General features: G+C 47.4%; 18 protein-coding genes (2 of these 18 only partly in view). All 18 read right to left on the reverse strand.

Annotated features, from left to right (window positions below; translation table 11 throughout):
* Tightly spaced (at most 48 nt apart), the 18 genes in view from ICL07_RS02670 to ICL07_RS02755 form a layout consistent with a single transcriptional unit that may run on beyond the window.
* Positions 1–5,572, reverse strand: the 5' portion of a protein-coding gene (locus ICL07_RS02670; RefSeq protein ID WP_188086398.1) for a condensation domain-containing protein. Its footprint begins 1,559 nt before the window's first position; 5,572 of the gene's 7,131 nt are visible here — the first part of the coding sequence; the start codon lies at positions 5,570–5,572; its stop codon lies beyond the left edge, outside the window.
* Between the two features lie 28 nt (positions 5,573–5,600).
* Complete coding sequence (locus tag ICL07_RS02675; RefSeq protein ID WP_188086399.1) at positions 5,601–6,305, reverse strand: thioesterase II family protein; 705 nt, start codon at positions 6,303–6,305, stop codon at positions 5,601–5,603.
* A 9-nt stretch (positions 6,306–6,314) separates the two neighbouring features.
* Positions 6,315–7,982, reverse strand: coding sequence for a cyclic peptide export ABC transporter (locus ICL07_RS02680; RefSeq protein WP_188086400.1), 1,668 nt, complete (start codon positions 7,980–7,982; stop codon positions 6,315–6,317).
* A gap of 4 nt (positions 7,983–7,986) precedes the next feature.
* Positions 7,987–9,507 (reverse strand): amino acid adenylation domain-containing protein, encoded by a 1,521-nt coding sequence (locus tag ICL07_RS02685; protein ID WP_188086401.1) that lies wholly within the window; start codon positions 9,505–9,507, stop codon positions 7,987–7,989.
* The gene (locus ICL07_RS02690) at positions 9,500–10,663 is read right to left on the reverse strand and encodes an acyl-CoA dehydrogenase family protein (protein ID WP_188086402.1); all 1,164 of its coding nucleotides are present in this window, start codon (positions 10,661–10,663) and stop codon (positions 9,500–9,502) included. The genes ICL07_RS02685 and ICL07_RS02690 overlap by 8 nt, the downstream gene beginning before the upstream one ends.
* Before the next feature lie 12 nt (positions 10,664–10,675).
* Positions 10,676–10,945 carry an acyl carrier protein gene (locus ICL07_RS02695; protein WP_188086403.1) on the reverse strand — a complete coding sequence of 90 codons (270 nt, stop codon included), beginning with the start codon at positions 10,943–10,945 and terminating at the stop codon, positions 10,676–10,678.
* 40 nt (positions 10,946–10,985) lie between these two features.
* On the reverse strand, positions 10,986–11,843 hold the full coding sequence (locus tag ICL07_RS02700; protein WP_188086404.1) for a 3-hydroxyacyl-CoA dehydrogenase family protein: 858 nt from the start codon (positions 11,841–11,843) through the stop codon (positions 10,986–10,988).
* Positions 11,844–11,871: 28 nt separating this feature from the next.
* The gene (locus ICL07_RS02705) at positions 11,872–12,849 is read right to left on the reverse strand and encodes a radical SAM protein (RefSeq protein ID WP_188086405.1); all 978 of its coding nucleotides are present in this window, start codon (positions 12,847–12,849) and stop codon (positions 11,872–11,874) included.
* Between the two features lie 11 nt (positions 12,850–12,860).
* Positions 12,861–14,117: an ACP S-malonyltransferase gene (locus tag ICL07_RS02710; RefSeq protein WP_188086406.1), complete on the reverse strand. Its 1,257-nt coding sequence runs from the start codon at positions 14,115–14,117 to the stop codon at positions 12,861–12,863.
* An 8-nt stretch (positions 14,118–14,125) separates the two neighbouring features.
* Positions 14,126–15,322: a glycosyltransferase family 9 protein gene (locus ICL07_RS02715; RefSeq protein WP_188086407.1), complete on the reverse strand. Its 1,197-nt coding sequence runs from the start codon at positions 15,320–15,322 to the stop codon at positions 14,126–14,128.
* An 11-nt stretch (positions 15,323–15,333) separates the two neighbouring features.
* Entirely contained in the window at positions 15,334–21,105 is a 5,772-nt protein-coding gene (locus ICL07_RS02720) for a non-ribosomal peptide synthetase (RefSeq protein WP_188086408.1), read from the reverse strand.
* A 40-nt stretch (positions 21,106–21,145) separates the two neighbouring features.
* Complete coding sequence (locus ICL07_RS02725) at positions 21,146–24,976, reverse strand: condensation domain-containing protein (protein WP_188086409.1); 3,831 nt, start codon at positions 24,974–24,976, stop codon at positions 21,146–21,148.
* 24 nt (positions 24,977–25,000) lie between these two features.
* Positions 25,001–29,848 (reverse strand): non-ribosomal peptide synthetase, encoded by a 4,848-nt coding sequence (locus ICL07_RS02730; RefSeq protein ID WP_188086410.1) that lies wholly within the window; start codon positions 29,846–29,848, stop codon positions 25,001–25,003.
* 11 nt (positions 29,849–29,859) lie between these two features.
* The gene (locus ICL07_RS02735; protein WP_188086411.1) at positions 29,860–40,794 is read right to left on the reverse strand and encodes a non-ribosomal peptide synthetase; all 10,935 of its coding nucleotides are present in this window, start codon (positions 40,792–40,794) and stop codon (positions 29,860–29,862) included.
* A gap of 48 nt (positions 40,795–40,842) precedes the next feature.
* Positions 40,843–47,652 (reverse strand): non-ribosomal peptide synthetase, encoded by a 6,810-nt coding sequence (locus ICL07_RS02740; protein WP_188086412.1) that lies wholly within the window; start codon positions 47,650–47,652, stop codon positions 40,843–40,845.
* Positions 47,649–49,559: a condensation domain-containing protein gene (locus ICL07_RS02745; RefSeq protein ID WP_188086413.1), complete on the reverse strand. Its 1,911-nt coding sequence runs from the start codon at positions 49,557–49,559 to the stop codon at positions 47,649–47,651. Before ICL07_RS02745 ends, ICL07_RS02740 begins: the two co-directional genes overlap by 4 nt.
* A gap of 32 nt (positions 49,560–49,591) precedes the next feature.
* Positions 49,592–54,085: a non-ribosomal peptide synthetase gene (locus ICL07_RS02750; protein ID WP_188086414.1), complete on the reverse strand. Its 4,494-nt coding sequence runs from the start codon at positions 54,083–54,085 to the stop codon at positions 49,592–49,594.
* An 18-nt stretch (positions 54,086–54,103) separates the two neighbouring features.
* On the reverse strand, positions 54,104–57,671 hold the 3' end of the coding sequence (locus tag ICL07_RS02755; protein WP_188086415.1) for a non-ribosomal peptide synthetase. The gene runs 16,472 nt beyond the window's last position; only the last 3,568 of its 20,040 coding nucleotides appear in the window; its start codon lies off the right edge, out of view; its stop codon occupies positions 54,104–54,106.

Here is a 57,671-nt window from a genome sequence, read left to right on the forward strand (position 1 = left end):
TCACCGGTATACTACCGGTAGAAAGCGTACTGTTAATTTCCCCGTCGGGAAGTACATGCCGGCGTACCACAGGTTGAGACAAGGGTAGCAATTGGCTGACAGCTATGTCAGTGTACCGGGGTATGGCCGCTGCCAACTCAGTAAAAAAAGCTGCCCAATATTCAATAGTTGTATTGGTGAATAGCCTGGTGGCATAGTGAATGCTCACGTGATAAGCGTTGCCATCGTCCACTACCTCCAGGGAAAGATCAAATTTTACCGTCTTTTTTTCATACCCGCCGATATTAATTTCTATATCCCGATCTTTCAGCATCTGCGTTTCATCACCCATGCTCCTGATATAGTTCTGGAAAAGGAACATCACATCAAAAACCGGGTTACGGCCAAGATCTCTTTTTCCTGCTACTTTCTCTACCAGCATTTCAAACGGATAATCCTGGTTATCAAAAGCATCCAGTGTAATGCGTTTCACCCTTTTTATCACCTCCGCCGGTGTTTCATTGGCATTGATCTGCATCCTCAAAGGCAGGGTATTAATAAACATACCCACAATCTCCTCCAGATCAGCATTGCTTCTGCCTGCAACTGGCGTACCTACGACAAGATCCTGTTGCCCGGATAATTTAGCCAGCCAGATGTAACAGACTGCGAGTAAAACCATGTTGGAAGTGGCTTCCTCCCGGGCGGCCAGTGCCCGTATATTTTCGGCTGTTTCGCCATCCAATATAAACCGGCAGGTGCTGCCTTCAAATGTCTGATGCAGTGGCCGGGCAAAATCTGTGGGTAAGTCGAGCAGCGGCAATGGCTCCCGGAACTGTTGCAGCCAGTATCTCTCCTGTGCAGCCAGCATTTGCCTTACTTCTGGCAACTGTTGCCAGAGCGCAAAGTCCTTATACTGCAGATACGGTTGCTCCAGCTCATCTCCTGCGTATAACCGCACCAGTTCTTTTATAATAATCTGGGAACTAATACCATCAGTGATGAGATGATGAAAATCAATCATCAGGAGTTTGTTTCCGGCACTGGTATTAGCCAGCGCCACCCGCATCAGCGGCGCCTGTGTTATATCGAATGGCCTGATAAATTGTAAGGCTGGGTTATCATCATTCAGGCAGTCAAAATGGTGTATCTGAAAGTCCACCTCATCGTGTACTACCAGTACGGGATCATCTCCTGGCATATGAAAGGAAGTACGCAGGCTATCGTGGCGCTGTATCAGCTTATGGAATGCCTCATTCAGCATTGCCTCATTCACATCCCCGCCCAGTTGGTAGAGCGAACACTCATTATATCCTGTACTGTCTGGTTCTATTTGTTGCAGGATAAACAGTCGGCGTTGTGCTGCTGTAACGGGATAATAGTATTGATCTTCAGCAGGCACCACGGCCAGGTAGTCTTTTCGTTCTGCATCCGTTATCAAGTGCGCCAGCTGGCGTATGGTCGGAATACGGAAGAAAGTAGCAACGGGTATCTGTACTTTTAGTCTTTTGTGTATGTTGGCCGCCACCATGATCACTTTCAGTGAATCTCCACCCAGTTCAAAGAAATTATCATCCACTCCTATTTGTTCGTAACCGAGTATCCGGCTCCAAACAGCAGCTACCTCTTTTTCGGCAGGCGTTACCGGCGCTGCATAGGTAGTATGTATAGCCGGCCGCGTTATCACAGATGACGGTGAGTGGACATCGGGACCTGGTTCATCTGTTTCCAGGGTTACCCATTTCTTTATTCTTTCCTGTAATGGAGTGGTACTGATAACCACCTGTTGCAATAGACAATTATCCAGTATGCTGCAAAAACTTTGCAGCCCTTCTTTGGGGGTCATAAAAAGGCGGGTGCGTTCATCATGCTGAAAGTCGGGACCGGCTTCAAAAAGCCACTCAGCGGTATTGACAGACAACCAGCGGGTTTCAGGCATTTTCATGTTTGCATAGTGCACAAAGGCATCCATGAAGCTGTTGGCCGCCACATAAGAAGAGAACCCGAGGCCCCCCAGAACAGAGGAGAGCGAAGACGTTAGCACTACAAATCCGGGAGAATATTCCTGTAACGCTTTAAAGAGCGCTGTAACGCCAAATACTTTTGGCAGGAACTGGGGATATATGCTTTCCGGTGTGAGGGTTTGCAGTTGTTGTTGGAGAATATCATTTCGTGTTTCGCCTGCCATATGGAAAACACCGCGGAGTGGCCCTGCAGCTTTGAGTATATTTTTCCACTGAGCAACATCATCCATCTCCAGTGAATAGTACATCACTTCGCTGCCTTTTTCCCGAAGGCGTTTTACCATGGCCACTTTCCGGCCGACACTACTTTCCGGGCTGAGGTTGTGCCAGGTATCAGGATCTCCGAGGAACTCCCTGCCAACAAGTATGAGCCGTGCCCGTAAATTAGTAGCGAGGTAATCGGCTACCAGGTAGCCGATCTTTCCCAAGCCACCGATGAGCAGGTAAGTTCCGTGCTGTAACATTGCCGGCAATTGTTCTCCGGAAGATAGTGACAAAGGCCGGTAGTTGGCTTCCCAACGCAGTCCTCTCCGATATGCCACCTGTTTATCTTTTCCGGTGTGCAGCAGTTCATTGTTCAAGGCTTCATTTTCCCTGACCTGGTTACCGGGTATTTTCTCCAGGTCGATGTGTATACAGTCCAGCGATGGAATTTCCTGTCTTGCTACCAACAAAATACCGGCGGCGAAACCGCCAGTTGGCTGAAGACTTTCTGCACCGGTAATCTGATACAGCCCCTGTGTAAGTACCTTTAGCTGGGGGCGATACGGTAATGTGCGGGCAGCTAATGACTGGCATAAATAAATGAGGCTGAAAAAGCCCTGCGGCAGCATATCCTTTACTGCTGTAAGTTCAGGTACTGTTTTTACCAGGTTCCAGGCATGCACTATCAGTTGAGGGGAGTGGCCTTCAACTGCCAGGTCATTCAATAGCATGTCATAATGTGGCCGTTGGGCAGGATCGAGGTAATAAAGATCACTGGATGCACGGCTATACGTTTTTGCGGGACATACGCCGATTACCTTTTCCGGTGCAGCTGCAACAAAAGCACGGAACCATGCTGAATTGATCAGCCCCGGAAGTAAAAATACAACTACTGTTCCGGCTATACTCTTTGCCTGGGGATGTATGAAGCTCCTTTCCCAGCCGGGAAAGTAAAACCATTTGTCTATTGTTTCCTTTACTCCTTTTGTTTCAGCGGAAACGATATATTCTTTAGGCTGTTGCATCCAGAAACTATGCTGATCAAACACATATCCCGGAAGAGAAACAAGTCTGCGGCCGGCGGATTTATACAAGACCTCCCAGTTGATATGACACCCTTGTTGCCAGAGCCGGGAGAGTACCTCCAGCACATCATATGCAGCCGGATAGGTCAGCATATCATGTGCGTCTTTTGCCTGCACGCGGATGCTCTTCCTATCATGCCCTCCTAAAAACAGCACCGTCGCATTTTCTGCAGCCGGCTGCCAGAACTTGTGACTGGAAGGGGTCATAGCTGTTTGCCAGAATGTTTCCTGCATAAAATCTTCCCTCTGAAGGGGTATCGGCTGGAAATTGCACAGGACGGACACCCGTACAGGATCTATCTCACATCTTTCCAATACCTTTCCTACCGGTTTTTTATGCAGGAAAGAAGGCATTTCTGCGAGAAATAATGTTATCCAAATACCCAATGCTGTCCGGATATCGATCGACGCCGACAATACAGGTGCGAGCAACGCGGTTCTCCCTTCTGTGATTACGGTAAGCGGCACTGCCAGCAGCGTCATCATAAACCGGGTTTCTGCATAAGTCAGCAAAATACCGGATAGCCCCTGCCAGATCATTTCCCGCTCACGATTTTGCAGGAAGGGATATTCTGTAGCCATCACCGTTGAAAAAATACCGGCCAGGTCTTCCGTCATTTCTTTGAACAACGGCTGCGAAAGATACCAGGGATGGTTAGACCAGCTGCTTTGGGCTGACTCAGACAAACGAAGTGTAAGTTCCGGATTTGCGCCGGCTGTCACCAAATGCTGTTCTCCTTCCAGCTGTTTAAGGCATCCGATGATCCCCTCTGCCATAAATGCCAAACGGTATGCCTGGCTCCTGCGGCCTATTTGAAGGGTGTAAGCCACATCCATGGGGTCAGCCTCCGGATGATCTCTGAGCCATGAACGGAACTGATGCAGGTACCTTTCCAGGGCTGTTTTAGTGGCTGCCGAAAACACAAAAAGCTGTGGGGCAGCTGCCTGGGGCAAAGCGAGCGGCAATGCCGGTGCTTCACCTATGATAACATGCGCATTTGTTCCGCCGATACCGAATGAACTAACACCTGCGTACATGGGTAGGTCATCATGAACATCCGTAGGCCTTGTCACAACATAAAAAGGACTATTCACCCAGTCTACCTGCAGATTAGGCACTTCAAAAGAAAGATTCGGCGGGATAAGCCGATGCTTCACTGCCATTACAGCCTTGATGAAGCCTGCAATACCGGCAGCCACATCAGCATGCCCTACATTCGACTTCACGGCGCCTATCCCGCAATAGGCTTTCCGCTCTGTTTCGAAAGCCTGTGTAAGTGCTTCCATTTCTATAAGATCCCCCAGCGGCGTTGCAGAACCATGGGTTTCCACAAATATCATTTCCTCCGCTGTAATACCTGCAGCCTGTTGGGCTGCCTTAATAACGGCAGCCTGCCCTTTTACACCCGGCGCCGAAAATCCGGCTTTCTGCCGGCCGTCATTATTCATCGCCGATCCTTTGATAACGGCATATATATTATTGCCATCCCTGACAGCATCTTCCAGCCGCTTCAGAACGACCACGCCAACGCCTTCTCCTGCCACGATACCATCTGCATACTGATCGAAAGCTTTGGGTATACCGGTAACAGAACCGATACTACCCGCCTGAGGCAAATATCCTCCAATAGTATTATAACTCATAGATACTCCGCCGCCCAGCGCCACTTCACACTCATTGTTCAACAAGGCCTGACAGGCAAGATGGACAGCAACCAGCGAAGTAGAACAGGCGGTATTCACTGTTACCGCAGGTCCTCTCAAATCAAGCTGGAAAGCAGTTTTTACGGCCAGGAGGTCTTTATTGGCCAACAACTGGGACTGGAACAGCCCCATATCAGCAACTTTGCCGGAGAACAATGCCATCGCCTGCCATACAAAAGAGTTGGAGGCGCCGGCGTAGATACCCGTAACAGGCTGCGCCGTCGCGTTATTGAATGGATAGCCGGCATCTTCAAGGGCATGCCATGCTTCCTGTAAAAACACCCGCACCTGTGGATCCGTCATATAAGCCTCATTGGGCGAGTGACCAAAAAAGTAATGGTCATATTTATCTTTATCTTCCAGTATTCCGCCAATAGAGCGAATATAATCAGGATGGTCCAGCAGCTCCCTGCTTATCCCTGCCGCTTCCAGTTCCTCCCGGGAAAACCAGGTAAAGGTATTCTTCCCCGATACAAGATTCCTCCAGAATTCGTCCACGCTGGCAGCACCGGGAAACCTGCAGCTCATTCCAACTACTGCAATAGCAGTGGTATCTATTTTTTTGGTATTGTTCATAGTAAAAAAGCAAGGATAAAATAACTACTTACCGAAGGGGTCGGGCAAGGTACCCCAGCTTCTCTGATACCAGTGTCGCCACCTGTTTTGGATGATCAAACAGGAAAAAGTGATTGCCCGGAAAGGTAATCAGGTCAATAGGAAAATTAGTTTCACGTTGCCAGCATCCGGCGCCGTCAGGGCTTACGTCCTCCTCATCTCCTAAAAGCACTGTTACGGGTACATCCAGCGGCGGAACGGGTGTATGGCAATAGGTATCAATTGCCTGAAGATCCGCCCTTAATACCGGTTCAAAAAAATCAAACAGCTCCATATTGCCGAGCAGCTCCTGCGGTAGCCCGCCAAGGTTTATCAATTCCCTGATAAAGTCCTCCTTTTCCAACTTATGGTGCAGCGCTGACTCTTCCCGGAACGAAGGGCCAGCTGTGCCTGAAACAAACAGGTGCACCGGCAGCGGATAACCGTCCTTTCTTGCTTTCAGCGCCAGCAGATATGCAACGATACCTCCCATGCTATGGCCATAAATGGTATAGTCTTTTTCCATGCTTTGCTGCATGCGGGAATACATATCATCTGCTATCTCCTGAAGATTGTATAGCAGTGGTTCGCTAATCCTGGCGCCACGCCCTGGTGGCTCCAGCACGGTTATCTTCATGTCTGTCGGAAAATGAGGCTCCAGCGCTTTGAAGCTATACCTGTTTCCACCCGCAAAAGGAACAAAAAACAAATCCATATTAAAACCCTATTTGATATCAATGTGTACTGCCTGGATACCAGGTTGTAAATAATGATCTTTTACGATTACTCCTTCCTCAAAATGAATGACACGGTCGGCACATGTATAATATGATTCGTCGTGTGTTACAGCAACCACCGTCTTTCCACGCTTTTTCAGCAGTGGTAGTATATATTTATAAAACCTGGCCCTGAAATACGGATCCTGCTCTGCTGCCCATTCGTCCAATAATATCACGTCTTTTTCCTCCAGCAGTGCGTAGATCATCGCCAGGCGTTTCTGCTGCCCTTTTGAATAACGCGTACCGATATCTTTATAAATAGTATCCAGTTTAATCACATCCTTGAGCTCCATTAATGCGATCAGATCCATAAACAGCTCGTTGGAAGTGGTAAGATCCCACTGGTTATAATTTTCATTGAACAAATAATTCCCTGTAAAAATGGCGCTTAGCTGGTCACTGTAGTAAGGATAATTATGTATCCCGATTTCCTTACCATTCAGTTTTATGTTACCGGAAGCAGGGAGGTATAAACCGGCCAGCATATTCATAAATGTACTTTTGCCGCTGCCGTTCGAACCGGTGATGAATACTACTTCTCCCTTACGTAACTCCAGGTTCAATGGCCCGATGCCAAACGGTTGTTTGCCATTGCGACTTTCATAAAAAAAAGAGACGTCCTCGAACCGGACATTGAGGAATTCCTGTATTTCCGCCAGGTCGTTATATTGCTGCTTAACAGTGATGTTAGCCCTGATACTGTGTTCCAGCTCTTCTATCCGCTCTACCGCAATTTTAGTTCTGGTGATAAATGGGATAAAGGTTATCAGTGTAGAAACCGGCCCCATCATATATAGGGTTACTACCACAAAGGTATTCATCTCTGCTACACCCAGGTGATTGAGTGCCGGAAAAACAAAAAGGATCAATCCCAGCAACAGGTACCAGCTGAGACTTCCGGCCAGTTCATTATTTAGATACCTGATATTCGTTTTTACAGAAAGCTCGCGTCCCTGATCCCTGTTTCTCTGTAAAAAATCATGATACAGATTTTCATTTCTTTCGATGCTCATTTTAACTTCCCGGAAACCAAAGAGTAGATCGCGGAGATATTTATAGTATTGATTCTGGAGGTCTCTCACCTTATTCAGTTCTACTTCTATTTTCTTATTTCTCAATAAGTAGAGCAATAGCAAGAATATCATCAATACCAGCAGGGCAGCTCCGCCAAGTGGTTTTATCCAGAACATATAAGCGAGCCCGCAAACCACCATGATAGCGGCATTAAAAAGACCCAGTATTACTTCGGGCGTCTGCGCCAACATTTTGGCGTCGCTGATGGCAGTATACACTTTTTCTTCGCCCAGGCCTTCAAAGTCCTGGAACAACGCAGCTCTTATCTTTTGTAATAAGGATACCTCTACTGTATAGAGCGCATTCTGCGATAGTTTGATCATATAGGCATGAAAAACTCTGCCTACCAACAGAATACCCACCAACAGCAGTATATATGCCAGCCACTCATATCCGGGGAATGGCAGTGCTTTGCCCGACATCCGGTTATTAATAAGTATCAGCATTCCGCTGGACATCGCACTGTTCAGTAATCCTAATACAACGATGATAACCATTGTTTTTGCCGGCGGTCCGGGAAACAGTCTGAATAGCTTCATAAAATCATTTTAGTGCCTGATTAAAAAAAACATACTGCAACAGTGCGGCGCGGTCCGCCTTTCCATTGCTGGTAAGTGGAAAAAAAGGAAGGAAAAAATATTGACGGGGAACCATATATTCCGGTAACGATAACGCAAGGAATTGTCGCAACCCGGCGGCTTCCAGGGAGCCGGTGGTCTGGCAGAAGGCCGACAGGACTTCTACATTTTCAGCTACCCGTTTTACCAACACTATACAGTCCTTTACTAAGGGATGTCGATTAACAGCCGCTTCTATTTCGCCTAATTCAATTCGGATACCATGGATTTTTACCTGAAAGTCGATCCGCCCGTTATATTCCAGCTGGCCATCTTTTCTTAAACGTCCGTTATCTCCGGTCCGATAAGCCCGCTGTCCACCGGTTGCGGGGCACTGGAAAAATTTTTCGGCGGTAAGTTCCACCCTATTCAGATATCCCCGGGCGAGGCCGTGACCGGTTATCATTATCTCCCCTGTATCTTCCATTACGGCTACACCATCTTTGACTACCCATACCGATACACCGGTAATAGCCTGTCCAATAGGAATCTGATGCTCCGACTGTGCCGGAACATCATAAAAGGTAACGTCTATCGCTGCTTCCGTAGGACCATAGAGATTTACCAGCAAAGGGCCCTCCGGAAACACCCTGTAAAAGTCCGTTACATGCTGTGATTTCAATGCTTCTCCGCTGGAAAACACTTTCTTCAGCGTAGCAGGAAGTGGTGGCCGGGCTTCCTCCAGATAGTACAGGAAATTACCCAGCATGGATGGCACAAAGTGTATAACGGTTACTTTACAACGAATTATTTCCGAGGAAATTGCCAGCGGAAATTTCTCCATACCCGGCGCCAGGAAACAGATAGTAGCCCCTGTAAATGACCACCATAACAACTCCCATACTGATACGTCGAAAGTATAGGGCGTTTTTTGCAATACCACATCGTATTCGCCTATGGCATAGCTTTCCTGCATCCACATCAGCCTGTTCATCAATGCATACCGTTCTATCATCACCCCTTTAGGCATACCTGTTGAGCCCGACGTGTAGATCACATAAGCCAGGTCTTCCGGTCTGGCGCCGGGTTCGGGCTGAATAACGCCGGCAGGTATTGCCATTGAATCGAGCAGTATATGTTCAACAGGTAACTGGTATTTTTCTGCATACCGGGTGGTGGTTAGTATCAGCGTAGTAGCGCTGTCTTCCAACAGGTGGTTCAGCCGCTGCTGCGGATCGGTGACTGAAAAAGGTAAAAATGCGCCACCGGCTTTCAGCACTGCCAGGATAGCGATCATCATTTCCGGGGAGCGGTCCAGTAGTAGTCCGACTATTTTATCCGGTCCTATCCCTTTGTTCTGCAGGATTACAGCCAACGCGCCGGACATGTCGCTCAGGGCCTTCCATGTCAGCACCTGGTCCCCACAGATCAGCGCAGTATAATGCGGCTTTTTTTGCGCCATTGCTTCGAAGGCTACCGCAATATCCGGATAAACAGGTTTATTCATATACAGGTTGTTTAGGCGACAGGTTTTTAAGAACAGTATCAGCAACTATATTTTCACAAACCTGTGTTGTGCCTTCTATGATTTCCATAATTTTAGCATCCCGGTAGCAGCGGGATACCGGCGAGTCTTCATGACAACCGGCCGCACCGTGGATCAGCACTGCCTGGGAGGCTGCCCATACTGCATCTACAGACGCTGTTAGTTTTGCCATCAGGGTGGTATGAATAGCATCCGGGTGTTGCATATCTTCCAGGCTGCAAGCATGCCAACACATTAACTGCACGGCCTCAAGGCGAGTCGCCATCCTGGCGATCTGTGAACGGATTTCGCCGATATTGGCAACAGGGCTACCTTTAGCCATTCTGCGCCGCGAAAACTGAACACTTTCTTCCAGACAGCTGCGGAACAATCCCGCAGCAGAACAGGCGGTGCTGATCCGTCCATAGTGCAGTCCCTGATTGGCTACACAGGAAATACCAAATCCGGGTTTTGCTACCATGTTCTCCAAAGGCACAAAACAATTATCAAAGGTTATCTCCGACAAATGAGAAGCCCGAAAGCCCATCATACCCGTCACCGGAATGATTGTCAATCCGGGTGTATCTTTTTCCACCAAACAAGCTATTGGCTGTTCCCCCTGAAGTTGTCCGAACACCAGCAACACATCAGCATATCCGGAAAAAGTGATCCATTTCTTTTTTCCATTCAGCAAAAAGCCACCGTTAAACGGAGTAAAGCTCGTGTTGAGGAACCGTATGTTGCTCCCTCCTTCCGGTTCTGTGAGCGCAAAAGAGGCGATCGCTTCTCCAGCCGAAATTGCAGGCAGCCATTTGTGACATTGCGCAGCGGTGCCCCATTTCAACAAACTCATGGCTACCATTGACTGAACAGTAAAAAAACCAGTAAGCGAAGCACTGGCACTACCAAACGCTTCGTTGAGCAAACCGAAAGTAACGGTATCCCAATCGCCACCGCCATACCCGGATGGTAGCAGCCCTCCGATAAAGCCCCGCTCCCCGCAGACACGCAGGATCTCCCTGGGCATACATTGTGATGCCTCCCATGCCGCGGTATCAGGACAAACCATTTCCCTGACAAAGTCTTTAAACTCATCATATTTCGATTGTTGCGCAGCGGTAAGACGATTTATCATCATAAGTTCTCCTGTTTATTTTCCAGCTATGACAGCCACTTCTTTCTTCGTGTCAACAAACGTTGCAATATTATTGATGGAAGCAAAATTGTCCATACTCAGATCCTCCATGGTGATCTTTATTTGAAAGGTTCTTTCCAGGTAGGTCATCAGCTGGATAATAAAAAGAGAATTTACAATACCTGCTTCAAAAATATTCAGGTCGTCGGCAAAATCCGATACTCCTGTGGAGGTAGCAATCCACTCCCTGACCGTTTTTGCATAGGACGTTGTCTGCTCGTTCATGTTATATATTTTAATGGTGAATGGTGAATAAATAGGCTAGTCAGTAGTTATAATTATAGAAGCCGGCACCTGTTTTCCTTCCCAGTTTTCCCTCCGCCACCATTTTCACCAGCAGCGGACAGCAGCGGAATTTAGGGTCCTGATAGCTTTCATAGAGCACGTTGAGTGACTTCATCACGGTATCGATTCCAATGAGATCGGCAGTTTCCAGCGGGCCCATTTTATGGAAGAAACATTTTTTGAAGATATTATCTATCTCTTCAGCAGAAGCAACATTATCCTGGAAAACATAGGCAGCTTCATTCATGAAGAGGTGCGAAATCCTGTTGGAAACAAATCCGGGGTGATCGTTGACAATAATGGCTTCCTTCTTCATATCTTTCATAAGCTGATTTATTTCCTTCAACGTTTCTGCTGAAGTATAGCGACTCTTCATGACCTCCACAGTTGGCATCATGTATACCGGGTTCATAAAATGCAGGCCCACAACTTTGTCCTTTCTGTCGGTAATTTCCGCAACTCGTGCAATAGAGATACAGGAAGTATTTACGCCAAAGCATACATCTTTGGGACAGACATGACTCAATTCCCTATATACCTTTTCTTTGATGTTCCACTCTTCCGGTGTATTTTCAATGATAAAACCGGCATTGGTAAGATCAGCCATATCCGTGGTCAACAACAGCCGCTCTCTGTAATGGCCGGTATCAGTCTGCGCTGGTTGTATCTTCTGTACCATCACCGCCAACCTGATTTCCTGTTCAATTTTGTGAATCGCTTTATTGAGTATATCTGTGGAAATATCCAGCAGGGTAACCCTGAATCCTTTCAGCAGTAAGTCAATTGTTACACTAACTCCAATATTACCGGCGCCAACAACGCCTATGTGTTTATTCATAAATGATGATAGTTTTAAGGGGGGATAGTTATCGCTGCAGGAGAATGCGGGTCTGTATAGCCTGAGCAACGGTACAGCCTTTGCAGCCGTGCGGGATGTTACCATCCAGCAGCTCTGCTTGTATATGGTAGCGTTCTGTCAGTACATCTGCTATGGTAGCGGGTGTTACTTTACCAAGTCCGTCGGTTTGTACATCTTTCATATAACAGCAGCCACTGGCTTCTCCATTTCTGTTAACATACAATCCATGTGTCAACCACGGGCACCCCTCAGAGGGTTTAGACATGAGCCCAGAATAGAAATTAGGATTACCTGGTTGTGGCGCCAACAGCGCTGTTACTTCGGGATCAGCGCCCACTACTTCTTCCATCCACTCCAGGTCCAGATCGTTCAATACCTGCGCTTTCATATCATCGTTATAGAAAGCGGTATAGATATCCATGTTCTGAAGAAACTGGCAGGTCATGCCGCCATCGAGACCAAGTTCGTGATATAACGCAATGATCCCTTTGTAGTCCGACATTGTTTTTTTCATAACAGTTACCGCAAAGCCTATTAATGGTTCCCGGAGCCTCATTTCATTGCGCAGTTCCAGTAGCGCTCCGATACCTCTGATCACTTTCTCCAGTTTTCCTCCCCTGATCTCCCTGAATTTATCCATATCCGGAGATTCAATAGAAACCATGATGCGATAAATTCCCAATGACAGCAGTCTTTTGATGTTCTCCGAAGAAAACAGGCTTCCGTTGGAGATAAAAGAAATACGGGCATCCGGGTGCAGCTGTCTGACCAAAGCTATCATATCAAAAAAATGGGGGTTCAGCAGTGGTTCCCCTTCTCCCTGGATAGAAATATGTTCCAGGTTCGTAACAGCGGATACCACCTCGCGAAAAGTTTCCAGTGTCATATGCTGCTGGGTCATGTGTCGTCCGACGCAGAAACCACAGGTAAAGTTACAATGTGTGGTAGGTTCCACCTGGAGATAGGGCAAGTCCGTTTGATACATAATAAAATAGTTTAGCCGGTGATCATTTTATATTCACTACCATGTTGTATAAGGTGTTTTTTCCCTAGCATATGCGAAATATATTCCTCTCTTTTGTGTTTTTCGATTTCTTTGGCCTCCAGTGCATCCCGGACCATCCTGACAGCGTCTATCACTTCCCCTGAGTTGATTTTCCGGTTATCGGCCGTTGCCTGCACATAGGTTGCTTTCAACGCCTGAAAAGGTTTCACCACCCTCTGTTTATACTCCTGCTGATTGGTGCTGTGGTTGGGCGTACCTACAATGATGCCGAGTCCTCTTCCGATAATAGTGTGGTACTCGGATTCTTCTATAAGAAAATGTTGTCTTACAGTTTCCAGGTGTTTATCTTCCGAAACGGAGAATGCGGTGATCTGTTCCGTGTTCCGCATCAGGAGAAATTTCAGCAGCTCTTTAGGTCCTAATTCAATGGCTACGTCCACGCCCTCTTTCTCCAATCGTTGTATCTGCCCGCTCCACAGGACCGGCGAGATAAGCTGGGCCGATAAATTGGCAGCCACCGATCCGGGGCCATCGTATAACAGCATGTTGCAATTGGCCAGTACTTTACTGGTACCTATGGCATACTGGTATTTGTCCAGCTCCCGTTTCATAGCTACTGCGGCGTCCAGCATAAGCGGACAATGGAATGGTCCATTCATGTTGAGCGGATAAACGATGCCGCCGGCTTTCTCCAGGCGTTTACCAAGTGCGTATACTGCACTTACATCTCCGGAAATAGAAACCTGATCGGGGCCATCATATGCCGATATATATACCCGGTGACCTTCTTCAAAGATTTCATTACAGCATTCATATACCTTTTCGGAATGCAGGTTAATACCCCACGCCATAGTACCGTTAATCTCCCGGAGGCAATCCTCTATGATCTCACCTCTTTTTTTTACCAGGTGAAGTGCATCGGGGTAGCGGATAACACCGGCAGCAGTAAGTGCGGTGTATTCACCAAGACTGTGTCCCAGGCAATAAGCAGGTTGTAATCCCACTTCCTTCATAAATACCCGGAAGATACCATAGCTGACAGCCAGCAGAGAGCATTGGGAAGCCTGCAGCGCAGCCAGTTCGGCAAAAGCATTTTTATCGAAACACAGTCTCCTGAAATTCATTTTCAACTCATCTTCCGCCTCCTGAATTGTTTGCCGGAAAATTGCGAAATTGTCATAGAATGTTTTTCCCATACCGGTGCTTTGGGCGCCTACACCTGGAAACATAAAAGCAATATTGCTCATAAACAGTATTAAGAATTGCCGATTATATGTGAACTGTGGTTGAATAATGGTTGTAACTGCTGAGTAAAATTCGCCCGGAGAAACCCGGTAATCAGCGCTACAGTAAAGTTTTTGCAAGAGAGGTAATCATGCCTGTATTGTTCCAGGAGGAATATTTCCCGTTGGCCGTTATCGTTGTCACCTACGAGGATACAATAAGAAAGTTGTTTGCCCCCCCACCAGTCCCACTTCGTCGTAGGGTCTTCAATATCCTTACCTGTGTAGGTAATGATGAGTGGTACATTTTCCCGGGGGAACCCGTTATTCACCAACACGCCATAAACAGCAGCGGCACAATGCATCATACCAGTACATGGACCAAAGATCAGCTTCACCGCCTTATCGGCCAGCAGAGATATATCGTTTCTTAGTCCCAGCTGGCGCGCGAAAACGAGCCTTGCCATCTGTTCTGATCCCAACCACGCTTCATAGAAAGTATCTTTCCCTATGCCTTTTTCATCATAGATGAGTATTTTTGCATTGGTGTTATCGATATAATATTGCAGGAGATCGAAGTAAACCTCCATGTTCAGCTGCTTGATTTTCCGGGAACTGTCGTCAAACATCACGATAAGGTTATCGTCTTCCTTTACTCCCTGCCCGCGCAACCAGTTCCCTCCCCACTCTATTTCTCCTGCCGTCAGGAAAAGTTCCTTTTGTACCGCGTCGGCATTATCCTGGATATAGTCTCCCAGACCGGGCAGCGAAGAAAAAATAGTATCCAATTTCGCCAGCTTGTCGAAGTAAGCCGTTACGGAAAACACCTGTGGAAAAGGACTTCCTTCCAGCACCGTATCTGCATAGCGGATACTGAGCATATTAAGAAATGCCAATTCAGTTTCAATGGAGGTGATGATAATCATATGATACTGCATGTAGTCAATTTCCATCAATGGCGTTTGGGACACTGCAGACACGTATGGATTATTCCGAATCAACTGGTGAACCATACCATTGGGGCAGTTCACCTCTATCTCTACCGATTCTTCAAAAAAACCACAAAGCGCTTTCAGATAACAGAACCGGCAAATAGTATCGCCGATAAAATGAAGAGGGAAATCATACAGCAGCAGCACTTTCATAGAATCGCCGCCTGTCGGCCGCTGAAGCATTTCAATCCGGTTTACCAGTAACAGTTCTTTCGGTGATAAATTATCTCTATGCATAAGCTTTCTGTTTATTCCGCTGTCAGTTTGGAAATGTACGCAGCCAGTTGCCTAACCGTCGGATATGTAAATACATCTTTTATATGCAGTCGTTTGTCTATCTGCCTTTTCATTTTCGATACTATCTGTAAGGCCTTGATAGAATCAGCTCCTGTAGTAAAGAGCTCATCGTCCAATCCAAGGTTATCCTTGCCTGTGAACTCTTCCCAGATTTCTGCCACTTTCTTCTCTATCTCTGTTTCCGGAGCACAATAAGCTACTGTGATTACTTCCTCTACTTCAAGAGAAAGCAGCGCTTTCTTATCTGCTTTGCCATTTTGAGTAAAGGGAATCATGCCCACGGCCAATAAAAACGAAGGCACCATCGCCGCCGGCAAATACCTGCCTACGTCCTTTCTCACTCTAACCGGGGCTATTGGAAATTCGGAAATATAGTACGCACGGAGGCTCTGTTCACCCGATGCCTCCTTCGCTACGAGTACCACAATTTCCCGTATATAAGGCAATTTTCTGAAGGCCGCTTCAATTTCAGCCAGCTCTATCCGGACACCACCTACTTTAACCTGGTCATCTTTTCTGCCCATATATATCAACGCACCATTTTCGTCCCATCGGGCATAATCACCGGTACGGTAAATTTTTCTTTGCAGCAATGGATGTGTTACAAACCGCTCCGCTGTCAGTTCCGGACGATTCAAATACCCCCTCGCTAACCCAATACCGGCAATACACAGCTCTCCCGGTACGCCGGCAGGCTGTATCTGCAAGCTGTTATCAAGGATGTAAATCCGGATATTGTCTATCGGGTAACCGATAGGTATGCGCGGATAGTTATCATTAGTTACATCAAACCAGGTGACATCTATGGTTGCTTCTGTAGGGCCATACAGATTTGACAGCTCAGCGGAGCAGTATTCTTTCAGGGTCATCATCCGCGATACCTGGTGCTTTTCCAGCGCTTCGCCGCTGGAAAATATCCGCCGAAGTGATGGTATGCTGCAGGCCTGTTCCTCCAGGGCATTCATAAAATAGGTCAATACAGAGGGTACAAAATGCAGGATGGTGATCTGATGAATATTAATAGCTTCTATCATCCCATCGGGGTCTTTTTCCAGCCCTTCGGGCGCTATGCAGAGTGTCGCGCCGGATATTGTCCAGAGTAACAGTTCCCATACGGAAACATCAAAAATATAAGGTGTTTTTTGAAGGATAATATCACGATTACCTATCTCGTAAGCATCCCGCATCCAACGCAACCTGTTCCGCAGCGCGCCGTGTTCTATCATCGCTCCTTTGGGCATGCCGGTAGAACCTGATGTATAAATTACATAAGCCAGATCCTCATCTGCAATAAGGGGTAGCGCCCCTGGTGATGCCAGCATGGCGGTTTCCAGGTCTAATACCCCGCAACCCTCCGGCGCATGGGTAAAAGTAGTTTCTGCTATCATGAGTGAAGCCCCGGCATCTTCAAGGATGTATCCTATTCTTGCCGATGGCCATGCCGGATCAATCGGGAGCCAGGCGTTTCCTGATTTAAGTATACCCAGCAATGCCATCAACATACCGGGAGAACGTTCCAGCATCACGGGAACAACCTGTTTATCTCCTTTTTTTCTGGCAATAATAGCAGCTGCAATGCGATCTGTGCAACTATCGATAAAGGCATGCGTAAACACCTCATCTTCATATATCCAGCCTACTTCGTCCGGACACGCGGCGACCCGATGCCGGTAAGTATCCAATATCTGAAGCTCCCTTTCAAAGTACTTATCCGTATCATTGAAGTCGATTGTCACCTGTTGCAGTTCTTTCGATGATAATACCTCGCTTTTACAAACGTCGCCATCCGGCTGACTGATAAACAGTTCCAATAATTTGATGAAATACGCATTCAGGCGTTCAGCCATTTCATCTGTCACACATCCCGAAGCGTATACGATGGTTAGTATCAGGTTCTGCCAGGTATTATTGATATGAAAATCCAGTAGCGTATTTTCATTGATAAAATGGGAAATGCCAAGGGAGGTCGCGGTATTATCTACTGGTGCCTCTTCCATGCCTTTCACTACGTGAAAATCGATATAGTTGAATTTTGTATCGAAGAAGGGATTTTTCTCCGTAGTCTGTTCCCCGCAAATATTCATAATCTCTGAGAGGGACACGCCATCGACATATTTCAGTGCTTTCAGTTTTCTATCCACCAGTTGCACAAAACCAGCCCAGCTTGGGGCCTCATCTGTCTGGAGACGTACCGGTACAGTATTCAGGAAACAGGCTACGAGCTGGGCGGCATCCATATCCGGCGGACGAGTATTGGTAGTAAGCCCTACCACGATATCCGCATCGGAGGAAAGCATATTGATGGTATAGGCGTAGGCCGCAAAACAGATATGTTTAACGTTGGTATCCAGCCTGCGTGCGGATGCTTCCAGTTTTTGATACATCTCATGACCCAGATGCGATATTTTTCTTTTGAATCCCAAAGCGGATCTGTTGTGTGAACTGCCAATAGCCACCCTTTTATAGTCTTTCAACTCTTGTTGCCAGAAAGCGGCTACCTGGGGATCCTTTTTGCTGATCATCTCCTGAATGATAAAATCTCTATATGAGACGGACAGCGGAGAGAGCTTATAGTCTTTGTCAGTAAATAACCGCAGATAGGTATTATTCAGTTCTGTCAGAAAAGAGGCCTGGCTCCAACCATCCAGGATAGCATGATGCAATTCAAAAAGCAGTACATGGAAATTATCGCTGCATCTATAGAGCGACATTCTCCACAGTGGCGGTTTTTCCAGCTCAAATGGCTGATTTCTACCGGCAACCAGTGCTTCTTCCAACAATTCCCGTTGCTCCTCCGGCTTATGATGGGAAATGTCATGGAGAGGTATTTGATATTCAGCCCGATCATATACGATGTGTGCATAATAATCCATCCAGAAGGCGCTTCTGAAGATGATGTGTTTCTGCACCAGCATGGCAAGTGCCTGCTCAAAGTGCTCACAGGAGAAATCTTCATACCTGATTTCCAGCACTACCTGTTCATGGTATACTGCTTCCGCTGTATTAAGATTACTGTAGTAAGTCATTCCTTTCTGGATATCACTCATCGGGAAAATATCCTCAATGGCACCATAAGCAGGAAGCGCCTTATTATTGATAATGACTTGCCGGAATTCGTCCAGCTGTTGCATGGCTTCTCCTTTAGCCGCTATTGTGCCGGATAATGCCTCCAGTCTGACCAGATTGGTGATTTCGCGGATAGTATCGTACCTATAGATATCCGCGATCTTGAGGTTTCTTCCAAAAGCTTTATTGATTTCCCCTATCAGGCGGATAGCCCGTATAGAATCTCCTCCGATATGGAAATAGCTGTCTGTTGTGCTGATATCTTCCTGTTTCAACAGTCGTTGCCAGATGCGAAGCATTTTTTCTTCCACTTCATCTTTTGCCGGTACCACTATTTTAGTGGCAGTATGCCTGTACTTACGCAGGGCGGTATGATCGATCTTATTATTATTGGTTAGTGGAAATTTTTCAAGGCTGACAAAAGCGGCCGGCACCATATACGGTGGCAAACAAGATGCGGCGAACTTACGCATCTCTTCTCCGCTGATACCCGTGGCGCCAGAAAGATAGGCACAAAGCGATTGATGCCCCTCTTCATCTGTTTCAGCCAATACTACTACGCCCTTGATTCCGGGGAGACGGAGCAGCTGGTTTTCTATTTCTCCGGGCTCGATCCGGTATCCTCTGAGTTTTACCTGGTGATCAAGCCGATGAAAGTATTCCAGGTCACCGTCCGTTTTCATACGCACGCAATCGCCCGTTTTATATAACCGTTGTCCGCTCTTAAACGGGTGGACCACGAATCTCTCCGCTGTTAACAAAGGCTGATTAAGATAACCAATGGCCAGTCCTTCCCCGCCTACATACAATTCTCCTTTAACACCGGCCGGCACCAGCTGGCCTCTGCTGTCCAGAACCAGTAACTCCAGTGTAGGCAGTGGTTTTCCTATATTACTTGTACCATTGGCAATGTCTTCAACCGTGATTTTCTTATAGGTTACATGTACAGTTGTTTCGGTAATACCATACATATTAATAAGATCTACGGCCGGGTACCGGTTAATCCAGTTTTTTAGCCGGGAGGGGGCCAGTGCCTCTCCGCCGAAAACAACTGTTTTCAACGGCAATTCAGCCGCCGCGGGCAACGCAGTCAATGCAGCTTCCCCGAAAGCGTAAAACGCCGAGGGGGTTTGATTCAATACTGTAATCCCCTGTTTCATCACCAACCCGAGGAATTGCCGTGGATCGCGGGCCACCTCTTTGGTGACGATTACCAGACGGCCACCGTATAGCAAAGCGCCAAATATCTCCCAGACAGAAAAATCAAAATTATAGTCATGAAAAAGTGTCCATACATCGGTATCAGAAAAATCAAAAAGTGAGGCATCATTGAATAACAATCTCACAACACTACGATGTGAAACCATTACACCTTTAGGCAATCCGGTAGTACCAGAGGTGTAAATGACGTATGCAGCATCATCCGGATGCACTTTCACTTCCAGAGGTTGGACGGAAGCGGTTTTCCAGGCTTCATCATCCGTAAGCAGCACCTTTACCCCGCAGCTGATTTTAGCGACATACACCTGATCAGCCACTATCCATCCGGCATTACTATCATTCAACAAAAAATCAATCCGTTGCTGTGGCAGGTCCGGATCTATCGGCAAATAGGTAGCCCCGCATTTCAATACACCTATTATAGCGGCGATCATTTCCGGCGAACGGTCTATAAGCAATGCCACCAATGATCCATTACCAGCTCCGTTGCTACGCAGCCAGTTGGCCACCTTGTTTGACTGCTCATCCAGTTCACCGTAAGACATTTGACGATCTCCGCAGCTGATCGCTGTATTGCCGGCAGCCAGTTGCACCTGCTGCTCAAAAAAGCCATGAATAACCGCGTTATCAGGATACTTCACGGCAGTATTATCCAGACAATGAAGTAACACACCCATATCTTCGCTACTGAGCATATCTATTTCAAATAGTGGCTTGTTTGGATAAGTGGTAGCCTCATTAAGAAAAAAACACAGGTGCCTGACAATACTGGAAATGGTGTCCGGCAGATAAGCTGTCTTGTCAAATACAACCGTTATCTGCCAGACGTCCTCCGTTGGATCAAATATAAAATGTAAGCGATGTGGTATCTGCTCTGCATATTCCGGATCATGTAAACCTTTCAGGGAAACGCTTACATCGAACAGCGGAAATTCATGTTCGTTGTCATATTCCATTCCCAACAGGGAGGGCAATATTTTTACCGGGTAATTCTGATGTTTCAACGCATCAGTCAATGCAGATTTTACCGCTGTGAGTGCCGACCGGAAGGTCTCTTCAGAAAAATTCCGTCTCAGCAAAAGCATGGTATTAATCAGGGAATGCACCGGTGCCTGCTGATCATAAACGGGCGTGCCGATGACTACATCAGACAGGGAAGTATACCTGGACAAAAGCGCCATCACTCCTGTCATCAGTATCATATGCAACGCTTTTTCATTTCCTTTGGCATGCGCATTGAGTTTGTCTGCCAGGGTGGCAGGTAACTCAAAGATCAATTTATCCGGTGTAGCCGGCTGTAACCTGTTATCGCGGTCATACGGGAAAACAGCCTTTTCGGGATTTCCCGAAAGCAGTTGCAACCAGAAGTTTCTTTCGGCGACGTGCTGGTTGGCAACAATGTTTAACTGGTCTTGTACAGGAGAAGTGGGTATCATTAGGCTAATCTTTTTTAAGGAAAAACTTATCTGAATCTGCTTAGAAGGAGAATTCTATTTCTTTATCATCTTTATTTTCCCGCAGGCTGTTTAGCGTAACGGACAACTGCAGATCGGAGAGCAACAGGTGCCCGCCCTCCTCCACCGCATGCGCGAGTTGAAGCAGGTAGCCAATAAACTGCCTGACGGCGTGCTCATCAAAGAGCTGAGTACTGTATTCAAAAGCCAGCAGTAGTTTTTCTTCATACGCGAGACAGTGCAGGGTTAGGTCAAACTTTGCGTGCCTGTTCCCTATATGCAGCGGTTGCATATCCGGCAGGTGGTCAATATTTTCCTCTTCGGCGGCTTCGTTATACGAGAAAGTCACATCGAAGAGTGCATTCCTATTCTTCGCGCCGGCATGTTCCAGTTTGTATACCAACTCCTCTATCGGGTACTGCTGATTGGCCAAAGCTTGCTGCAGGCGGTGATTCACCTCTACCATAAAAGCCGACAGGCTTTTATGCGCCGCCGGATAACTCCGCAGTGCGATCGTATTAACAAAACAACCAACGACTGGCTCCATTTCCACCTGTTGCCGGTCCGATACCGGTATACCCACCACGAGATCTTCCTGGCCGGAGATACGCGCTAACAGGATATTATAAAGGGACAGCACGAGTACAAACAACGTAACTCCTTCATGCATCGCCAACCGGCGGAGGCGCTCTGTGAGCAGCGCATCCATTTCAAAAGAGATCGTCTGTCCTTTAAAATCCCGGAGTGCCGGTCTTTTAAAACTTAGAGGGAGTCGCAGGGGGGTTACAGGAATGCTGAATTCGCTGCACCAAAATTGCTCCTGAGCAGCGAGTGTTTTTGCCCCTTCGGTGTGTAACCACTCCACATAATCTTTAAAATGAAGTTTCAGAGGCTGAGGTGTGATACCTGCATAAAACCCTGATAAGTCCCTGGCCATCAGCTGATGAGAAATCCCATCAGAAATAATGTGATGCGCATCGGCGATCAGCCATGTCTGTTCTCCTGCTGTGATGCAGGTAACACTTATTAATGGGGCCCGGCTTAAATCGAAGGGGCGTATGGTATGCTGCAATAACTTATGGATGTCTTTACCATCGGCGACCTCCAGTAACTGCAGGTTAAAGTCTACCGAGGCATGTATCTGCTGGTACAGTTCTCCGTTTATGACCTCAAAAGAAGTACGCAATGCTTCATGTCTTTCTATCAGGCGGCGAAAAGCAGTTTCCAGTTGCGGTATATCCACCCCACCACGCAGCGCATAGGCTTGTGTCATATTATACGTGGTAGTAGTTGGCTGCAGCTGCTGGAGGCTGTATAGCTTACGTTGTGCAGAGGTAGTATGGTAATATAACTTACGCACAGCCGGCATCATCCCGGTTACAGGTATCCCTCCGCGCTCCTCCACCAATGCTGCTATCTTCTTCAAGGTTCGTACCCGGAGAATATCTACCAGCGAAATCCTGACCTTAAAAATGCCCGAAATCCTCGATGCCATCTGGATCGCTTTGAGTGACTGCCCGCCAAGTGAAAAAAAATCATCATCTCTGCTGATGCGGGAACTGTTGTCTTTCAGTAATTCGTCCCATATCTGCGCAACACGTTCTTCTATACGCCCACAAGGCGATTCATAACCTGCATTCCTCTCCCTGTTCAGCAACAGCCGGCTGCTATCAGGCAAACCTTTGTGTGTAAGCGGGATTTCAGCTACTACTATAAATGCGGATGGAATCATAAAGGGAGGTAACTGCTGTACGGCCATATTTTCCCAGGTGGTATGCATTACATGGGGATCATCATTACTGAGTACAAAGGCAAGGAGCGCTTCCGGCTGACGGGGATCTTTACAGAGTACCACCTCTTTCACGCCAGGGAAATTGCGTATAGTATTTTCTGCTTCGTTGACGGAATAACGATACCTTCCAGTCGTTACAGGCGCCTCATTGCCTATATAAAGAAACAGGCTGCCATCCTGATAATAGCCTCTATCAACCGAAATAAAGTAGCGATTTGCTCCTGTTCCCTTAAAAGTCGCCGCCGTCTGTTGCGGCGTGTTAATATATCCTATGGCCAGTCCGTCCCCGCTGAAATAAATATTTCCTTTCAGGCCCACAGGCATTTCCATACAACAGGTATCACGTACCGTTACATGCTCCTGTAAGGGACAATTGAAGGGCAATCCGGCTCCCGTACCTGCTTTGAACATCGTAACAATACCTGGTGCTTCAGCAATGCTGTATTCATGTAATATTTCAGTTGTATTGCCGGCAGATAGCTGCAAGGCTGGCCCGGCCCGTTGCGGTATATTTCCCAGGGTAATAATGCGGCGAGGTAACCCGTCTTGCGGCAGTTGCCTGTACAATAACGCCAGTTGCGCCCCTGTTATCCTGATCAGGTCTGGTTTACAACTGGTAAGCAATTCGATAAATGCCGTATCTGCATACCCTTTCCGCGAAAGAATAAGTGTCCGACCGCCTGTTAGTACAGGTAATAAGGTGGTGATGCCTAAATAACAGGCAGGCGTTACTGCCAATGCTACTTTTTGTATGCCTGCATAATAAGTTGTCATAACATGACTGCTATGTAGCAGCAAAGCATATTGAGAGATCAGCACCATGTCTCCCAGGGATGAGTATAACGCACATGCAGCCCGTTGCAGGCTACTTTCATTGACCGGGATAAAGGTATTGCCCGATGCAATGCCCTCAGACCATATAACGGGGATATTTATTTCGAGCCTGTCTGCCAGATTGCGATCTGCCACGAGGTATTGTGGCGAAGCGTCACGAATAGCAGCCTGTTGTCTGGCCAGGGTGTCGTATCCGTCTAATGGCACAAAGGCATGTCCAGCCATCATAATACCGATGCAAGCGATAATAGTCGTAACATCATCTTCCAACAACACAGCTACCAGCGTATTTTCCGGCATGCTCAAGCGTTGAATATGGGCCGCTATATGGCGACTTTTTTCAACCAGTGTTTTATAGGTAATCTGTCGCTCCTCACAAACAATGGCTATTGCATCCGGTGCTTTCTCCGCATATGCGGTAATGAGTGAGGGAATATCTGTATGCAATGCCGTATTCTCCGGACAAACTTTTTCTTTCTTTTCGTTCCACGGCAGGGTAGCCAATGGGCTTCCGGTTTCAAAGAGCACATTTTTTTGCAGCTGAAGGAATGCGGTGACCAACGATTGAATGGTAGCTGGCTCATATAACCGGCTGTTAAAACGCAACGTCATCGCTACACCTTCAGGCGTCACTTCAAAAGTAAAAGACAGCTGGTGAGGCAAATATTGAACATACCAGGCAGGTTGTAATCCCTGTATGATCACTGAAATATCAAAAAGGGAGCAAGGTTCTCCCATGGCGGCCGGCCGCTGTAAATCATCTGCCAGCACCTCCAATGGATAATTCTGATGTGCCATTCCTGCGAGCAGGCGATCTTTCACCCGCTCTGCCAGGTCCTGGAAAGTCATGTCCGGCCTTAGGTGGACACGCAGCGGGAAGCACGTATTAATCAGGTTGTCCCGATTCTGCTGGTAAATAGGTACCCCCAGCACGACCTCATCATATCCGCCATATCTAAAAAGCAGCAGGCATACCAGTGACAACGCATATACCTGCAATGCTTCTTCTGACGAATAGCTGAGCCACAACAATCGTTCAGATACTTCTTTCCCGAGCGAGCACTTATAATCCTGATACAGGGGTTCCTCTCCGCTGACAGGGAAGTAATCATAAGGGAAACAGCATTTCTGAGGTAACGCATTCATTTCCTGCAACCAGTAGTCCTTTTCTGTTGTACTACGGGCAGCGGCAGCAAACAAAGCTTCCCTGCTTCTTAAATTCATCATCAGCGAAATCGGGTTATTAGTTATTTAAAAGCGCAGTTTAATGTCCTGTATACCTGTATCAGCGTGAGAAAGTGCAGATGAAAATTCAAATTGGCCTACAGGCATTTCCGGATGTTTGCAAATACAATCAGCCAGTATCTTCAGGTAGTCTATAAAACGCCACGCCGTATCTTCTTTGAAAACGGTATTATTATACTGTAATATAATTTTAATTTCATCCGGCCTGTCTATCATTGTGAGACTAAGGTCGAACTGTGTGCTGTTATCCGAAGCGTGCACATTATCGAAAGTCAGTTCCTGATTACCTTTTGCAGCTACCTGGGTATCCTGTTGCTGCACGGCAAACCAGACGGAGAAAAGCGGGTTGGGACGGTTCTTGTCATAGAATGGCGCCACCGCTTCTACCAGTTGCTCAAACTGATAATCCTGATTCTCAAATCCTTTTAGCAGCAACTGTTTTACTTCACGGAGATAGCTTTCAAATGTTTTCTGATTTTCGGGGCGGGTCCTGATAGCGAGGGTATTTACGAAGGCACCCATGATCATCTCCAGGTCGGGATGGCGTCGCCCCAATAACGGAGTGCCGATTACAATATCCTGCTGACGCGACAATTTGGACAACAGGATACTATACAGCGTGAAGGTTAACGCAAAAAAAGTAACGTTTTCCTTTTCCATTAGCTTCCTTAATTCGGCAGACCGCTGCACGCTAAATTCTCCCTGTACAACACTGCCTCTGCCAGCAACCCGCCGGGAAGGCGGATAATCGCCTTCCAGTGACAATACCGGAATCTCCCCGCTGAACTGGGCAAGCCAATACTGTTCCTGATTACGTAATTTCTGTTGTTGTTTTTCGCCGTTTTCCCAAACAGCGAAATCTTTATACTGTATTCGCAGGGGGGGCAGCGTTTTTCCCTCATACAAGGCTACCAGGTCTTTCAGGAATACCTGGAAGGAAAAGCCATCGGAAATAATATGATGCATATCAACCAGCAGTAAATGCCTGTTTGCAGCGTATTTTACCAGGTCTACACGCATCAGCGGCGCGACAGTAAGATCAAAAGGCCTGATGAACGCTGCGGTACGGACTTGTATATCAGCCGCTACCTGCTCCGGCAATAGGGTCGACATATCCTGCCAACCTATTGTGAGCGTACTGCCGGTAACAATTTTCTGAGCTGGCTGGCCTGCAACTTCAAAACAGGTGCGTAACGATTCATGGCGGTTTGTCAGTTTTCCAAAAGCCTGCTTCAGCCTGTCAACGTCAAGTGGACCATTGATCTCCACAAAGAAAGGCAGGTTATAGCTGGTATTTTCTTCCTGAACATAATGCGCGGTAAGAAAACGCCGCTGAGCGCCGGATAACGGATGTGAAGCCTGGGCAGGAGCAATGGGAATCAGTAGTTCATCTTTATCGGCCCGGGCGTCCATAGCTGTTGCCAGCTCCTTGATGGTAGGATATTTAAAGATATCCGTAAGCGTAGCTTTCACCTGCAGCTGGTGATGAATACGGGAGGCTACCTGGATGGCTTTTACTGAATTACCACCGATGGTAAAGAAACTATCATTGGGACCAAACCCATCTTTTTTCAGCACGTTTTCCCAGATGGCCCTGATCTTTCTTCCTGTAAGACCAATCTCCCCCCATTCATCTTCATTGCGAACCACCTGCAATCCCTTCATTGCAGTCAATCCCCGAAGGTCCGTTTTCCCATTGGACATCAGTGGCAAATCTGCTACCCATATATAATCTGCCGGAAGCATATATGGAGGCAGGCTCTTTTCCAACCGGCTTCTCAATATATCAGTAACCGCTATTGGCCCTTTACCTTTAAGACTTGTCCGCCAAGCGTCCATATCAAACCTCAGCGGCATATAACCTTCCATCACCGGGCGAACTGCATACACATTATACAATCCCGTATTTTCATAACCGGTATCCTGGGTCACTTCATAACTGAAACCTTTCTCCTGTAACAGGGCAGTGATCTTAAGCAACCTGTCATCTATATCATGCACTTCGATGATGATCTGACGAATAATGGCCCAGTCGCTATCTCCTATTCCAAGCAGTACATCCCACTCGCCTTTTTCCACATCTATTTTCAGCAGATCTATTACTGTCAGCTGGTTAGCAACGATAATATCCCTTATGGTGGTAATATTACAGGTTACTTCCACCATTTCCAGGCGCTGTTTTAACAGCTGACTTGTTTCTTCTTCACTTAATTGATGTCCGCCTTTGTTCAGGATAATCTGCCGCAACAGGTTTCCATCTTCCTCCGCTTTGGCAAAGCGTCCGGACATGGCCGGGCTTTCCGGATAGTAAGTGAATCCGGCAGCGCCGTTTTCGTTCGCTACACCGATATTAAACAGTTGAGCGCTGATTCCATACAGGGCCATATTTTTTTTCAACACCCCGAAAATCTGCGGAACAGGTTCAAAGGCATATATCTGCGCCGCTGTACGCAACTGTGTAACGAATATGCTGAAGATACCAATATTAGCACCGACGTCCAGTATCACCGGCCGCTGTGGTAAACGCAACTGTTTACACCATGCTGCCTGCCCTCCAAAAACCTCCTCGTATACTTCCCCCGCATCTTTACGGCTGGCGGCAAAAAGGGATATTTTATCAGGCAGCTCTACAAAGCCTCCCTGTTCTCCTATTTGCAACAGGCGGCTCAGCAGCAAAGCTTCTCGCTCGTCCGGCACTACGTATGCGGTCAGCTGCCTGTCTTCTTCCTGACCATTTGCGGTGACACAAGCGGCGCGGATAAACGATGCCTGTGTGATCTGTGAGACTATTTCAGCCGGTTCAATCCTGTAACCATTAATTTTTACCTGTTCATCCAGTCGGCCAAGAAACAGGATATTACCGTCGTTCATCCACCGGGCCTTATCTCCGGAGCGGTACATCATTTTTCCAGCCCTGAACGGGTCCGGCAAGAACCTATCCAGCGTCAGTTCTTTCTTCCCCTGATATCCCCGGGAAACACCTTCTCCACCGATATAAATTTCACCGGCAATACCGGGAGGCTGCACATTCAGATGTTCATCAAGAATATATATGCATTGATTGGCCAGCGGGCGGCCAATCGGCAATACTGCTGCAGGTGGTATCCGATCGGGGATTACGTCATAAACAGTGGCATCCACACAGGCCTCTGTAGGTCCATACAGATTACTCAGTTGCAAACCGGAAGAAGCTGTATATTCCAGAAATGCCTTCGCGAGCGTTGCCGGAAATGCCTCACCCGCAATAATCATCTGACGCAGACCAGGCATTTGATTACCTCCCCGGAGGCTTTCCAACAGCAGCCGGATATGTGCAGGTGTTCCATCAGAAACACTGATGCGATGCTCCCGGTAAAAAGCAATGATATTATCTCCCTTTGTCCTGTCTTCCTCCGACACAATGTATAAAGCGTGGCCTGATAAAAGGCTGCAGAAAATCTGCTGCACCGAAGCATCAAATTCAAAGGGCGCCAGCTGACAGATATTCAATGGTTCTGGCGCCAACCTGTCGTAAATGGCAACCGTTAACCCATGAACCAGGTTCACCACATTCCTGTGAGACACCATTACTCCCTTGGGCATCCCTGTAGAGCCACTGGTATAGATAATATAAGCCAGGTCATCTCCATCCGCAACCACCTTGTTTAATGGCGCCAATGCAGCTTCCTTGTAATCGCCGATCATCACTACCTGTTTCCTTTCCGGTACTTTGTCCCTAAACCCAGGTGTAGTAATCACCGCCGCCGGGGAGCTATCCTCCAGGATATATTGGATCCGGTTTACCGGGTAGGAAGGCGATACCGGTACATATACAGCTCCCGTCTTTAATATACCCAGGATAGCCACTACAAAATCAACCGAAGACTCCAGCAATACGGCCACGCGGTCCTGCCAACCAACATGTTTCGCCTGTAGATAGGCAGCGAGTTTATTGGTTTCCTGTTCCAGCTGTTCATAAGTCATCGTAGCACCTTTACAGCTAACCGCTATCCTTTCAGGGAAACGGATGGATTGCTGATTGAACAGTGCTGCAAGATGGCATGGTCCTTCCACCCGCCTGACTACAGGATTCACTTTTCTGATCCACGCCAGCATATCATCATTGTCTGCCAGGGTCAGCGCGGATATATCCTGATCGGGATGCTGCAGAGCCATATGCAGCAAATGTTTGTAATAAGCGCCCAGCTGTGTCATTGTTTCAGCCTGGTAGCTGTTTGGATCATAGTGTATCTGTAAACTAACCGGCGTGCCGGTTGTTGGCACACTAAATCCGAACATTATGCGGTGGGGAATATGTTGGAGGCTGACCGATTGTTGCAGAGGTTCCAGCGCCAACGAAATATCAAAAAGCGGGAAAAGTGCGTCCGTATTATTTTTACTGTAATCGCCTGCCAGTATCTCAACAGGAAAATTCTGGTGATTGATCGCCTCCTGCATAGTATGTTGTGTTTTCCTGAGCAGTTCCCTAAAAGAGCAGGCTCCATCGAATACAAACATAACCGGCAGAACGGTATTCAGATAGTCGCCTGCCGGCTCCTGGCGATAGATCGGTGTTCCCAGGAGGAATATATCCCGGCGATTATATTTTTGCATCAGCAACCCCAGGCCGGACATTAATATTATGTGGAGCCTGGCAGGCGAAGTGTGGCTGAAAGTAGCCAGCAACGATATCAGTTCATCCGGCAAGGCTATCTGTACGCAAGCGCTTCGTGTTGCATCCGTATTACTGATACTATCTACCGGAATACTACTGTATTCCCAGTTACCAGAGAGAGCGTCCTTCCAGAATTTTTTTTCAGATGTTCGCTCAGCGGCAGCCATAAGCTTTTCTTCTGTAAATTCGTAGTTTGTCATAAAGTCTTTTTTTACCAGGATAGATTGGGATCGGAATCAATAATGATGGCTTCAGCAAGCCTGAAAGTTTGTCCAATATGCAGTTGTTCAAAGGTTAAACCATGCCGGTGGCATAACTGGTCGGCAATGGATATAAAATATTCGGAGAATTTACTAATGGTAGATGGCAGCAGGCGTTGTGTATCATACTGGAACACAAAATCAAAACCACCATTGTTTTCACCCGCCGCGAGTACCAGGTCGCAGATCGCGTGTGCCGGCTGATAAGGAGCGGGCGACATGCCGGCAAATGGCAGATCTTCACCGGTTTCCCCGGGAGTTGAAGGCAGCTGAAGCGTAAACATCGCTGTATAATCCCGCGCGTACTCCATGTTACCGGCACTAATCAGTTCATCTACCACAGCATCAATGTCTTCATCCTGGTATTGTAATGCCTGTAGTATATTATCATGGAACAACTGTAACCATTCTGTCAGGGGAACCTGGCTGGCAACCGGTAAGCGCACCGGTAGGGTGTTCACAAACAAGCCCACTACCGATTGCAGTTGCCAGTGGGGCCTTCCGGCCACCACTGCTCCGCTTACAACATCCAGCGAACCTGTTAGTTTAGCCAGCAAAATATGGTACATGCCAAGCAACAAGCTGAACTGGGAACAGCCCAGTGCAGACATTAACCTCCGCACACCAGCGCTCTGTTGTTCAGTGAAGCGAAAAGAATACATTCCACTGCTACGGGAAGCGCCCATCGCAGCCTTATCCCATGGAAGCTCAAGCCCGAAGGTTGCATTAGTCAGCTTCCTGGTCCAATAGTCCTTACTGTCGCCGGCATGCAACAACTGGGCTTTCCAAACTGCATAGTCCTTATACTGTAAAGACAGCGCCGGCAAGGTGCGTCCTGCTGCCAATGCTGCGAACTCCGCAGCCAGTATATCTTGCGAAATGCCATCAGAAATGATATGATGCATATCAATGATCATCAATGGGTTTTCATGACCGCTGTTGATCCAGCCTATCCTGAACAGCGGTGCCACTTCCAGCTGGAAAGGTTGTACAAACTGCCGGATCAGCGATTCCGTATCCTCTCCACGTCGTTCAATATGCCTGATTTGCGGGCTTATGTTTTCGTGTACCACTAAGCGGGGACTATCACCTATCATTTCAAAAGATGTCCGGAGACTTTCGTGCCGGCGCACCAGCGTACTGAAGATTTTTTGCAGGTCTTCCTGTTTTATGCCATTGTCTATGCTAAACACACGTGTAATATGATAACCCGTATGTGCAGGGTTCCGCTGATGCAACACAAAAAGCCTTCTTTGTGGTAATGTCAGCGGATAATTGTTTGCCGGCACAGCAGGCTGAATAACGGTCGGTAATACTCTTTCCGCGTGTCCACTGATATATTCTGCAAGGCTTCTTGCCGTAGGGGTTGCATAGAGCACTTTCAGCGGCACATGTGCACCAAGTAGCTGCCTTATCTGGCTTACCAGTACCATTGCCGTAAGGGAATGTCCTCCGAGTTCAAAGAAATTATCATCGATGCCCGGTCTATCTGCTCCCTTATGTAATACCGTAGCCATCATTTCAACAAGCCGGGCCTCCTGTTCGTTACCTGCCGGAGTGCCTGCTGTTTTGCGTGCCAATTTGGGCATAGGCAAACTGCTTTTGTCCAGCTTGCCGTTGAGCGTAACAGGAAAACCATCCATCTGTATAAAATATTCCGGTATCATATATCCCGGAAGATAGGCTGACAGGAAGGTGGCGAGCGTGGTATGGTCCATCGTGACACCAGACGTAAAATAGGCTACCAGTGAGGATTTCCCATCCTGTAACAAATGTTGTACAAACGTTTCTTTGATTTGTGAATGTTTTCTCAGCACAGCAGCAATTTCCTCCAGCTCGATACGGATACCTCTTATCTTCACCTGTTCATCCTTCCGTCCAATGTAAGAGAGATTTCCGTCCGGCATATAACGTACAAGGTCGCCCGTCTGGTAGAATACTTCCTGATCATAACCCTCGAACGGCAACGTGGTAAACACTTCGGCCGTATGCCTGGCATCACCGAGGTAACCACTGCCAACACATATTCCGCCCAGATACAATTCTCCTATAACACCATCGGGCAACAGGCACCTGTTTTTGTCCAGCACCAGGCAATGAACATTATCAATTGGCCTCCCGATGGGAATAGCACCCTCCCATCCGGCAGACACTTCATAAAATACGGTTCCTATAGATGTTTCACTCGGCCCATAAGCATTCGTGATGCTCACTTCCGGGAATAGCCGGAGGAAACGGTTAATATGAGAAGCACTCATGGCCTCTCCTCCGATCAGCAACTGGCGTAAGGTGGCCAATTTATGCCGCATGGTATCCTGCTGCGGTTCTATAATATCCACCACTATATTAAATACGGATGGTACAAAATCTGTTATCGTTACTTTTTCTGCTGCTATCAGGTCGGGTAGCTTTACCGGATCTATTCCCTCCCATTGTGGTAATATAGCAGGAATTCCATTCGTCAGCGGCCATAACAACTGCCATACTACACTATCAAAAGCCACATTACTGGTTACCAACACCACATCATTCTCGCGAACACCATATCGTTTATTCATGTAGAGGAACCTGTTCAGGATACCTGCATGATGGTTCACCACCGCCTTGGGTTGTCCCGTAGTTCCGGAAGTATGGATTACAAAAAGCGGGTCGCGTGGAGCTACCTCTTTCACCAGACCCACGGTTGTTTCCGGGAGTTGTTCCTGGTTACAAACCATACACATTGGCAGTAGTCGTTTGCTATGCTGCAATTGTTTTTCACTTTCCTCATTCACCATCAACACCCTGCTTCCCAGTCTGTCTACAATAGCGGCAATACGCTCTTCCGGCCATTGTATATCCAGCAATGCAAATGCTCTTCCTGTTTTCAAGATAGCCAGTATCGTCACCGGCAGATCGAGGCATTTACGCATCAGTACAGGTACGTACCGGCATCCCGGAGACAACTGTTTTTCCAGCAAATGAGCCAATTCATTCGCCTTTCCATTCAACCCGGCAAATGTCAGCGATGCTGCGCCATATTTGTATGCACAACGATAAGGATAAGCAGCCGCCTGCAGTGCAATAAGCCCGTGAATAGTGTTGTCCGTCTGATAGTCGTACGCCGTTTCATTTCGTTTATACAGTAGCATAGTACGTTCCTGCTGCGCGATCAGGTCTATTTTGTTCATTTCCTTCCCGGGCTGTCCGGCCATCAACAAAGTAGCCGTATGAAAGTAATTATGCAGTTTCCGGGCCTCCTCATCGGAGATATAACGACGATCGTAGGTAAGCGATACTATGACCCTGCCAGCTGTAGCATCTATCGTAAAATCCAGCAGGGTATTAGTATCCGACCGGCCTTCTATTTGAAGCTGCGGGTAACCTGTTTTCTGTTGTTGTGTTGGCTCATAGCGGAGTTGATCATAGATATGAAAATCCACGAAATTGAATATCGTATCAAATAACGGGTTTCCTCCCTGGCGGCCTTCGGGAAGCTGCGCTACTATTTCGGGAAGGGGCACCCATTCGTAGGGTTTGACCGCTTTCAGTTTATTGTCTACCATTTGCAGATAACCGGACCATGTAAGCGGGTATGGTATCTTTAACCGGAAAGGAATTGTATTCAGAAAACAACCCAGTATCATATCCCCGTCTTCCGTTACGGGGCGGTTACTGGTCACGTAGCCCGACAATACATCATTATTAAAAGATAACATCGACAACATCTGCAAATAGGCCGCAAATGTAATTGTGCGTATGCTGACATGTTCCGCTGCAGCAAGCCGGTTAAGCTGTTCCAGCCATCTGGCGTCGGCTTTAATCCGTAGCCTGCCGGGGGTTGTTTCGGTATCATCCTTTACCTGCCGGGAGAACGCTATTTTATTATAGTCTTCCAGCTCTTTTTTCCAGAAACCGGCTCCGGCTCCCTCTCTCTTCATGGCCAGCTGCTGCAGCACAAAATCTTTATAACCAGCTTTCAGGGAAGATGCCGGCCGGTAATTATTTTGTTTCAGGGAAGTATAAATATTGTGAAGTTCCGTATTAAAAGACGCATCGCTCCAGCCATCCAGAATAGCATGATGGCAAACAAAAAGAACGAATACCTCATCCTCTGCGAGCCTGATAACAGCGAATCGCCACAGCGGCCGGTCTGCTTCCGTAAAGGGGCGTTTACGGTCCTTTTCCATCAATGCTGTTATAAATACCTCCTGATCTTTTACATCGCTTGCGCATAAATCGATATACTCCAGCGGCAGGTTGAGCTGCCGGTATACCAGCTGAAGAGGCTGCGAAAAATTGCTGATATCAAAACCGGTGCGGAGTATAGGATGACGATCTGCCATTATTCCCAATGCTTTTTTAAACAGCCGGATATCGAACCCGGGATAATGCAGCTGGTGAACCATCTGATCGTGGTAAACCATACCTTCTTCCTTCATATGGTGGAAGAACATTCCTTTTTGTATATCACTCATTGGATATACATCTTCAATATTTTCAGGGGCCGGTATCCCGGGATGCTGTAATACCATTTGTTTCAGTGCTTCTACTTCCGCCGCCACCAACGACGGGTAATCGATAGCCTCCGGCTGTTTATTCCTGATAATTAATGCAAGCTTTGTGATGGTGTCGTTGTTGTACAGGTCTGCCACGCTCACAGGTACTTTCAGCCGTTTGTTCATCACACTGAGCAAACGAATGGCTTTGATGGAATCCCCCCCGATATTAAAATAGCTTTCTGTGGTACTGATCCTTTTGAGCTGCAGGATTTCCTCCCAGATCTCTGCGACCTGTTGTTCCAGTGAGTTGGCCGGCGCCTTATAATGATCTGCCGGAGCTATTCCAGGCAGTGGCAGTTTCTTTTTATCCAGCTTACCATTTGCTGTCAACGGCCAGGAGAGCACCCTGGTAAAGTAAGCAGGCACCATATAATGCGGCATCCAGCTTTCCAGGAAAGTTCGAATCCCTTCCGTTTGCAAGTCTTGCTCAGCGGTATAATATGCACTGATCACCGCCTCATCCTCTCTGCCGATGCATATCACCACCACTTCATGAATACCGGGGTATTGGCTCAGTGTATTCTCTATTTCTGCCAGTTCAATCCGGTATCCTCTTATTTTCACCTGGTCGTCTATACGGCCCATATATTCCAGATCTCCATCCGGCAACATGCGGCACAAATCGCCCGACATATACCATCTGTTCCCTGAAAACTGCCGGTAGCGTTCTTGTGTTAACTCAGGCTGATTAAGATACCCAAGGGCAACACCTGCACCTTTCACCGTAAGCTCGCCCGGTACGCCTGGTGGCAGCGGATTACCCAACTCATCAACAATACGTATACCGAGAGTGGGTATAGGTTTTCCGATATTACTGATATTATTGTTGATTTCATGAAGCGTGATTTCTTTAAACGTAACGTGTACAGTCGTTTCTGTGATGCCAAACATGTTGACGAGGGCAGTACGCGGATGACGGACATGAAAACTTTTTAGCCGGGCGGGAGACAGCGCTTCACCGCCAAATATCACATAACGCAGCTGTAAACCAGTCCTACGCTGTTCTTCTATACCCGCCAGGCTATAGAAGGCTGACGGCGTCTGGTTTAAAACAGTAACTTTCTCTTTTTCAAGTATATCCAGGAACAGGTCGGGATTCCGGGTCACTGACCGGGGAATCATCACCAGCCTGCCCCCAAACAATAATGCACCATACATTTCCCATACAGAGAAATCGAAGTTGTATGCGTGAAAAAATGTCCAGGTGTCTGTTTGCGAGAAATCAAATAAGGGTGTTTCATTAAAAAACAACCTTATAACATTTTTATGGGAAACCACCACTCCTTTGGGCTTTCCTGTTGTACCTGAGGTATAGATGACATAGGCAGGGGAGTCGCTTTGTACACGGGGCATCTCCGGCAACGCTCCTATACAGCTGTCATCGATATTTTCTATCAACAGCACTTGCGGGTGCTTCGCTATGGCCATATTAGCTTCCTCTGTGAGCAGGATCGCTGCCCGGCTGTCATCCAGTAAAAACATAATCCTTTGTAACGGTAACTCCGGGTCTATCGGCAGGTAGGCTGCACCGGCCTTCAATATGCCCACCATAGCGGGAACCATATTAATACTTTTGTTCAGCATAATGGCCACGATCGCACCGGGGGATACCCCCTTGGCCATTAATGCCGCGGCAATATTGTCCGACAGCCGGGCTAGCGCGGTATAGGTAATCGCTTCATCGTTCATCACTACGGCTATCTTGTCGGGATAAAATTGTTGCTGTGCGGCCAAACATTCCGTGAGTGTCATGGTAGTCGGAAAAAGCACATCCGTTTTGTCGTGCATACCCAGCATCTGAATATCTTCCGGGATAAATAACCCTTCCCGGCTAATGGTATAAAACGGCGTATGAACAATCCCGTGAATTGCTTCCCGGAAATAATCCGTAATCTTTCCGACAGTGGTAGCATCTATCCTGGCTTGCTCGTAAGTGATAATGACCTGAAGCTGATCAAAAGTTCCATTGGCGCTAAAATCGAAGAACGTGTTGGTGTTTTCAAATCCCTCCACCAACGGTACAGCCGCATTGCTGGCCGTTTTAGCGGTAATGGCCTCTTTGAAAATATGGAAATCAACATAATTGAACAGGACATCAAAGAAAAGGTTACGATCACCCGAGGCCTCTCCGGTCAGTTTAGCGACCTGGTATAATGAAATGCCCTCATGGCGTTTCTGCCGCTTCAGCCGGGCGTCGATATCCTGCACATATTGCAGCCAGTTTCCTCCGGCAGGTACAGATACCCGGAATGGCAGCGTATTAAGAAAACAGCCTAACACTTTGTCGCCATCCCTGCGGCCAGGGCGGCTGTTGGTAACCACTCCTACAACAAAGGAGGTATCATAACTAAGCATTCCAAGCGCGTAGGCATATGCGCTGAAAATGGCATGTTTCAGGGTGACGCCATGCTCTTTACAAAACGCCCTGATCTGCGCCATTGTGACATTCTCTATCAGGAAGGTGTGGCGACAGGGGCCTGACAGCTGTTGCGCAACGGGGGGGCTATCGGGCAATACATAGCGCCTTGCGCCTTCCAGCGCACTACGCCAATATTGTACTGTTTCCTCCTGCACCACCCTCACCATAGCCTCAGCCACAAAATCTTCATAAGAGCAGCGTAGCTTTCCGATATATAATCCGGGGTTACCGTATAACCGGATATAGGTATTATTCAGTTCCGTAATAAAAGATGCATTACTCCAACCATCGAGGATAGCATGGTGAAACGTCCAGATAAGGGCCACTCCGCCCGCTCCCAGCGTAAACACAGCCATGCTGTATAACGGCGGTATGGAAATATCCGTGATAGCCGTCCGCTCCCTATGCGCATAGTTTTTCAACCAGGCTTCCTGCTCCGCAAGTCCCAGGTGTGAAATATCTGAAAAAGAAATTGCCGCCTGTACGTTCCTGTATACAATTTGCACGGGCACTTCAGTTATATCCAGGTCGAAGGCAGTCCTTAATATTTCATGTTTTTCCACCATCAGCCGGAAGGCATTTTCAAAACGGGCTTTATCAAAATCAGTATAGGGCAGCACATAGGAAAACTGGTCTATATAAACCCCTGCATCTTCACGGTTACTTTTGTTGTGAAACACCATCCCCATCTCGGTGTCGCTCATGGGAAACACTGCTTCGATATGTTCTCTCGTTGTTGCCGGCAGTTTATCAAGCACCGTTGCAGCTACAGTTGCAAAATGTTGACGGGCTACAGACAGGTCATCAGGAATCAGGAGCCCCAATTCCCTGTCGAGATACTCTGCCAGCCCGGCAATGGTATCATGTTCATAAATAGCAGCCACGGTGAGGTTGCTGCCCAATACTTCATTGATACCGCCTATCACCCGTACGGCCCTGATAGAGTCTCCTCCTATATCAAAGAAATGCTGATCGCGGGAAATGGCTTCCAGCTCCAGTACCTGTAACCATACCGGGAGTAGTTTTTCCTCGTATTTGTTCTCCAGGGCAATTACTTCGGCAGCAGTGGCATTCTCCCATGCGGGCAACTGCTTTTTGTTGATCTTTCCATTTGGCGTTAATGGGAACTGCCCGAGCAACACCCAATAAGCGGGTATCATATAAGCCGGCAGTTTACCCCGCAGGTAATCGCGAAGAGAGTTGGTAGTAGCGTTACCACATGGTATAACGTAAGCTACCAATTGTGCCGCACCTGTATTGTCATGTTTTGCCACCACGGTAACGTCTTCCACGTCTTCGTGCTGCAGCAACACTGATGCGATTTCTCCCAACTCAATACGATGCCCTTTTATTTTTACCTGGTCATCTTTTCTTCCCAGGTATATCACTTCGCCTGTGGTTGTCAGCACACCGAGATCTCCCGACAAATAAAGACGTTCGCCTGCCACAAAAGGATTCGATATAAACCTCAACGCTGTTAGTTCCGGCCGATTCAGATAGCCTCGCGACAATCCGCAGCCGGTAACACAAATTTCACCGATGGCTCCCATAGGTAAACGGCGACCGTATCTATCCACGATATAGATGTCTAATGTGGGAATAGGCCTTCCGATATTACTGTGGCCCGCATCTATTTCTTCCGCACCTATCTCCTTATAGGTCACATGCACGGTGGTTTCCGTAATGCCAAACATATTGATCAGCTTGCATTGCGGATATCTGTAGTGCCAGTATTTCAGTTTCACGGGATTAAGTGCTTCGCCGCCAAAAATGACATAGCGCAAGTTAAGCGGGGTATCCTCAGCTTCCTGGTCGGTGCGGATCAGATTGTAGAAGGCAGAAGGTGTTTGATTCAATACCGTTACAGATTCCCGGTTCAACATCTCCCTGAAAAGCGCCGGATCCTGTATTGTTTTTTCCGGCACAATTACCAATCGGCCTCCATACAAAAGAGCCCCATACATTTCCCAAACAGAAAAATCGAAATTATAGTTATGAAAAAAGGTCCACACATCCTGTCGGTCAAAATCAAACTGAAACGCATCATTAAAAAGCAGCCGGACAATATTCCGGTGCGAGATCATTGCGCCTTTAGGTGTTCCTGTAGTTCCGGAAGTGTAGATAATGTAAGCCAGATCATCCGGCAAACCGGCTACCCCCACTACTTCCGCATATTCATCCTGTGCCTGCAGTTGCTGTATATCCAGTACCTGGACACCGGGAAACATGTTGGGCGCTATTACCCGGTTGGTGAGTATAATACTGGAGCCACTGTCTATTACCATGAACTGAATACGCGACGCCGGCTGATCCGGGACAATAGGCAGATATGCCCCACCAGCCTTCAACACGCCCAGTATCCCTGCAATCATATCGGGGGTGCGATCCAACAGCAACGTTACCACCATTTCCCTGCCAACACCCATACGACGGAGGCTACAGGCGATCTGAGCAGCCCTGTCGTTGAGCCATTTGTAAGTAAAGCTTTCCGTTTCCCAGGTAAGCGCCACTGCTTCCGGATGTAGTAATGCCTGTTTTTCAAATAATCCATGAATAGTAGCATCTGCGGGATAAGACACCTTTCCCCATGCATCGGTGCCGGCAGGAGCCATCAGCCCGATAGTGGCAATACACTGTGAAGGCTCATTGGCGGCGATCCCAAGGAGATGGAGATATTGCATCGCCAAGTCTTCTATAAAAACCCGGTTGTAGCGGCTTTCGTTATATATTATTTTGAGGTGGAGCTGACCGGACAATGACAGCACCACATTGAGATCATAATTTGTTTGTTCAAAAGCTGCAATACCAGTAATCGTATAACCGGCAGCGTTATTACCGGTGCCGCTTCCCTGTGCAACGGGATAGTTTTCATATACCAGTACATGATCGAACAGGCTATCCCCGTCTGCCTGCTGCAGTATACTTGCCAATGAAAAATAATGATAAGGCATAGATGCGGTGGCGTCGCATTGGATGCTCTTCCATAATTGTTCCTGTGTAAGGGTATCATCGATTTCCGCTTTAACAGGCACAGTATTGATAAACAGCCCCACCATCGTTTCTATGCCGGGTATTTCTGCGGGCCGGCCAGACACTACTGCTCCAAAGACTACCTGCTGACTACCGCTATACCGGGCAAGCAATATACTCCAGGTGGCCTGCATCACGGTGTAGGCTGTAACGCCGCGGGCCGCGGCAACAGTTAGTAACCGGGCCGTAGTATCAGCATCCAGCGAATGTTCTGTTACCTGGTTCCGATATACTTCGCCCTGGGATTGCAGCAAGGGAAAAGCTGAAAAGTTCTCACACAATTCCAGGTAACCTCTCCAGTATTTTAATGCACTGGTCCGATCCTGCTTTTCCAGCCAGTTGATATACTGACGGTAGGCCGGTACAGGTTCAGGCTGATATTGCTCCGAGGCGCAAAGCGCGCTGTATATCCGTGTAAAATCATTCATGATGATAGCGGTACACCAACCATCCATTAGGATATGATGAAACGAAAGAATGATTTCAAAGCCCGCTGCCGCCGTTTTCAACACAGCTATCCGCAGCAATAGTTCTCCCGACAGGTTGAATGGCTGTTGTCTGTCGAGCGCTTTAAAGGCAGCTACTTTTGCCGGTACATCCGGCACATGACTAATATCTTCAAAATAAAAAGGAGTACCGGCTTCCTTTAATACTACCTGGTGAATACGCTTCGACGACTTCTGAACAAAAACTGTCCGGAGAATATCGTAACGTTTCATAAGGGTGTCCACGGCACGCCTGAGCAGGGGCAAGCTGAGTTCACCTGTTATTGTATAGGAAAACTGCTGTAAATATGCAGAGGAGTCTGGCGCCAGCATGGCATGAAAGTACATGCCCTCCTGCATCGGGGACAAAGGATAGAGGTCCTGTATATTTTCTCTGGAAAATAAATTCATAGCCTGGTGGTATAACTCGCTTGGGAATATTTTGGTAATAAGAAAATATCAGTCGAAAAGATGGTTCAGTTCATCAACAGAAAATTCGCTGTTGGCGAAAGCATCCGGGAATTGCTCGACGGCAGGCATATTCGTGCAACCTGCAATAAGTTCTTTCAATGTTGAGGAATATTGCGTAAAAAAATGATCCATAGTGGCTGCACTGTATTTATGGCTGTTATAATACAGGGTAAAATGCAGGGATTGTTCTATGATCATAGCGTTTAGTTCCAGGTCGAAGGCCAGTATTTCATCGTCGGCCACCCGATTACCAACCGGATGAGACGACAGGGTAAAATCGCTGAACTGTATATCCTGATCAAATTGCCCGAGATAATTAAACAGAATAGCAGGTTGTTGTTCCTGGAGGATTTCCAGCCCATTTATATATTTTAGAACACCATACCCCATACCATTATCGGGAATACTTCTCCGCTTTTCTTTCACCCCTGTAACCAGTTTTGCCAGATCTGTTTCATCTTCAACCGTTATTACCACCGGAAATATGGATGTAAACCAGCCAACGGTGCGGCTAATGTTGATATCCGGGAATAGTTCTTCCCTTCCATGTCCCTCCAGCATAAAACCTACTTTCCGGTTATTGTAACAGCGGTACACCGTCAATGCAAAAGCGGCGATCAGTACGTCCTGCGGGCTTACCCCCGGCACCAACCCTATACGTCTGAGCAGTATATCCGTCTCTGTACTATCGAGCTGCGCACTGCAATTACGCAGGTCTTTCAGGTTGGCCCGCCCCGTTATTTTATCTGCAGGGATGCCTGCCTGACCTTCCATTTCATTTATTGTCGCCTGCCAATATGCTTGCTGGCACAACAATGCGTCTGATAATGCATAATCATGAACTGCCATAGCAAAATCCCTATAGGCATGTGTTTTCAGAGGCAATGTCAGCGAAGACGTTGTTCTTTCCTGTTCCAGCAACGCCTGTACATCTTCCAGCAAAATCCGCCATGATACCCCATCGGTTACGAGGTGATGTATTACAAATAGTACAAAATCGGCTGCGGGGAGCCGGAATTGCACAATACGCATCAACGGCCCTTGCAGGTTATCCAAAGCCTGTATTTCCCCTGCTTTTTGCTCCATTAGTGCCAATGCGTCTGACTTACTCTGATAGTCAAAAAAATAATAGCACAGTTCACTGTCCGGCGGCATTATTTCCTGCGTCCATTTGCCTCCGGTTTGGGAAAACGTCGCCCTTAGCATATCATGATGGGTACGAATTTTTTCAAAAATGGATTGTATCTGTCTGGGATTGGTTCTTTTCTTTAGTTGCAGGAGTATGGCATGATTAAAATATGCCGGTTGCCGGCGTTGTTGATGAAGGAAATAAAGCTGCACGGGAGTAAGCGGTACTGCTCCTGTTACCGGCCGCTGATCGATCTCACGCTGATCGGTTTTCATCAGTGCTGCCAGATCTGCTATCACCGGGTGTTCAAACAACATTTTTGTATCCAGCAGATAATGCTGGTTCCGCAAACGGGCAACGACCTGTATCGCTTTGATGGAATCACCGCCCAGACTAAAGAAATTTGCATCGACGCTGATAGCTGCCTGTCCGGTTACCTGGGCAATCACCGCTACCAGCGCCTGTTCTGCAGCGGTACGTGGTATAAGAACCGGTTGTTCCACACGCTCGTCTTCTGTTGTTATTTCGGGCAACATCTTCCGGTCTGTTTTTCCGCTGCTGGTCAACGGAAGATTGGGCAATTGAATAAAACGGGCAGGTATCATGTAAGCGGTCAGTTTCCCGGAGAGAAAGCTGATAAGTTTATTGGCATCCAGTGTAAAGCCAGCCACCACATAAGCCACCAGTATATCTGCCCCCGTTTTGTCCTTGCGGCATATAACCGCGGCTTCTTCCATACCCGGAAACTGAAGCAATACGTTTTCAATCTCTCCCAGCTCAATACGATTACCCCTTATTTTTACCTGACGATCTTTTCTGCCTTCATATAATATGTTTCCGTCTTCCGACCACCTTCCCAGATCACCGGTGCGGTAGATACGTTCTCCCCTTACAAAGGGACTTTGTACAAACGTATCATTGGTCAGTTCCGGGCGGTTAATATATCCACGGGCAAGTCCAATACCCGCTATGCATATCTCTCCACAACCACCTACCGGCACCGGTTGCAGATTACTATCAAGAATACGCAGGCAGATATTGGCAATGGGTCTCCCTATTGGAACAACAGTATCATCTTTTCCGGTATCATAGTAACTAACATCTACAGAGGCTTCCGTAGGGCCGTACAGGTTATACAGCGGAACAGGCAGTTTTTCATAGTGTTTTTGTACTACTGCCGGTAACAACGCTTCGCCACTTGCAAATATCCTGCTGAGCGTTTGCAGGCGACCTGATGTGTCTTTATTAAGCGCTTCCAGTACCAGGTGATATACACTCGGAACGAAATGCACGGTAGTAGCTGCATACCTGGATACGTGCCGCATTAACATTTCCGGATCATACCTTATTTCTTTCGGCCCTATCACCATTTCACAACCAAAACACAGCGGCATGAATAACTCCCAGACGGAGACATCAAAAATATTGGGAGTTTTCTGAAGGATACTGTCTCCGGCATGAAAATGATAATATTTCCACATCCAGTCGATCCGGTTTACAACACCTGCATGCTCCACCATTACCCCTTTAGGCAGCCCTGTTGACCCTGAGGTATAAATTACATACGCCAGGCTCTCCGACATGGGCCCCTTTAGCGGTTCCGGCACACGCTTCCATATAGCGCTGTGGGCGGCAGGAATATTGCTGAAAAAGATGTCTGTGTCTTCCGTATTATCAAGGGAAAAGCCTTCATCAGACAATACAACTTTAGCACAGGCATCTTCCAGTATATAAATGATCCGGGCTGCAGGAAAGGCAGGATCTACGGGAACATACGCACCACCGGCCCTGAGTATGGCTTGTATAGCAAGTACCATTTCAATGGAAGGTTGCATGATAAGTCCCACCAAATCCCCTTCCTGCACACCATATTGGTGCCTCAACATGGCGGCCAGCTGCAGCACCCGCTGATACAAAAAATCAAAAGTCACACACTGATCATCGAATACCAGGGCCGTTTTGCCGGGGTAAGCTTTTGCCGTTGTTTCAAACAAATCACAGAGACTTACATCAGATGGGAAAATGGCATTGGTATCGTAAATCCCATCTATCAATCGTTTCAGCTCCTGTTCTTCCAACACGACAGTTGGCTCCAGCACACTGCTGGCTGACATCCGGCCGAGTATACGGAAATAATATTTCATTAGCCGCTCTACTTCCTCCACGTTGTATATATCCGTATATTCTATTGTAAACCGGGTTTCACCACCGGTGTTAAATACATTGAAGTCAAAGAGCGTATTTTTGCGGGTAACGGCATCCAGGTCGCCGGCCGTTACCTCCACAGAAGGGTGGACGGATTGCAACACATGAAAATCCATATAATTGAATACCATGTCGAACAAAGGACTTTCCGATGTAACGCCTTTGTGTTCGGGTTGAATGATATCCTTCAATGGCACCCTGTCGTAACGTTTTAACAATACACCGACTTCACTTACTTTTTTTATCAGCTCAATAGCGCTGATCCGGTTTTCAACATTGATATTGAAGGGCACCGTATTCAGAAAGCAGCCCAGTACCGCCTCGCTGTCTTGCAGCGAAGGTCTGCCGTGCGTAACCAACCCAAGCGTGATATTGTCTGTATACCCGCAGATAAAACGCAGGAGGTATACAAAGGCGGACAAGAAGACGTCCCTGATACTTACCTGTTCTGCTTTAACCAGTTCTTCCAGCCTGGCCCTGAGGCTGTCGTCCAACCGGCATTGATAAACGCGGTATGCGGTCGGCGCTGTAGTGTTTTGTTTACCCAGCGGCAGCGGCGTTCGCTCGCACTGCTGAATATACCGCCGCCAGAACATGCCCTGTAACGGATCTCTCTTTATACGCCATTGGTCCGTCACATAGTCTTTATAGGAAGCTTTCAGCGGTGGCAGTTGTAATGCCGGAGTTGTTGCCATTTTATAGTAAACATCCGTCAACTCAGTAAAAAGGGATGTACAACTCCAGCCATCCAGCATAGCATGATGAAATGAAAAGAAGATGCCGTATTTCTCTGCTGACAATTGAAAAACCCGAAGTCTCCATAATCCTGGCTTTGTTACCTCAAAAGGAGTATTCCTGTCCTGCGCTGCATGCCGTTGCAGATAATTTTGCTGATCTTCCCCCGACAGGTGTAAGAGGTTAATCAGCTGGATATCGGGTGTCCAGCTGTTGTTCCGGTACACTATATGCAATGGAAGTGTGTAGGCGGCCAGCTGATAGCCCGTTCTTAAGATATCATGTTTGGCTGCCAGCAACATGCAGGCCGCTGTAAAACGGTTATACTCAAAATGATCGTCTGTGATCGCGAAATACAACTGATTATGATATACTGCCTGTTGTGTATTGAACAAGTTATGAAATACCAATCCTTGTTCTATCCCACTCATCGGGTAAACGTCTTCAATCGCAGCATCCTGCAATGCCGGCAACTCCAGGACTGACTGGCTGATTGCTGTTATTTCAGCCACTGCGGATTGCCATTCTTCTTTCATGGCCTGTGCCGGTCCTTCATTCATTGCAATAAGTTCCGCCAGTGAAGTAATTGTTTGGCAGGAGAAGATATCCAGCACATCCAGGCGGTTTCCCGAACGGGTATTGAAGGCATTTATCATGCGGATAGCTTTGATGGAATCGCCACCAGCTGCAAAAAAATTGTGCTTCGTTCCAATACCAGGGTGATGCAGCACTTCCCGCCAAATGTCCACCAACAAGCTTTCTGTTTCCCCGACAGGCAGTCCGTATTCCGCCGGTACATCCAGCACACGCAGCGGCGTATTATTTGTTGCCTCTACCTGTTTTTCCATTTCTTCCAACCACATTACCGGTATGGACAGCGGATATCCTTTGAGCCGTCGCTGAAGTGAAATGTCGAGCAGCGCATGTGTAACAATACCAGCTTCCAAGTTTTTTATAACGGCTGTTATCTCTGATGTGGTGACAAGGGAAATGATCGCCGCTCCTTTTTTTACGGCAGCCAGACAAGCAGCCATTTTATCTTCCTCTCTGACGGCCAGTACAGCAATGGCTATCCGCTCCTGAACAGCGGTATCGGATACCCATTTTTCAATCGCATTCACTGTCTGAAACAAGGAGCCATAGGAAATGGTCCTATTTTCATGCTGCATAAATACCGCTCCCGGCAAAGCCTTATAATCATGCATAACCGGCAAAACATCCGCTGTTGGAACAACAGCGTGGAGGGGCAACTCCGGTTGTTCCAACAATGCTTCCGACATCACTCCAAACAGTTCCACCCATCGCTGTACGGTATCTGCCAACAATAATGAGGTATCATAAATAAAGCTGCATTTCAGCTGTTCCTCACTTTCTACTACGTCAAGGGCAAAGTCCACCCGGGCATTCACTACCGGCAGCGTATAGGCACTGATCTCCAGCCCGGGTAAATTGTCCTGTACCCCGGCAGCACTATAACTGTACATTACATCAAACACGGGGTTCCGGCCGGGAATACGTGGTAGCTGTAGCTGTTCCAGTATAAAATCGAATGGCAGTAACTGTTGCGACAATCCAAGTATTACCTTTTGCCCGATCGCTATTGCCGTTTCTCTAAAGCTGACGTTATGGTTTATTTGGTTACGGACCGGCAGCGTATTAACAAGCAATCCTACCAGCTTCTCCCAGTCCCCTTGTGTTCTGCCGGAAACCGGCATACCGATGACTATATCCTCCTGATTACAGATAACAGACAATAATACATAGAATAACGACAGCATGGCAGATGATACCGTGATATGATGCAAACGGGCGAATGCTTGTATGCGGTCATATGTTTCCCGGCTTAATACCAGCTCTTCTACTGCCCCGGTATGACCGCCTGTTAAAGAGCGTTTAAAATCGACCGGCAACGACAGCACAGGCGGTCTATTTCCTAATTCCTTTCTCCAGTAGTCCAGCATGCTTTCTCCGTTTACTGCCAGTTCTTCCTGCAGCCATCCGGCATAGTCGGCGAATTGATATCGGACCGGCGGCAATGTAGCTCCCAACCCTTGTAATTTTGCATAGTAAAGCTGAAATAGCTCATCAGACAGTATCTCCATGGAAATACCATCTGCAATAATATGGTGAATAGCGAGTACGAGTAAATATTGATCTTTTAACCGCCAGATATTCACTTTAAAAAGCGGCCCCTTTTTAAGATCAAATTTCCGGGCCAGCAGTACCTGGAGCTGCAGTGTCAGATACTCGTCATTACCTGGACGCATGTTGATGTCTGTGTAATCCACTTCCACCGGCGTGTCTTTGTCGATGCAAACAAGTATGTCTTCTCCTGCTTCATAAAAAACAGCTTTCAATATCTGGTGCCTGTCTGCCAGGGCATGAATAGCCTCTGCCAGGCAGTCAATATTCAGTAGTCCTTTTACGCAGCAGGTGGCATATATCGTATTGTTTGTACCATTACTATTCATTTGCTCCATGGCCCACATGCGCCGCTGCGAAGCCGTTGCAACAAAGCTTACCTGCGCTGCTTCCCCGGTTATCGTGCCAGACGGGGCAGCCTGTTGTTTTAGCCAATGAATGAGCCGTTGTTTATTAGACCTGAGTTTTTCCAGCAATTCATCCGGTACACCTTCTCCGGCGGGAAGTATCAACGCGATATCTTCTCCGTCAAGGCGTAATTGTATGCGGGCCTGGTGCAGTTCCAGTATTAAATTTGAAATCGTCATATTCTAACCTTGGTTGAACCGGAATTATTATCTTCTATGTAGCTTACCCATTTTACTGCTTTAATGTCATCAGCCAGCTGCGAAATGGTCGGTTTTGCAAAAAACTGATCGAGTGAGATCCGCGTATTAAATGCTTTGTTGATCAGTGATAGCACCTGTATGGCTTTTATAGAATGTCCACCGTAACTAAAAAAATGAGTATCGACATCGATCTCCCCCACGGGTATTCCAAGTATTTCAGACCAGGCAGCTGCCAACTGCTGCGCTGTTTCATCATTGGCTGTTTTTATTGCCTCTTTCGGCATAATCACCGTTTGTTCTTCCTGCGGGAAAAAAAGTATCCCTTTTTCATTCATAAAAGCTTTAACATCGCTGCGTATCAGCTGCCCGCCACCGGAGATACTGAACCATCCCAGCATATCTATTCCCTGAACGCGGCCAGCTTCGTCGGTAATACAGATATTCCAGTTGCCGGAAGGGATAAGGGCACCACTTGTTTGCCCGGTGAAGCCGTAGCGGGCCGTCAAAATATTCTCCAGCGGCACAGTTTCTTCCAACCAGAAGACATTTCCAATAGCTTTTTCCTCTTCCTGTACTATGGAAATTTCATCTGCAAGGGTATCAGGATGTTCCGACAGTATACGTAATACACGCTCCAACCTACCTGCCAGCCGCGACATAAACGCCGTATCATATGTGCTTGTATTATACCGGAAAATGAACGACAGGGTGGTATCCCTGCAATGAGCAAGTATACTCATGTCATAACTGTTTTGTTCCTTTACGACCACGTCACTGATCCGGAATTCCTGTGTATCGTTTGTGCCCTCCATGACAGGATAATTTTCAAATACCAGTAGGTGGTCGAACAGCCTGTTTTTTAAACGAGTTTGCGCCTGAATATCTACCAGCGGATAATATTGGTACACTTCCGTTTCCAAAGACTGTTGCTGTACCAGGGGTAACAAATCACCCAAACGGGTATCATGAGCATACCGGATGCGTACCGGCAATGTATTGATAAACAGGCCTACGATATCTTCCACCTGCTGAATTGATTCCGGTCTTCCTGATGACACAATTCCAAAACAAACATCATTGCAGGCATTATAACGGGCCAACAATACCGCCCATGCAGTTTGTACAACCGTATTCAGCGTGACGCGCCTTTCCGCCGCGATGCCCAGCAGGCGCTTTGTCAAAGCATCATCCAACGCCAGCTGAAAATCCGCCATCTGCCGGAGTTCCTGTTGCCGCGAAATATTGTTCAGCGATGTAACCGCACCATATCCGCTCATATATTCTTCCCAATAGGCTGCCGCGGTTCTCATATCCCGTGAGTCAAGCCATTCCAGATAGGAAGAAAACTGGGGCCTCCGCGGCATCTCCACAGTGTCTTTTAACGATAGCTGTCTATATGCTTCATAAAAATCTTTAATCAGAATATTTAAGCACCATCCATCCATTACAATATGATGGTGGCTCCATATTAACTCGTGGCATGTTTCATTCAACCGCACCACCGTCAGTCTCATCGGCAGTTCCCTTTCGAGCTCAAAAGTGAGCACCTCTCCCTCCTTTCTGATAGCAGCTATTTCTACCTCGGGGTCAGAAACCCCGCTGACATCCCTGTACCGGAAATCCGGTTGTACTTCTTTTAGTATCACGCTCATAATCTTACCCGCTTTGTTAAGGAATACGCTGCGTAAAACGTCATGGCACCTGAAAAGCGTGGCAAAAGCTGTTTGCAGCCGCTGCAGATCCAGCAGGCCATTAACCCTGTAACTCATCTGGCAACAATACAGATCGTCGCCACCTTTCAGGTAATGGTAATAGATACCCTTTTGGAGGGGAGTAAGCGGAGATATGTCCTGTATGTTTGCTTTATGCAGATATTGTTGCGTCATAAGACCCCTAATTATTGGTACTTAACCGGATATTATAAAAACAAATTATCGATTTCGTTTACCGATAATCCTTTCATTGTAAGATCACTTGGCGTCAGTTCTCTATGCTTCCTGTTTATACAATACGCTGTTATCTCCAGTAGTGTAGTTCTGAAAGTGTCCATCAGGAGCTCCATGGTATGCGGTGAGTAGCGATGACGATTATACGACAATGAAAACATCATCCGCCGGTCTGCCGACAGGCCGGAGAAATCGAAATCATGTGTCCGGGAATGCAGCAGGCTTTGGGTTTTCCCGACGTACAGCGACGAAGGCGACGGATAGCCACCTTCCTCATCACGCTCAAATTGTCCGAGATAGTTAAACAGCACCTGTGGTTGAACGGATGTATTGATGCCATTGGATGTCATATGCTTTAACACACCGAATCCCAGGCCTTTATTGGGCACTTTCCGTAAGGTTTCTTTGACTGATATCACCGCTTCCTGTACACCGGCGCCTGCGGGAATATGAATGGCAACCGGATATACCGCAGTAAACCAACCTATGGTACGGGAAATATCGAGATTAGCGCCGGCTGCTTCCCGACCATGTCCTTCCAGTGTCAGCAAAAGTGATGTAGTATGAAACACCTTATTGAAAGACAGCACCAGGGCTGCCAACAGTATATCGTTCATTTCAGTATTGAAAGCCTCATGGACTTTTGTAAGCAGCAGTTCCGTCGTTTCCCTGTCTAATTGAAAACGTACCACCGCGCTATCGGCTATGGTATCAGTCCCCTCATCCGACTCAAAGGGAATGCGGGTTGATACACTATTTAATACTTCCTCCCAGTAGTTGCGTTCTGCCAGCAAAGCCGGCTGTTGCGCATAACTAACCAACGCATTTGCCCATTCCTGGTAAGAATTTGTTTTCTGTGGCAAAGAAATCGGCTCATTTGCATTTATCTGTTTATAGATTACATGGATATCTTCCATCAAAATCCTCCATGAAACGCCATCGATCAACAGGTGGTGAATAATCAGCAACAGCCTGCATTTTTCACCGCTTTTGATCAATACAGCCTTAACAAGAGGGCCGGCCGGGAAAGAAAGACCGGATTGAAGCCTGTCCATCTGCTGTTCCCATTCACCTTCCCCCTCATTTTCGTCTATGACCAGTTCCGTGGCAACAACCTTTAGCTGGCTGCGGTTCACCTGTTGCCATTCCTGTTTTTCATCCTCATAAAAGGCGAGGCGAAGGCCGTCGTGATGTTGCAGCAACTGCTTCAGCATACGGTCAACCTGCAGCAAACTGAAACCTGTTGCCACATCCAGCATAACCGACTGGTTATAATGCCCCCTCTCTGTTTTCTTCTGTTCAAAGAAATCCCGCTGAACGGGCAACAGCGGTACATTCCCTGTAACGGTCCCCTGATTAACCGTTGGCACCCCTGTGGTGTTTGATTCCAGGAACTGCGCCAGCGTACCAATTGTTTGATGATTAAAAAGATCTTTCAGATTCAGGCGGAACCCTTTTTTGTTCATCCTTGCTGCGATCTGTATTGCTTTGATAGAATCACCGCCTATAGTAAAGAAGTTATCATCCGCCAGGATACTTTTTCTTGACAACACCTTCTCCCATATCTCCGTCAGTGCTTGCATGGCGGCACTGGCGGGTGCTTCACGGTTTGCATACCCCTCATCCAGCGAGGGTAAAGCCGGCAATACTCTGAGATCTGCCTTACCATTCTGATTGAGAGGGATCTGTTGTACAAATCTTATCACAGCAGGGATCATATAAACAGGCAGCCTGTCCTGCAATGATGCGCGGATATCTTTTAAAACGGCTGCCGGCCCACGGCTACATTCCTTCAGGTTATTTACTACAGCTTTTACGCTGAGTGTAAAAGCCGCGACTGTTATTTGTTGAGAAGCAAACAGGATAAGCTGGCCATCTGTCAGTTCATCCCGGTGCGTATGATATCCTTTTTCTTCCAGCAATACCATAATGTGAGCAGCCTCGCCGAAGTCCCGGCAGGTAATCCATAAATGTTTCACCGGGATATGCGACTGTTCCAGCCAGTGTATTGCATCGCTGCCGTCGGCTTTCAGCAGATCTATGGCATCAAAACCATACTGTTTTAAAAATGGCCGCATTAAAACAGGATCAGCCGGATGCTCCGATTCAATCATTTTTCCTGGTTCTCCCCAGGAAATCATATTAGCTTTTAAAGCAACGCGGGAGGTACCGGCGATAATGGATACCTGATCTGTACCTTTCACTGCGGCCAGCTCCAGTAGTTCATATGCCGCAGTTAATGTCAACAGGCATTTTATGCTCCCGGAAAAATGCAGGGGTAACACCTTTTCCTGTAACAGCGCATGGGATTCCCGCAAGGTTATTTCCGGGTTGCGGGTAAACAGTACCGCGCCCCCGGGTATAGTCACAAAAGGCAAAGTAGTGAGCGCCGGATCAGCCACACTATTGAGCATACCAGTCAATAATGGCAACTGCCGGCTATCAGGCACCACGTATGCCTCCAGGTGCGCATCTTCATCTTCTTTTACAAAGCGAACCGCTGCTGCCATTACCTCCGGATGCGCTATCATTGCCTGCCTTACTTCTTCTGTTTCGATACGGTATCCTCTTATCTTCACCTGTTCATCCTTTCTTCCCAGGTATTCAATATTCCCGTCGGGCAACCATCTTCCATAATCGCCTGTTTTGTACAGACGTTCACCTTGTGCCGTCAGCACAAAAGATTTGCAGGTAAGGATTTCATCCCCTGCATATCCTATAGCCACCCCATGGCCGCCAATACATATCTCGCCAGGCACACCAACGGGCAGCAGTTGCATGTGTCCGTCCATGATATAAATCCTTAGGTTGGGTAACGGCTTTCCTATGGGTATGGAACGCATATTGTCAGGGAGCAGTTCTTCTATATCGAAGCTGGTGGCATCTACCGTAGCTTCGGTAGGGCCGTATAGGTTAGTGATGCGCACCTGGCGATCAGCAAAACGTTGCATGATCTGCATTGCCACTTCCCTTGGCAGCACTTCCCCTGCGATAATAAAATGTTGCACCGGCAGCTTAAAATCCGTTTCCGGCGAACTTCCGGCAAGCAGCAATCGTAAATGACTAGGCGTTCCGTCGGAAACATCCACCTTATGTTGCAGGTAAAACCTGCCTAGCAACTGACCATCTCTCCTCGATGGTTCATCTGTGATATAAAGACTATTTCCGTAAAGCAATGCACCAAAAATCTGCTGCACCGAAGCATCAAACTCATAAGGCGCTACCATGGCTATCCTCAACACATCATGATAACGGGAATAGATCCGCCGTTCCAGACCTGCTACCAGGTTATGAACATTGCGGTGCGTTACCACAACGCCTTTGGGTACGCCGGTAGAACCTGATGTGTAAATGATATACGCAGCACTACCAGCATCTACTGGTTCTGGGTTTGTAACTGAACCTGGTACAGCACCCGTTATTTCAGGGATATAAATAATGCTGCAGCCAGTGAGCGCAGGTTGTATTTCATCACTAATGAGGTGACCGGCCCCACTGTTTTCCATTAGTTGCCGGAGACGCAGCAAGGGAAATTGTCTCGACAAAGGAAGATAGGTAGCACCACAGCTTAGCACAGCCATTATCGAGAGTGGGATATTGACTGATCGTTCCAGGAAAAGCGCCACCACGGTTCCTTTTCTCACTCCTTTTTCTGCCAGCAAGCTGCCCAGAAAGGTAGCCCTGCGATGTAGTTCATAATAGGTGACCACTTCATCCTCATAACCGACAGCGATCCTGTCGGGGTGCTGCGCTGCCACTTTCGCAAACAACGTATACAACGACGCCGAGGTGTCGAAAGGAATATCAAAAGCACTGTTGAACAACGTATTTATCATTTCCCTTTCGCCATCATACAAAATATCCGCATGACCGACCAGGAGTGCCGGTTGATATTGTAAATACTCCAGTAATTTCAAAAGATGCCCCGTCATCCGGTCAATCGTATCCGGCCGGTATAACGCAGCAGCATAATCGACAGAAAGCCCGACCCCCCCGGGGTGAATATGATAAGTAAAAATAAGTTGCCGTGGAGAACCAGCCTGCAGATATCCTGTATTATGCTCTGCCAGTAGCAGTACTTCACGGGCAGGTGCAAACGAAGCGGCCGCGGCTCTCTCTGCTGCATTGCTCTCCCTTTCCAGTAGCTGCACCACAGTACAATGCAATGCGGAAAAACTCGTCTCATCGGATATTGTTATTTCCAATGGTATGATGGCTCCTGCCTGATCATCAGCGACACCTATAGCAATGCTTTTTTCACCTGTATACCTGTATAACAATGCAATGATACCCACTGCCAGCATACTGACAGCCTCAGATGCTGCTACCGGCAGGTTGCGCTCCGATTCGTAGCGTGTATCCCTTCTGATATTGCCATATACAGGCGCAAAATCAGGCAGAAAACCGCTTCCTGCCGGCATACCGTTACTTGCTGCCAATGGCAGCATTTCAGTCTTATTCATCATTTCTTTTACTGTAAATTTTTATCGGGATGAAAACAGGGTAACGTTGCCGGGAGACTCAATGTGCTGTATAGGTAACATATGCAACAATGTAGCTGGGTTGCGGGTTACCTGTTCCAATATCGACACGTAGTTATTGATAATATGCTGAACCTGGTCGCCGGTATAGATGCCCTTCAAATACTCAAATGTCATACAGAAACAGTCCTTCCGGCGTGTCCCATACAGTGATTGCCTGAATTGCAAAGAAAATTCTTTCCTGTTGCAGGGATTTAGTGTAAGGCCTGGAATTTCAAGCTGCCGGCCACCTTCATTTTCAAAAGAGAACTGCACACTAAACAACGGATTATCCGTTCCTTCCCTTTTTCCTCCGGCCATTTTTACCATTTCGTTAAAGGGATAGTTTTGATGTTCAAATGCATACAGAACGGTTGCCCTCACTTCCCGTAAGAGTACTTCAAACGATTTTTCGGGCAAGGGTTGGCAGCGCATAGGCAGTAGATTGGTCATTAATCCTATTACCCGTTGTAACCCTGCATGTGTGCGACCAGATACCGGTGAGCCGATTACAATGTCATCCTGGCCGGTTTGCGCGGATAACAGTACTGCATAAGCCGTGAGCAGCAGCATATAGGGTGTAACCTGGTATGTGTCACAACAGTGGATAATTTCTTCCATTAGCTGACCACTGATATCAAAATATACGCGGCTGCCCTTCCCTGAATTGTCCGGCGCCGCGCCACCTGGTTTGAGTACCATTGGTACACCGTCAAGCGCGCGCAGCCAGTAGGCTCCCTGTTGTTTCAACATCTGCTGGCAGGTTTCCCCGGCCTGCCATACTGCGTAATCACAGTATTGCAGCATTGCCCTGGTAACTGTTTGCTGATTATACAGATCAGCAAACTCCTGCACCAGCAATCCGTTTGAAATGCCGTCTGTGATAATATGGTGAATATCTATCAGTAAATAATACCTGTTTGCCAATGCCTGCGCTATTATCACCCGTACCTGGCAGGGAACAGACAGGTCGAATGGCCTGGTATTTTCATCCAGGAACAGGTCTGCATTACCCGGCCAGGAAGCATGTACCACGTTAAAATCCACTTCCGTATGAATTTCCTGGTATACATCATCTTCTGTCAGCACAAAAGCAGTTCTTAGTATATCGTGACCGGAAATCAGTAGCCTGAACGCATCCCGGATGCGGCTAATATCTGGTTCTCCGGCGATTTCAAATAATTGCGGAAGATTGAAAACAGTGCTTTCCGGCGCTGTCTGCTGCATAAAATAAAGCCGCTTCTGCTCCTGCGACAAAGGATAAAAAGGTCTGGGCAGCGCCACGGGAATATCTTCAAAAACATGTGTTTGAATACTTTTCAACAACGCCGCCTGCGAGCGCACAGTAGTATGCCTGAACAACTGCACAACCGATATCCTGGCGTTGAATTCTTCATGTATGAGCGCAGCCAATGTTGTAGCACGCAGCGAATGCCCTCCCAGTTCAAAGAAAGTATCTTCCACACTGATATTTTCCGCCGGTATGCCCAATACCACGCTCCACAACCTGGTCATACGATATTCGTCGCCAGTGGCTGGCAGCTGAAACTGCTGTGATGCCGAAGGTATATTGCAGCTATCTGCCGATAGTTTTACGCGGTCAACTTTACCGTTACTATTCAGCGGTAGCTGTTCCAGCTGAATAAAGAAGTTGGGGATGGCATAGTTAGGAAGATGCACAGACAGGAAGGCTTTTACCTCTTCTGTCGCCAGCTTTTCTCCTGCCGTAAAATAAGCGTACAGTAATTCATTACCTGCCCCCACAGTTACTGCTGCCGCTTCGATAGGACCGTAGGCCAGCAACTGATCTTCGATCTCCGTTATTTCAAGACGGTAGCCCCTGATTTTGACCTGCGTATCCTGCCGCCCCATATATTCAAGTGTGCCATCTGGTAACCAGCGCGCCTGGTCGCCTGTGCAATACATGACCTGTCCGGATTGAAAAGGATCCGGTACAAATTTCTGCGCATTTAATGCAGGTGCGTTAATATACCCGTTGGTAACACCCTGCCCGCCGATACAAAGCTGGCCGTATACGCCCAACGGCGCCAGTCGTCCCTGCTTATCCAGAATATACACCCGTTCCCCCGGCAAAGGACGTCCGATGGTAACCTTCATTCCTTTATGCCAGCTACGGATCTGCGCACAGGTACTGCCTATGCAGGTTTCTGTAGGACCGTAAATATTAACGATGGTAACATCTCCACCTGCAGTATAATTATTGAGCAGGCTATCAACCAATACTGATGTAAGTGGCTCGCCGCCACATACAATAAATTTCAGCTGTAACGCGGCAATCCGGATCTTCAGGGCATTTGCGAGGAATGTCATGTAACCGGGTACGCCCTCCATCAAATTTGCCTTGTTTTTATAAAAGAAGTCATAGAGCCATTCCGGATCAAGTTTCCTTTCTTCCGGCACCACCAATAAGGTATTTCCAAACAACAGCGCCCCTAATATCACATGCACCGACCCATCAAATTCACAAGCCGCTGTTAAGGCGATGTTCAATTGATTTTCCCGGTATATGACGTCTCCCAATCCAGCCATTGTGTTCAGCACATTCTGATGAGTTACCATTACTCCCTTGGGAGTACCGGTAGAACCGGAAGTATAAATGATATAAGCCAGGTCACCAGCTTCTCCGTTATGGATAGATAGAAGTCCCCGTTCCGTATCCGCCTGCATTTCTTCTATCCCCCATACAGGAACATCCGCAGGTATTATGGCAGTCCCATTACGGACCAACAAACATACAGCTCCTGCTTCCTGCAACATATGTCTGCTCCTTTCTTCCGGAACCTTAGTGGATATGGGCAGATAGCTGGCCCCTGCTTTTAAAATCCCCAGAATACCTGTCAGCATTACATTAGACGGGTCTGTTAGTATAGCTACTACATGACCGGGGCTTACTCCCCGGGCAGCCAAAGCACCGGCGACATGATCCGACAGCAGGTCCAGTTCTCTATACGAAAGTGCTGCATTGTCATCTATCAGCGCTGTATTGTCCGGCGTTTTTTTCACCTGTGCTGAAAATACAGCCTGAATAGTTGGAAACGGGAACGATCCTTTCGATGCGCCAGTGTTAAAGCCGTTAATCAGCAATTCCGTTTCTTTCCCGGGAATCATGTTGTAGTTGGCTACCGGAAAGCTTCCGGGTTCTACAAGTGCAGCCACCAACGTAGAAAAATAATCACACATTCTTTGGATGGTATCTCTTCTGAATAACTGTATATCATATTCAAAGTAACCTGACAGGGCACCATCTTGCTCTGTCAGGAAAAGAGTAAGGTCAAACTTGGATACTCCGTTGTCAAAAAAATATGGCTGTATGCTGATTTTTTCCGGTGCAGCTTCTTCCAGGTTGCTGGTATCCAGCACAAACATAGTATCAAAAACAGGATTTCTGGAAGCATCGCGGGGGATGTCCAGCAAACCTACCAGCTGCTCAAAAGGATAGTCTTTGTTTTCCAGCGCCGCAAACAGCTGCCGGCTCGTTTGCGCTAACAGCGCAGGAAAAGTGCTGGCTTCC

It is taken from the genome of Chitinophaga qingshengii (assembly GCF_014529935.1).
GTDB classification, from domain to species: domain Bacteria; phylum Bacteroidota; class Bacteroidia; order Chitinophagales; family Chitinophagaceae; genus Chitinophaga; species Chitinophaga qingshengii.

Coding starts and splice junctions, on each gene's coding strand:
- ICL07_RS02675 (WP_188086399.1), bottom strand. CDS start 6,305: ATGGATTTGTTTTTTGTTCCTTTTGCGGGTGGAAACAGGTATAGCTTC.
- ICL07_RS02680 (WP_188086400.1), bottom strand. CDS start 7,982: ATGAAGCTATTCAGACTGTTTCCCGGACCGCCGGCAAAAACAATGGTT.
- ICL07_RS02685 (WP_188086401.1), bottom strand. CDS start 9,507: ATGAATAAACCTGTTTATCCGGATATTGCGGTAGCCTTCGAAGCAATG.
- ICL07_RS02690 (WP_188086402.1), bottom strand. CDS start 10,663: ATGATGATAAATCGTCTTACCGCTGCGCAACAATCGAAATATGATGAG.
- ICL07_RS02695 (WP_188086403.1), bottom strand. CDS start 10,945: ATGAACGAGCAGACAACGTCCTATGCAAAAACGGTCAGGGAGTGGATT.
- ICL07_RS02700 (WP_188086404.1), bottom strand. CDS start 11,843: ATGAATAAACACATAGGCGTTGTTGGCGCCGGTAATATTGGAGTTAGT.
- ICL07_RS02705 (WP_188086405.1), bottom strand. CDS start 12,849: ATGTATCAAACGGACTTGCCCTATCTCCAGGTGGAACCTACCACACAT.
- ICL07_RS02710 (WP_188086406.1), bottom strand. CDS start 14,117: ATGAGCAATATTGCTTTTATGTTTCCAGGTGTAGGCGCCCAAAGCACC.
- ICL07_RS02715 (WP_188086407.1), bottom strand. CDS start 15,322: ATGCATAGAGATAATTTATCACCGAAAGAACTGTTACTGGTAAACCGG.
- ICL07_RS02720 (WP_188086408.1), bottom strand. CDS start 21,105: ATGATACCCACTTCTCCTGTACAAGACCAGTTAAACATTGTTGCCAAC.
- ICL07_RS02725 (WP_188086409.1), bottom strand. CDS start 24,976: ATGATGAATTTAAGAAGCAGGGAAGCTTTGTTTGCTGCCGCTGCCCGT.
- ICL07_RS02730 (WP_188086410.1), bottom strand. CDS start 29,848: ATGACAAACTACGAATTTACAGAAGAAAAGCTTATGGCTGCCGCTGAG.
- ICL07_RS02735 (WP_188086411.1), bottom strand. CDS start 40,794: ATGAATTTATTTTCCAGAGAAAATATACAGGACCTCTATCCTTTGTCC.
- ICL07_RS02740 (WP_188086412.1), bottom strand. CDS start 47,652: ATGACGATTTCAAATTTAATACTGGAACTGCACCAGGCCCGCATACAA.
- ICL07_RS02745 (WP_188086413.1), bottom strand. CDS start 49,559: ATGACGCAACAATATCTGCATAAAGCAAACATACAGGACATATCTCCG.
- ICL07_RS02750 (WP_188086414.1), bottom strand. CDS start 54,085: ATGATGAATAAGACTGAAATGCTGCCATTGGCAGCAAGTAACGGTATG.